Annotated in this window: 43 protein-coding genes, 2 tRNA genes and 1 pseudogene; 27 read left to right on the top strand and 19 right to left on the bottom strand. The window is 67.4% G+C overall.

Annotated features, from left to right (window positions below):
• The 4 genes from AX669_RS14095 to AX669_RS06425 all read left to right on the top strand — a co-directional run.
• The coding region (locus tag AX669_RS14095; RefSeq protein WP_197418864.1) for a C40 family peptidase at positions 1 to 590 on the top strand (590 nt) is incomplete at its 5' end.
• A gap of 148 nt (positions 591 to 738) precedes the next feature.
• Positions 739 to 1,041, top strand: coding sequence for a hypothetical protein (locus tag AX669_RS06435; RefSeq protein ID WP_062257332.1), 303 nt, complete (start codon positions 739 to 741; stop codon positions 1,039 to 1,041).
• 7 nt (positions 1,042 to 1,048) lie between these two features.
• Complete coding sequence (locus AX669_RS06430; RefSeq protein ID WP_062257329.1) at positions 1,049 to 1,264, top strand: hypothetical protein; 216 nt, start codon at positions 1,049 to 1,051, stop codon at positions 1,262 to 1,264.
• A gap of 631 nt (positions 1,265 to 1,895) precedes the next feature.
• Positions 1,896 to 2,471, top strand: a complete 576-nt coding sequence (locus AX669_RS06425; protein ID WP_038569261.1) for a hypothetical protein — start codon at positions 1,896 to 1,898, stop codon at positions 2,469 to 2,471.
• A gap of 30 nt (positions 2,472 to 2,501) precedes the next feature.
• Here AX669_RS06425 and AX669_RS06420 read toward each other — a convergent pair whose 3' ends face one another.
• Together AX669_RS06420 and AX669_RS13885 are read right to left on the bottom strand one after the other, a co-directional pair.
• Positions 2,502 to 3,695, bottom strand: coding sequence for an MFS transporter (locus tag AX669_RS06420; RefSeq protein ID WP_062257340.1), 1,194 nt, complete (start codon positions 3,693 to 3,695; stop codon positions 2,502 to 2,504).
• A gap of 139 nt (positions 3,696 to 3,834) precedes the next feature.
• Positions 3,835 to 3,957, bottom strand: a pseudogene (locus AX669_RS13885) (ABC transporter ATP-binding protein); the annotation flags it as partial.
• Positions 3,958 to 4,264: 307 nt separating this feature from the next.
• On the opposite strand from AX669_RS13885, the gene ald reads away from it, so the two are divergent.
• Positions 4,265 to 5,383 (top strand): alanine dehydrogenase, encoded by a 1,119-nt coding sequence (gene ald / locus AX669_RS06415; protein ID WP_062257338.1) that lies wholly within the window; start codon positions 4,265 to 4,267, stop codon positions 5,381 to 5,383.
• A 90-nt stretch (positions 5,384 to 5,473) separates the two neighbouring features.
• Here the strand turns inward: ald and AX669_RS06410 are convergent, their stop codons facing one another.
• Positions 5,474 to 6,643 (bottom strand): magnesium and cobalt transport protein CorA, encoded by a 1,170-nt coding sequence (locus AX669_RS06410; RefSeq protein WP_062257327.1) that lies wholly within the window; start codon positions 6,641 to 6,643, stop codon positions 5,474 to 5,476.
• Positions 6,644 to 6,728: 85 nt separating this feature from the next.
• Between AX669_RS06410 and AX669_RS06405 the strand changes: the two genes are divergently transcribed.
• The 3 genes from AX669_RS06405 to AX669_RS06395 all read left to right on the top strand — a co-directional run bounded on the left by AX669_RS06405 (position 6,729) and on the right by AX669_RS06395 (position 12,661).
• A tRNA-Arg gene (locus AX669_RS06405) sits at positions 6,729 to 6,804 on the top strand.
• 132 nt (positions 6,805 to 6,936) lie between these two features.
• Positions 6,937 to 11,730, top strand: coding sequence for a type ISP restriction/modification enzyme (locus AX669_RS06400; RefSeq protein ID WP_062257325.1), 4,794 nt, complete (start codon positions 6,937 to 6,939; stop codon positions 11,728 to 11,730).
• Between the two features lies 1 nt (position 11,731).
• Positions 11,732 to 12,661 carry a hypothetical protein gene (locus tag AX669_RS06395; protein WP_062257323.1) on the top strand — a complete coding sequence of 310 codons (930 nt, stop codon included), beginning with the start codon at positions 11,732 to 11,734 and terminating at the stop codon, positions 12,659 to 12,661.
• 59 nt (positions 12,662 to 12,720) lie between these two features.
• On the opposite strand, the gene AX669_RS13000 is transcribed toward AX669_RS06395, so the two are convergent.
• Both AX669_RS13000 and AX669_RS06385 read right to left on the bottom strand, forming a co-directional pair.
• Complete coding sequence (locus AX669_RS13000) at positions 12,721 to 13,311, bottom strand: recombinase family protein (protein WP_082740652.1); 591 nt, start codon at positions 13,309 to 13,311, stop codon at positions 12,721 to 12,723.
• A gap of 98 nt (positions 13,312 to 13,409) precedes the next feature.
• Positions 13,410 to 14,270, bottom strand: a complete 861-nt coding sequence (locus AX669_RS06385; RefSeq protein WP_062257319.1) for a hypothetical protein — start codon at positions 14,268 to 14,270, stop codon at positions 13,410 to 13,412.
• A gap of 79 nt (positions 14,271 to 14,349) precedes the next feature.
• On the opposite strand from AX669_RS06385, the gene AX669_RS06380 reads away from it, so the two are divergent.
• Positions 14,350 to 15,264: a hypothetical protein gene (locus tag AX669_RS06380; protein ID WP_062257316.1), complete on the top strand. Its 915-nt coding sequence runs from the start codon at positions 14,350 to 14,352 to the stop codon at positions 15,262 to 15,264.
• A gap of 244 nt (positions 15,265 to 15,508) precedes the next feature.
• Here AX669_RS06380 and AX669_RS06375 read toward each other — a convergent pair whose 3' ends face one another.
• Complete coding sequence (locus AX669_RS06375; RefSeq protein ID WP_062257314.1) at positions 15,509 to 16,723, bottom strand: IS110 family transposase; 1,215 nt, start codon at positions 16,721 to 16,723, stop codon at positions 15,509 to 15,511.
• Positions 16,724 to 17,184: 461 nt separating this feature from the next.
• Between AX669_RS06375 and AX669_RS13880 the strand changes: the two genes are divergently transcribed.
• On the top strand, positions 17,185 to 17,367 hold the full coding sequence (locus AX669_RS13880; RefSeq protein ID WP_231729453.1) for a hypothetical protein: 183 nt from the start codon (positions 17,185 to 17,187) through the stop codon (positions 17,365 to 17,367).
• A gap of 462 nt (positions 17,368 to 17,829) precedes the next feature.
• Here the strand turns inward: AX669_RS13880 and AX669_RS13330 are convergent, their stop codons facing one another.
• The 4 genes from AX669_RS13330 to AX669_RS06350 form a co-directional block, all read right to left on the bottom strand.
• Positions 17,830 to 18,717 carry a hypothetical protein gene (locus AX669_RS13330; RefSeq protein WP_131941574.1) on the bottom strand — a complete coding sequence of 296 codons (888 nt, stop codon included), beginning with the start codon at positions 18,715 to 18,717 and terminating at the stop codon, positions 17,830 to 17,832.
• Positions 18,718 to 22,070: 3,353 nt separating this feature from the next.
• Entirely contained in the window at positions 22,071 to 22,643 is a 573-nt protein-coding gene (locus AX669_RS13320) for a hypothetical protein (RefSeq protein ID WP_156444945.1), read from the bottom strand.
• A 239-nt stretch (positions 22,644 to 22,882) separates the two neighbouring features.
• Positions 22,883 to 23,524: a DsbA family protein gene (locus AX669_RS06355; protein WP_062257307.1), complete on the bottom strand. Its 642-nt coding sequence runs from the start codon at positions 23,522 to 23,524 to the stop codon at positions 22,883 to 22,885.
• 36 nt (positions 23,525 to 23,560) lie between these two features.
• On the bottom strand, positions 23,561 to 23,836 hold the full coding sequence (locus AX669_RS06350) for a YciI family protein (RefSeq protein WP_062257305.1): 276 nt from the start codon (positions 23,834 to 23,836) through the stop codon (positions 23,561 to 23,563).
• On the opposite strand from AX669_RS06350, the gene AX669_RS13635 reads away from it, so the two are divergent.
• Positions 23,826 to 23,987 carry a hypothetical protein gene (locus AX669_RS13635; RefSeq protein WP_160126240.1) on the top strand — a complete coding sequence of 54 codons (162 nt, stop codon included), beginning with the start codon at positions 23,826 to 23,828 and terminating at the stop codon, positions 23,985 to 23,987. The two genes, AX669_RS06350 and AX669_RS13635, sit on opposite strands and share 11 nt — an antisense overlap.
• Positions 23,988 to 24,010: 23 nt before the next feature.
• Here the strand turns inward: AX669_RS13635 and AX669_RS06345 are convergent, their stop codons facing one another.
• Positions 24,011 to 24,856 (bottom strand): alpha/beta fold hydrolase, encoded by an 846-nt coding sequence (locus AX669_RS06345; RefSeq protein ID WP_062257303.1) that lies wholly within the window; start codon positions 24,854 to 24,856, stop codon positions 24,011 to 24,013.
• A 233-nt stretch (positions 24,857 to 25,089) separates the two neighbouring features.
• Between AX669_RS06345 and AX669_RS06340 the strand changes: the two genes are divergently transcribed.
• From AX669_RS06340 to AX669_RS06300, 9 genes are all read left to right on the top strand, one after another.
• The gene (locus tag AX669_RS06340; protein ID WP_062257334.1) at positions 25,090 to 26,112 is read left to right on the top strand and encodes a glutathione S-transferase family protein; all 1,023 of its coding nucleotides are present in this window, start codon (positions 25,090 to 25,092) and stop codon (positions 26,110 to 26,112) included.
• Positions 26,113 to 26,178: 66 nt separating this feature from the next.
• A complete protein-coding gene (locus tag AX669_RS06335; protein ID WP_074046473.1) occupies positions 26,179 to 27,000 on the top strand; it encodes a histidine phosphatase family protein in 822 nt (273 codons plus the stop codon).
• Positions 26,997 to 27,344 (top strand): hypothetical protein, encoded by a 348-nt coding sequence (locus AX669_RS14200; protein ID WP_062257301.1) that lies wholly within the window; start codon positions 26,997 to 26,999, stop codon positions 27,342 to 27,344. The genes AX669_RS06335 and AX669_RS14200 overlap by 4 nt, the downstream gene beginning before the upstream one ends.
• A complete protein-coding gene (locus tag AX669_RS06325; protein WP_062257300.1) occupies positions 27,341 to 27,976 on the top strand; it encodes a hypothetical protein in 636 nt (211 codons plus the stop codon). The genes AX669_RS14200 and AX669_RS06325 overlap by 4 nt, the downstream gene beginning before the upstream one ends.
• Positions 27,977 to 28,212: 236 nt before the next feature.
• Positions 28,213 to 29,775: a cytosine permease gene (locus AX669_RS06320; protein ID WP_062257298.1), complete on the top strand. Its 1,563-nt coding sequence runs from the start codon at positions 28,213 to 28,215 to the stop codon at positions 29,773 to 29,775.
• Positions 29,772 to 30,314, top strand: coding sequence for an isochorismatase family protein (locus tag AX669_RS06315; RefSeq protein WP_062257296.1), 543 nt, complete (start codon positions 29,772 to 29,774; stop codon positions 30,312 to 30,314). The genes AX669_RS06320 and AX669_RS06315 overlap by 4 nt, the downstream gene beginning before the upstream one ends.
• Before the next feature lie 34 nt (positions 30,315 to 30,348).
• Positions 30,349 to 32,142 (top strand): VWA domain-containing protein, encoded by a 1,794-nt coding sequence (locus AX669_RS06310; RefSeq protein ID WP_156444944.1) that lies wholly within the window; start codon positions 30,349 to 30,351, stop codon positions 32,140 to 32,142.
• Between the two features lie 51 nt (positions 32,143 to 32,193).
• Entirely contained in the window at positions 32,194 to 36,144 is a 3,951-nt protein-coding gene (locus tag AX669_RS06305) for an AAA domain-containing protein (RefSeq protein WP_156444943.1), read from the top strand.
• Entirely contained in the window at positions 36,131 to 36,382 is a 252-nt protein-coding gene (locus tag AX669_RS06300) for a hypothetical protein (RefSeq protein WP_139023612.1), read from the top strand. The genes AX669_RS06305 and AX669_RS06300 overlap by 14 nt, the downstream gene beginning before the upstream one ends.
• A 112-nt stretch (positions 36,383 to 36,494) precedes the next feature.
• On the opposite strand, the gene AX669_RS06295 is transcribed toward AX669_RS06300, so the two are convergent.
• The 5 genes from AX669_RS06295 to AX669_RS06275 all read right to left on the bottom strand — a co-directional run bounded on the left by AX669_RS06295 (position 36,495) and on the right by AX669_RS06275 (position 40,129).
• The gene (locus AX669_RS06295) at positions 36,495 to 36,854 is read right to left on the bottom strand and encodes an MscL family protein (RefSeq protein ID WP_006945817.1); all 360 of its coding nucleotides are present in this window, start codon (positions 36,852 to 36,854) and stop codon (positions 36,495 to 36,497) included.
• A 122-nt stretch (positions 36,855 to 36,976) separates the two neighbouring features.
• Entirely contained in the window at positions 36,977 to 37,462 is a 486-nt protein-coding gene (locus AX669_RS06290; RefSeq protein ID WP_062257292.1) for a hypothetical protein, read from the bottom strand.
• Positions 37,463 to 37,556: 94 nt separating this feature from the next.
• Positions 37,557 to 37,793, bottom strand: coding sequence for an FmdB family zinc ribbon protein (locus AX669_RS06285; protein ID WP_040014333.1), 237 nt, complete (start codon positions 37,791 to 37,793; stop codon positions 37,557 to 37,559).
• A gap of 87 nt (positions 37,794 to 37,880) precedes the next feature.
• Entirely contained in the window at positions 37,881 to 39,416 is a 1,536-nt protein-coding gene (locus tag AX669_RS06280; protein ID WP_062257289.1) for a potassium/proton antiporter, read from the bottom strand.
• Between the two features lie 74 nt (positions 39,417 to 39,490).
• A complete protein-coding gene (locus AX669_RS06275; protein WP_062257287.1) occupies positions 39,491 to 40,129 on the bottom strand; it encodes a 5-formyltetrahydrofolate cyclo-ligase in 639 nt (212 codons plus the stop codon).
• 18 nt (positions 40,130 to 40,147) lie between these two features.
• Between AX669_RS06275 and galU the strand changes: the two genes are divergently transcribed.
• From galU to AX669_RS06240, 7 genes are all read left to right on the top strand, one after another.
• Positions 40,148 to 41,104 (top strand): UTP--glucose-1-phosphate uridylyltransferase GalU, encoded by a 957-nt coding sequence (gene galU, locus AX669_RS06270; RefSeq protein WP_062257285.1) that lies wholly within the window; start codon positions 40,148 to 40,150, stop codon positions 41,102 to 41,104.
• Positions 41,105 to 41,192: 88 nt separating this feature from the next.
• A complete protein-coding gene (glp, locus tag AX669_RS06265) occupies positions 41,193 to 42,482 on the top strand; it encodes a gephyrin-like molybdotransferase Glp (RefSeq protein WP_062257284.1) in 1,290 nt (429 codons plus the stop codon).
• A gap of 1 nt (position 42,483) precedes the next feature.
• Positions 42,484 to 42,951 carry a cyclic pyranopterin monophosphate synthase MoaC gene (moaC, locus tag AX669_RS06260; RefSeq protein ID WP_062257281.1) on the top strand — a complete coding sequence of 156 codons (468 nt, stop codon included), beginning with the start codon at positions 42,484 to 42,486 and terminating at the stop codon, positions 42,949 to 42,951.
• Positions 42,944 to 43,432 carry a molybdenum cofactor biosynthesis protein B gene (locus AX669_RS06255; RefSeq protein WP_062257279.1) on the top strand — a complete coding sequence of 163 codons (489 nt, stop codon included), beginning with the start codon at positions 42,944 to 42,946 and terminating at the stop codon, positions 43,430 to 43,432. Before moaC ends, AX669_RS06255 begins: the two co-directional genes overlap by 8 nt.
• A complete protein-coding gene (locus tag AX669_RS06250) occupies positions 43,432 to 44,106 on the top strand; it encodes a GNAT family N-acetyltransferase (protein WP_062257277.1) in 675 nt (224 codons plus the stop codon). The genes AX669_RS06255 and AX669_RS06250 overlap by 1 nt, the downstream gene beginning before the upstream one ends.
• A gap of 414 nt (positions 44,107 to 44,520) precedes the next feature.
• A complete protein-coding gene (locus AX669_RS06245) occupies positions 44,521 to 45,528 on the top strand; it encodes a hypothetical protein (protein WP_062257276.1) in 1,008 nt (335 codons plus the stop codon).
• Positions 45,529 to 45,790: 262 nt separating this feature from the next.
• Positions 45,791 to 45,863, top strand: a tRNA-Ala gene (locus AX669_RS06240).
• 208 nt (positions 45,864 to 46,071) lie between these two features.
• Here AX669_RS06240 and AX669_RS06235 read toward each other — a convergent pair.
• The 3 genes from AX669_RS06235 to AX669_RS06225 all read right to left on the bottom strand — a co-directional run.
• Positions 46,072 to 46,443, bottom strand: a complete 372-nt coding sequence (locus AX669_RS06235; protein WP_006946795.1) for a hypothetical protein — start codon at positions 46,441 to 46,443, stop codon at positions 46,072 to 46,074.
• Between the two features lie 289 nt (positions 46,444 to 46,732).
• Positions 46,733 to 47,827 (bottom strand): SPFH domain-containing protein, encoded by a 1,095-nt coding sequence (locus AX669_RS06230; RefSeq protein WP_006946774.1) that lies wholly within the window; start codon positions 47,825 to 47,827, stop codon positions 46,733 to 46,735.
• Between the two features lie 95 nt (positions 47,828 to 47,922).
• Positions 47,923 to 49,214 (bottom strand): amino acid permease (locus AX669_RS06225; RefSeq protein ID WP_062257274.1); only part of this gene is annotated, 1,292 nt, incomplete at its 5' end.

Raw genomic sequence — 49,214 nt, 5'->3', positions numbered from 1 at the left:
CCGCGTCGCAGTCGACGAACACCCACCGCGCCGCGTCGCAGTCGACGAACACCCAGCGCGCCACCGCGACGCACCAGCGCGTGCATCGCACGCACGCTCGCCAGGCGGTTTCGCAGCACACCCAGGCTCGCCCGGTCGCCCAGACGCCGCGTCACCAGCAGGCACCCGTGCACCGCGCGACGGTGCGTCACGCCACCACGACGCACTCGGCCACGCCGACCTACGCCTCGAGCGCGCAGAAGGCCACGAACACGGCTTCCGCCTCGCGTTCGAACTCCGGAGTCGTCTCCATCGCCGCGGGCCTGACGGGTATCCCCTACGTCTACGGCGGATCGTCGACCTCCGGTGCCGACTGCTCCGGTTACGTCGCGATGGTCTTCGCGAAGGCCGGCATCCAGCTGCCGCACCAGTCGGGCGCCATCAAGGCGATGACGACGCCCGTCAGCGACCCGCGCCCCGGCGACCTCGTCTTCCTGCCGGGCCACGTCGCGATCTATGCCGGCAACGGCATGGTCTACGAGGCGCGCCACCCGGGCACCGTCACCGGCCTGTACCCGGTGCTGTCGGGTTCGACCTACGGTCGCCTCTGATCGATTTGATCGGTCGGCCCGCGCGGCCACCTGAGAAGCGCCCTCCCCGTCATCGTGACGGGGAGGGCGCTTCTTCGTGTGGCGTGTGCTTCGAGCGGGGTCGTGGTGGTCGGCCGTGACGATCCTGCGTCAGTGGTAGTCGCGGCGAATGACGGTGACGGCGAGCGCCAGGCCGAGCAGTGCGAGGCCGACACCGCCGGCGACGAGCAGGGGGCTCGTCGAACTCGAGTCGGATTCGTCGACTGATGCCGCGTCCGAGGGGGCGAGCGACGGGCTGGAGGTGCTGGTCGACGACGCCGAACTGGAACGACTCGACGACGAAGACGACCCGGACGAAGACGAAGACGATTCGAGCGACGAGGTGGCGCTCCTCGAACTGCTGCGCGGTGTCGTCGGTGCCATCGGCGTCGTGGGGGCCAGGGGGGGATGCGGGGCTCGATGCGCCCGTTGATGCGATCGTGGGCGCGAGCGTCGGCTCGTCGCTCGTCGGGGCGGGCGAGGTGCTCTGGCGCGGTGTCCGTGTCGGCTCAGCGGTCGCGGACAACGTCGAAGATGTGGACGGTGCGTCACCGCAGCCGCTGAGGGGCAGCGAGCCAGCGGAGCCGCCGGAGGCCGTCGTCACGAAGATGGCACGGGCCTGCGAGGGTGTGCTGACGCGCACGGTGAGGCTCTGACCGGCGCCGACACTCGTCGCTGCCGGTGTCGCGCCGCCTCCGGCGCCGGTCGTGAATGAGAACGTCTGGGTTTCGGGGGCGGCGTTCGTCAGGGTGACGAGGGCCGAGTATCCGCCGGATGCGCTGCACGTGGCGCTCTGGAACACGGCGCTGCTCACGCCCGCGCCGGTGCTCGGCGAGCCCAACGGTGCGGTGGGGTCGGCGGTTGCCGCTGGCGCGCCGAGCACGATGGCTCCCGCGGCGAGCAGGGCGGCTGCGCCGGCACGAGAGCCGGCACGAAGGCCGGCGTGGGTGCTGGGGGTGAGGCGGTGCATCGTCGGGTGGCTCCCTGGTTCGCTCGTCGCAGGGTGCCTCCCCGCGTCATGTGGATTGTCTCCCATGGCGGGCGCTCGCGCGAGCGCCCTGGGCCCGAGCAGGAGTTCCCGGTCGAAAAAAAGTCTGCGGTGGGGTGCAACCGGCTCAGGATGTCGGGCGTCTGTATGAATGAACGGCGGTCAGCCGTGCGTCGCGCTCGATGCTCAGGGGTGTGCATGCTGGGCGATGCGCGGGCGGGGTCGGCGGAGTCTTGGGGGCTCGATCGGCCCCCGCGCCCGCTTCGTCGCCGCGGGCGCGGTCTGGTTGACTAGGCCCCGTGGTCATCGAGGCGAGCCCGTGGGCGTTCTGGCGCCATCACGCCTGTGAGGTCGTGCTGTTCGCCGTCCTGGCGGCGCCCGTGCTCGCCATTCGCCCGTCGGTCGGCAACATCGTCGCGGTCGTCGTCTTCTTCGTCGCCTATTTCGGTTTCTCGTTCCTCAGTGACATGCGCACGCGCCTGCGCGTCGACGAGGACGGCGTCGAGTATCTCGCCGGTGGGCGTGATCAGGTCTTCATCGCGTGGAACGAGACCGCGCGCATCGTGCCGCGCCGCTTCCGGTGGTGGACGGCCGAGGACGCCATCGTCTTCCTCGACGGGGGCGATCGTCCGTTGCTCGTCGCGGGCATCTCGATGTTCGCGCCCGCCGACCTCGACGCGTTGGAGGGCGCCGCGCGGGCCTATGTTCCGGTCGATTCGCCCGTCATCCTGTCGCCGTTCACGGGCCGGGCCGACGGCGAGCGTCACCCCGAACTCGTGCCGCAGCGCACGTCGGAGCGGTTGCTCGCCTCGTCGATCAGCAGCTTCCTCATCGCCGCCGTCGTCGCGATCGTGCTCCTCACGGTCTTCGAGTGAATCGTCGTGTGAGCTGCGCCCGCAAGCCGTTCAGCCGTTCGCAAGCATCCGACGGTCGGCGATGACGACGATGGCGAGGCACAGCGCGGCCATGATCGCGCCGAACTCGAACATCGCGGGGTAGCTGAACCCGGCGTCCTGCGCGAGCGTCGCCATGATCGCGGGGACGGCGAAGCCGAGATAGGTGACGCAGTAGAACACGGCCGTCAGCCCGGCGAGGTCGCGGGGCCCGGCGATACGTTGGATCTCGAGCAGGCCGCTCACCATCGCGAGGCCGTAGCCGGCGCCCAGGCAGAAGCTGCCGAGGATCGCGGTGGCGATGTTGAGCTCGCGGCTCGCGAGCGCGCCGGCGAGCATGCCGAGGACGAGGACGACGAGCCCCACGCGCACCGCTCGGGTGGTGCCGGGGGAGTCGATGCGGCGCCCGACAGACTGGACGAGGAAGCCGCACGTCAGGCCGACGACGCACAGCAGCGCCGAGAACGCGATCGGCGCCGACGAGACGTGCGACGACATGAGCGCGGGCAGGACGGCGTACGCACACGCGGCGGCGCCGAAGACCCACGGGGCGATCGGCAGCACGACGAACAGGAACCGACGGTGGCCGATGGCGGGGATGCGCAGATCGTCACGCAACGACGACGTCGAGCGCGACGCCGCGTCGACCGTCTCCGGCGTGCGCAGGACGAGCACGGCCGCGATCGCCGTCACGACGATGTTGACGAGGTACGCCAGCTCGTCGGGGTAGGGCGCCCACTGCGCGAGGGGGCCGGCGAACGCGGCGCCGAGGCCGAAGCCGGCCGTCAGCGACATCGACGCACGCTTGGCGCCGGTGCCGTCGGGCGCGTCGTCGTGCGGCGGGCTCGACAGCTCCTTGATCCACGAGGAGCCGACGGCCATGACGAGACCCAGCGCGATGCCCGACAGCACGCGCCCGAGGAACAGCACGGTGACGTTGGCGTGGGCGAATGCGAGGACGGCGCTCGCGAGCATCGCGATGTAGGGCGCGGGGACGAGCAGGCGCCGTCGGCCGTAGCGGTCGGAGAGCGGCCCACCGATGAGCAGCGCGGGGATGATGCCGAGGACGTACGCGAAGAGCAGCACGTTGACCGTCACCTGCGGCAGGTGATGCTGCGTGCGGTACATGACGAGCAGGGGCGTGAACTCGTTGCCGCCCCAGGCGACGGCGAGCATCGCGAGGGCGGGGCGCATCCAGGGCTTCATGCGGTCCTTCCCGTTGTTACCGGTGAGTACCCATGCAATCACGAGCATGCCTGGACGCGCCCGTCAGGGCGTCGCACGGCTCAGGTGTTGATCTTCGCGAGCAGTTCGGGCAGCGTCTGCTCGAGCTGCCGCGCGCCCAGACGCGCGGGGCGTGGATGAGCGCGCAGGCGAGGCCGATCTTCTTCGTCATGTTTGCGGAATAGTCGGCGACGATCTTGTCGGCGGCCTCGTCGAGGCCGAGCGCGTCCGCGGCACGGTGAGCATCAGGTCGTCGACGGCGCGGTGGCTGCCGAAGTTCTTCGTCAGCTCGCTCAGCTGAATGGCCGGTGCCTGCATGGCGGGCGCGCTCGCCGGGCCGGATGGGGGCGTGGGTGGCTGCTCGAACGGGGGGACGGGCGGCTGCCGATCCATGCCCTCGATGCTTTCATTGCAGCCCCTGCCCGCGTGGGATCGCGGGCGGATGTGACGGCTCTGACGGCGCCCGGCCCGTCCCTACTCGCTCGTAGCGCGGTGAACTCCTAGCGTGGCAAGTGATCACGGTCACGTCGAAGGAGTCGGAGGAGAAGATCATGCGGGTCGGTGTTCCGAGCGAGGTCAAGAACAACGAGTTCCGGGTGGCGTGCACGCCGGCGGGCGTCAACGAGTTCGTGCTGCACGGGCACGAGGTGCGGGTGCAGCGCGGCGCCGGGGACGGTTCGAGCCTCACCGACGACGACTACCGCGCGGCGGGCGCCGTCATCGTCGACGACGCGGACGAGGTGTGGGCCGACAGTGATCTCATCCTCAAGGTGAAGGAGCCGGTCGCCGAGGAATATCACCGCATGCGCGAGGGCCAGGTGCTGTTCACCTACCTGCACCTCGCGGCCGACCCGACGCTGACGGGGGAGCTTCTCGAGCGCGGTGTCACCTCGATCGCCTACGAGACGGTGCGCCTCGACGACGGGTCGCTGCCGCTGCTCGCACCGATGTCGGAAGTCGCCGGGCGCCTCGCCCCGCAGGTCGGCGCGCAGGCGCTCATGAAGCCGTACGGCGGGCGCGGCGTGCTCATGGGCGGCGTGCCGGGGGTGCGCCCCGCGGATGTCGTCGTGCTCGGCGGCGGCGTGTCGGGGTTCAACGCGGCTCGTGTGGCGCTCGGAATGGGCGCCGACGTCACCGTCCTCGATCTCGATGCCGCACGGCTGCGGGCGATCGACACGGCAACCGGTGGGCGGATGCGGACGGTGATGAGCAACGCGCACGAGGTCGAGCACGCCTGTCTGCGAGCGGATCTCGTCATCGGCGCGGTGCTCGTGCCCGGTGCGAAAGCGCCGACGCTCGTGAGCAACGAGCTCGTCTCGCGGATGCGGCCGGGCTCGGTGCTCGTCGACATCGCCATCGACCAGGGAGGGTGCTTCGAGGATTCGCACCCGACGACGCATGCCGACCCCACGTTCCGGGTGCACGACAGCATCTTCTACTGCGTCGCGAACATGCCGGGCGCCGTCGCGCACACGTCGACCCATGCGCTTGCGGGCGTCACGCTGCGCCACGCGCTGCAGATCGCTGACGACGGATGGCGCGCCGCGTGCCAGGGCGACGCTGCTCTCGGGCGCGGGCTGACGACGCACGCCGGGCAGCTGACGAACGCCGCCGTCGCCGAGGCGACCGACCGGCCGGTCGTCAGTGTCGAGGAGGCGCTCGCGGGGTGAGGCTGCTCGGGCGTGGGCGTGAGCGTGGACGTGGGCGGGGTCACCGCGTCGCGGGCGAGTGACGTCCGAGGGGGCCATGCCGCGTCGCCGTCAGAGCCAGTTCTTGCGTTTGAACACGAGCCACATGCAGAACGACACGGCGACCATGAGAAACAGCGCGAACGGGTAGCCGTACGCCCAGTGCAGTTCGGGCATGCGGTCGAAGTTCATGCCGTAGGCGCCGGCGACGACGGTCGGGGCGAAGAGGATGGCGGCCCATGAGGACGCGCGCTTGACCTCGTCGGCTTGGTTGTTGGCGACCTCGGCGAGGCGCTTCATCTCCTCGTTCTGCGTCTGTGCGACGAGGATGGCGTTGAGCTGCAGGATCTCCGACAGTGACTGACGAAAGTTGTCGTTTCGTTCGACGATCGAGGTGACGTGGTCGCGCACGTCGCGCAGGGCGGTGATGATCTCGTCGTCGGTTCCATACTTGGGAGCGCCGGCTTCGAGGCCACGCAGCATCGTCTGCAGCGGCTTGACGGCGCGCTGGAGTTCCATGACCTCCTGGGAGAGTTCGTAGATCCGGCGCGACACGGTCGGGTCGGATTCGAAGACCTGCGTCTCGATCTCGTCGATGTCGTTCTCGAGGCCGGCGGCGACGGGCGCGTACCCGTCGACGATGAAGTCGAGCAGGCCGTAGAGGACGGCCTGCGGCCCGCGCGCGAGCAGGTCGGGGTCGTTCTCGAAGCGGCTCCGCACGGGCGTGAGGGCCGGCTGCGCCGTGTGGCGCACCGTGATGACGAAGTCGGGGCCGATGAAGGCGTGGATCTCACCGAACTTCACCGTCTCCGTCGCGTCGTCGTACGTCGCGGGGCGCAGCACGACGAAGAGGGTCTCGTTGTAACGTTCGAGCTTGGGGCGCTGGTGCGCGACGATCGCGTCCTCGACGGCGAGGGGGTGCAGGTCGAAGATGCGCGCGACCTGCTGGAGTTGACGCGGCGTCGGTTGCGTCATGCCGATCCACGCCATGCGCGGGCCGTGGTCGTGGTGTGACGGGTGGTGCAGTTCGCGCCACGCCTCGGCGATCGACCCGGCGTCGCTGACCTTCTGCTCGCCCGCGTAGATCGCCGAGTTGACGATCGTCGCCTCGGGTGGCGGCTGGTCGTCCTCGTCGCGAAGTGGCTCGAACGACGTCTCCTCGGGCGGCGTCGACGCGGGAGGCGGGGTCGCGCGGATGACCCCGAGCGGGGTGGGCACGTAACGGCTTCGCCAGGTGGGCATGGGGTGATCTTAGGACGGGCGCCAGGGAGAGGCCTGCCAGCGCGCCCGGATGATCGGCTAGGCTGACGGGCGCGCTTCGGCGCACGCTCTCGTAGCTCAGGGGATAGAGCACCGCTCTCCTAAAGCGGGTGTCGGCAGTTCGAATCTGCCCGGGAGCACCAGGCCCCACCTCGACGGTGAATACGGGAAAATGGCTGGATGTGAGCGGCAGGTCGCTCGCATCCAGCCATTTTCCCGTATTCGGTCGAGAAACAGCGCCCGCGCCCACCGCGTCCCCTGAGACACTGTCCCCCATGAGCGTGACGGTGCATGAGGTTCTGGACGATCTGCGGGCGAAGGCAACGTCGGAGCGGGACAAGGGTTCGCGGTTCGAGCAGCTCATGGCCGCCTACCTGCAGACCGATCCGCTGTTCGCCGATCAGTTCTCCGACGTGTGGTCGTGGCAGGACTGGCCGGGGCGCGACGGCAAGAGCGATACGGGCATCGACCTCGTCGCGGTCGACCGGGTGACGGGTGAGAACGTCGCGATCCAGTGCAAGTTCTACGCCGAGGGCCACACGGTGTCGAAGGGGGACATCGACTCGTTCCTGTCAGCGTCGGGCACCTCGAAGTTCGGTCAGCGCATCGTCGTCGACACGGGCGCGCCGTGGGGCAAGAACGCTGAGGACACGATCCGTGATCAAACGGTGAAGGTGCGGCGTATCAGCCTCGCCGACCTGCAGAATTCGAACGTTGATTGGGGCAAGTTCACCTGGTCAGCGCCTGACACGTTGCCGACGGTCGGAAAGAAGACCCCGCGCCCGTATCAGCGCACCGCGATCGACAAGGTCATCGAGGGCCTGACGACGCATGATCGCGGCAAACTCATCATGGCGTGCGGCACGGGCAAGACGTTCACCTCGCTGCGTCTCGCGGATCAGCAGGTCGGCGCGGGCGGCAGCGTGCTGTTCCTCGTGCCGTCGATCTCGCTGCTGAGTCAAACGGTGCGCGAGTGGGCGGCGAACGCTGAGGTGCCGCTCGACATGATCGCGATCTGCTCGGACCCGAAGTCGACGAGCCGCTCCAACGCCGTCGAGGACATCTCCGCCGTCGATGTCGCGCTGCCCGCTTCGACGAACAACGCGGTCGTGCAGGAACGCTGGTCGAAGGCCGCTCAGCGCAGCGACTCGATGACGGTGATCTTCTCGACCTATCAGTCGATCGACGTGGTCGCGGCCGCACAAGCCCAGGGCGGGTTCGGCCCGTTCGACCTCATCATCTGCGACGAAGCCCACCGCACCACGGGTGTGAGCGTCGCGGGGCAGGACGAGTCGGCGTTCGTGCGCGTGCACAACAACGGCGTCATCGCTGGCACCAAGCGGCTGTACATGACGGCCACGCCGCGCATCTTCGGTGAGGACTCGAAGAAGAAGGCTCTCGACGGCGCCGCAGAGCTCGCGTCGATGGACGACGAGACGAAGTTTGGGCCAGATCTGCACCGCCTCGGGTTCGGTGAGGCCGTCGAAAAGAACCTGCTCACCGACTACCGCGTCCTCATCCTCGCCGTCGATGAGGAGTACGTGACGAAGAATTTCCAGGCCGAGCTTGCCCAAGACGGCGAGATTCAGCTCGGGGACGCCGCGCGGATGGTCGGGTGCTGGCAAGGCCTGGCCAAGCACTTCGACACGGTCGAGGGCGAAAGCCTCGCCCCGATGAAGCGCGCGGTCGCGTTCGCGAAGGACATCAAGACCTCCAAAGCCATCGCCCAGGCCTTCCCCGACGTCGTCAACAAGCACGTCGCCGCCGTCGATCTACCCGACGACGCGGCTGAGGAGCAGTCCACCGATCTGAAGATCGAGATCCAACACGTCGACGGCTCGTTCAACGCCCTCGCACGCAATGAGCGTCTCGACTGGCTGAAGGCCGAGCCTGCCGACAACACCTGCCGCATCCTGACCAACGCCCGCTGCCTGAGCGAGGGCGTCGACGTACCAAACCTCGACGCGGTGCTGTTCCTCACGCCCCGCTCGTCCGAGGTGGATGTCGTGCAGTCCGTCGGACGCGTCATGCGCAAGGCACCCGGCAAGGAGTACGGATACATCATCCTGCCCGTCGCCGTTCCCGCAGGCACACCCCCTGAGCAGGCGCTGAACGACAACAAGAAGTACGCGACCGTCTGGCAGGTCCTACGCGCGCTGCGCGCCCACGACGACCGCTTCACCTCGACGGTCAACCAGATCGAGCTGAACAAGAAGAAGCCGACGAAGAAGATCGGCATCGCGGGCATCGACGCTGACGGCACCGTCCACATGCCCGATGAGGAAACCACCCAGGGCGAACTCGACCTCATCTGGGGTGAGTGGTCGGACGCGATCTACGCGAAGATCGTGCAGAAGGTCGGTGAACGTCGCTACTGGGAATCGTGGGCGGCCGATGTTGCGAAGATCGCTGAGCAGCACATCGCCCGCATCAACGGCATCCTCACTGGCCCCGACACCGCGGTCACGGAAGAGTTCGAGCGGTTCCTCGACGGGTTGCGCGGCAACCTCAACGAAGGCATCAGCCGTGAGGACGCTGTCGAGATGCTCGCCCAGCACCTCATCACCCGCCCCGTGTTCGAGGCCCTGTTCGGTGGGTATGACTTCGCCGAGCACAACCCCGTCGCCCAAGCGATGGAGCGGATGCTCGCCTTGCTCGACGAGCACTCCCTCGACACGGAGAACTCCAGCCTCGAGGGGTTCTATCAGTCCGTGCGCTCTCGGGTGGAGGGCATCGACAACGCCGAGGGGCGCCAGCGGATCATCGTCGAGCTGTACGACAAGTTCTTCGCCACCGCGTTCAAGCGCACCGTCGACAAGCTCGGTATCGTCTACACCCCCGTCGAGATCGTCGACTTCATCCTGCGCTCGGCCGACGTCGTGCTGCGCGAACACTTCGGACAGACGCTGAGTGATGAGGGCGTACACATCCTCGACGGGTTCGTCGGCACGGGCACGTTCATCGTGCGCCTGCTGCAGCTCGGGCTCATCGAACCGCACGACCTGGCGCGCAAGTACGCCAGCGAGTTGCACGCCAACGAGATCCTGCTGCTCGCGTACTACATCGCCGCCGTCAACATCGAGACGACGTATCAGGACTTGCGCGGGTCGCTGGAGCAGCCGACGGACTACGAGCCGTTCGAGGGGCTGATCCTTACCGACACGTTCCAGTCGTGGGAGAACGACGACCGTCTCGACACCGAAGTGTTCGTGCAGAACAACGAGCGCCTGGAGAAGCTCAAGAAGCTCGATATCCAGGTGATTGTGGGCAACCCGCCGTACTCGTCGGGGCAGGACTCGGCGAACGACAACAACGCGAACGAGAAGTACCCCGACCTCGACGCCGCGATCCGTGATACCTACGCCGCAAAGTCGAGTGCGACGAACAAGAACTCGCTGTACGACTCCTACATCCGCGCCATCAAGTGGGCGAGCCTGCGGATCAAGGACCGCGGCGTCATCGCGTACGTGACGAATGGTGGCTGGCTGGATTCGAACACCGCCGACGGGATGCGCAAGAGCCTCGCCGAGGAGTTCAGCGACATCTACGTCTACAACCTGCGCGGCAACGCACGCACTGCAGGCGAACAGCGCAAGAAGGAGGCAGGCAACGTATTTGCCGCCGGTGGTAGAACGACTGCGGCCGTACTGGTGGTGGTAAAGGACCCTGCCAAGTCGGGCTCCGCGACGATCCACTACACCGACATCGGCGACTACCTCACCCGCGAGCAGAAGCTTGCCAGAGTCGCCAAAGCAGTCGATGTCAAGGGACTCGGAGCCGTGACCATCGCCCCGAACGCGCATGGCGACTGGCTCAACCAGCGCCGCGACGACTTTGAGGCGTTCCTGCCCCTTGCGGCGGACCAGGGTCCGCGAGGAATCTTTCAGGTCGGAAGGCCAGGTGTTCAGAGCAACCGGGACGCTTGGGTCTATAACGCGGGCAGAAAGCGCATTGCGCTTGCCATGCGCCGTGCCGTCCAGACGTATGAAGAAGCCCTCGCTGGCGAGCGGTCCTACGACCCGGCCAGAATCAAGTGGTCCTCTTCTCTTGAATCGCGTTTGGCCCGCGGACAACGCATCGGATTCGACCCCGGCCGCCTAGGGCACGCGATGTACCGCCCCTTCGAAAAGGCCAATCTGGTGATCGACCCCGACTGGTTACACCGTCCAGGAATCCTCCCAGTTTCCTTCCCAGTTCCCAATGTTGACAATTTGGGAATCGTGACGATGGGCCCGCGGGACGTTGCTCTTCCCGCAGTCCAGATGCTCGATTGCGTCCCCGACACAGCGTTGTTCGGTTATGCGACCCAGTTCGTGCCCCGGTACCGCTACGAGAAGGTCGATGCTGACGAAGGCATGCTGTCGCTCGGCACCTCAGCCGCACACGACGTCGTCGACGGATACCGCCGCATCGACAACATCACCGATGAGGCGCTGACGAGGTTCCAGGCGGCGTACGGAACCTCGATCACGAAGGACGACATCTTCTTCTACGTCTACGGGCTGCTGCACTCGCCCGACTACCGCGAGACGTACGCGGCGGACTTGAAGAAGGTGCTGCCGCGTATCCCGCTCGTCGAAGAAGCGCAGCCGTTCATCGACGCAGGGCGCAAGCTCTCGGAGCTGCACCTCGGATACGAGACCGTGGAGCCGTATCCACTCCCGGGCCTCGGCGCGCAGCCTGCCGGCGGTCAGGACCCGTACGCGTTCTACGCCGTCGGCGACAAGAAGATGCGCTTCGGGAAGCCGTCGCCCGAACAGAAGGCCGCGGGTGAGCGCCACGACCGCGCGACGATCCACTACAACTCGCGTATCACCCTCGCGGGCATCCCGCAGGAGGCGTACCGCTACATGCTGGGCTCACGTTCGGCGATCGAGTGGATCATTGATCGCTACTACATCAAGACGGACAAGGCCTCGGGCATCGTCAACGACCCGAACGACTGGTCGAAGGAAGTCGGCGACCCGCGGTACATCATCGACCTACTCGCCCGCATCGTCACCGTCAGCCTGGAGACGATGAAGATCGTCGACGCCCTCCCGCCCCTGGCGATCCGGGAGGTGCAGTGAGATGGCACTGTTCCGCATCGAACAAGAGGGCCAGGGCTTGGTGCCGTTCGCGCAGTACGCGGCGGGCGACGGGTTGTACGAGCGCGAGGTTGAAGACCTGTTGTGGGACAACCTCGAGGAGGTGCTCGGCCGGACGCTGTTTCGCGTGGCGCGTCAAGCGCACCTTCCGCACGGGGGCATCCCCGACATCCTCGCTCTCGACGAGACGGGCCGGATCGTCGTCATCGAGGTCAAGCGTGACGTCGATCGGCAGCTGTTGTCCCAGGCGTTGGAGTACGCGGGGTGGGCGCGTGAGAGCAACCTGCAGGAGATTGCGACGCTGTACACGAACGGTGCCCAGCAGTTCTGGGCGGACTGGCAGGAGTTCACCGGCACCGAACAGCCCGTGCCGATCTCACCTAATCCGCATATCGTCCTGGCGGCGGCGTCCTTCCACCGCCGCACCGAGGCCGCGATCGGGTTCCTGCGCGGCGCCGGGGTGCCCTTGGTCGTATTGAGCGTCGGTATGTATCAGGACGCCGACGGGCAGAAGTTCCTCGACGTCGATCGTCGCGGGGAGCTTGGTCCACCCACCGCTACATCGGTCGGGACCACCGAGACCGGAAACGACGGTGGCTCGGCAAAGCGTTCCTTCCCCGCGACGCTTGCTGATCTGCTCAACGCCGGGTTGCTGCGTGAGGGTGAAACACTCACCTGGCGACGGCCCCAGAGCGGGCAGACGTTCACGGTGACGGTCGAACGCGATGGGCGCCTCCGCTTGCCGGACGGGCGGTACGCGTCGTCGCTGTCGGCTGCGGCCACGTTGTGTGTCGGGCACGGTAGCTACCCCGGGTGGGAGTGCTGGCGCACCCAAGACGGCGAGTTGCTGTACACGTTGAGAGACCAGTTCCTGTCGCCCGATGTCGATCCAAGTGCGACCCTCGACGAGTAGCTGCTTCGGGGCGCATGCCGCGGCACTGCGGCCTTCCAGCCCGAGCTTGTCGCGCTCCACTACTGGGCGGTGGCCCGGCTGACCGTGCGGGCGGAGACGCCGAATGCGGCCGCGCACTCCTCGAGAGACGCTCCATCGTCTCGCATGGCACGCACCGCTCGTACCTGCGCTTGCGTCAACGCTCGCGGGCGTCCCCCAACTCGTCCGCGCCGTCGTGCGGCGGCGAGCCCGTCGCGCGTGCGCTCGGCCAGATGGTCGCGCTCGAGCTGCGCCACAGCCAGCAGCACGGTCAACACCAGCCTCCCACTCGGCGTGGATGTGTCGAGGCCAAGCTGCAAGACGCGAAGGCCCATCCCGCGCCGCTCGAGGTCGTCGACGAGTTCGAGGACGCCTCGGACGTTGCGGCCAAGCCGATCGAGGCTCACGATCGTGAGGACATCACCCGGACGCATCCACGCGAGAGCGGCTTGCAGCTCGGGGCGGTCCATCCGCACACCGGTGACCCCATGATCGATGAAGATGCGCTGGCACCCTGCGTCGCGGAGAGCATCGATCTGGCGATCGACGAGCTGCTCAGCGGTGGACACCCGTGAGTACCCGACAAAAACGGGGGTTCCGGCACTGTCAGTTTTGCGGGGGTTTCCGCCCATCTCAGCGCCGCCGGAACTCGCAGTCATCGCGCTGTGGGGTTCTGTCGCGCCAGAATGGAACGTTAATGTCATGCGACACGAGTGCGACGTCCGCTCGGTTATGAAGGCGCGGTTTTGCTCCCGCCGACATTAACGGGCCTAGTCTCACCTGCGCTCTGGGGAGCGCACCGCGCGAGTAACGCAACGAGTGCGAAGTGCGCGCAGGTCGCGACATGGTGGAGATCCATGGCGAAGTCCCCGGGTATCCGGCGATCACCGCTCAGGGTCCACATAAAGCGGGGCCAGGCATGCCCGTGGGCGAGCCCGCTGTAGGTGTTCCATAGCCATGCTGCTTCGTCTTGCAGGATCGCTACGTTCTCATCGGTGTGCTCGTCCGGTGCGGCGCTGATCAACGCTTCAGCGATAGCTGCGGTCATGTCGTCAACCGTCGCGCCATCCTTCGTCTCTATCTTCGAAGACCCCAGTGCCTGATGTTGTGCGCGGAAGCTATCCAGAAGTTCCTCAGGGGCCCGCACCCCGGCAAGGCCTTCGAACTGGACGTACCGTTTGAGTCCGCGGATTCCGCTGCCGAGATCTTGGGCGACAACTGCAGCGGCTCGCTCGCTTCGAAGCTCTGGGTCTGATGGCAGCAGGACGTAGACAACCCTCGCAGCTCCGACCAGAGCAGTACGCATGAGGGTCTGAAAGACGATCGGTGAGGTGGGCAGCTCATCAGTCACCAGTCTGGCGATCTGCTGCAGCGATCCGACTGATGCTTCGGCCGCAGAGAACAGCACCTGGTCGAGGCGAAGGGGCCCGTCTGCGAGTCCCTCGTGTAGTCGGTAGAGCTCGGTGGAGGCCGGGACTCGTTCAATGGCATTGAGACGCTCGGCCAGCTCCGTGATGGGATCCTGGATGACAAGGAGAGCCCGGTCGAAGTGGGCGGCTACGGCGGGGTCATCCAGGCCGAAGTCGATCATGTGTTCTCCTGAAGTCGAGCCGTCGAATATCTGAAGCCTAGTCAGCCTGGCGATTACGTGCAGGAGTGAGGACATCCGGATGGACGCGAACGAGACCGTGAGGCACCTGCGGTACTGGATGCAGGATCAAGCGACGTCTGAGCGGCTGGCCGCGCAGTTACTCGCTCAGGCAGGATACGTGGACCTTGATCCCTCGCATCCTATGGGCGGTCCCGATGGCGGCTTCGACGCCGTGGGCAGCAGAGAGGGACAGCGCTGGGGGATGGCTGTCTACTTCCCCCGGGATACTCAATCCTTCAACACCATCAAGGCGAAGTTCACGGACGATGCGGCGAAGATGGCGGCAGCTGACGCGCACGGGATCGCGTTCGTCACGAACCAGCCCATCAAGCTCAAGGAGCGACACAAGCTCACGAAGATCGCCGACGACTTGAGCCTGGATGTCGAGATCTTCCACCTCGACCGAGTCGCGCACATCCTCGACACCCCGGCGATGCAGTCTGTTCGTCGCCAGTTCCTTCCCGTTCAAGACGAGATGTGGCTCGATGATGCTCGCCGGGCGGTGCGTGATGAAGCCTTGCGGGCGGGCGAGCAATGTGAGTTCGACGCCCGTATTCAGATGTTCGTGTGGCCAGTGGCAATAGGGGCGGACGATCCCGTCGGGGTGACGCTCCTTCGAGCTGGGGAGCGGGTGGAAGAGGTTCTCCCGTTCGAGGTTCTTGATCCGTCGCGCCTCGAGAAGGCCGTGCTGATCATCTGCGGACCGGGCGCAGACCCGCAGGAGGCTCTATCAGCCGTACTGGCCATGGGGGAGGGGGCCGGGTGGAAGGCCCAGTGCCAAGGGCCGCTAGAGCGCCCCGTCACGATTGTCGCAGCGTGCACCTACGGAGTTGCGGACGTGACGTCGCATCTTCGCGCTCTGCTTGATTCCGGTTTGGGTGGGACGGGCCGCCCCACGGTGGCGTGGGGAACGATCACGCCGTCGGGCACGTGAGCGAGCGAGTGATCATGTCAGGGTCGATCACGCAGCGTCAGCGAGAAATCCTGGAATCGATCCGCGACGGGTCTGTGCCTGAGGACCCGCCCACCGGATACAGGATCTCAGCACGGGCGTTAGCCAACCGGCGGCTAGTCGCCATCTACGGACACGGCGACGAGTGGTACGTGGAACTGACCGACGCAGGGAGGCACTATCTCGAGACGGGCGACTACCCGGGGGGGTGTCCCTATGGTCTTCGTCAAGCGGCGATCGGTGTGACGGGGCGGCCTGGTTGGTAGGTCGTGCCGTCGCGCAGCATGGCGTACAAGACGTCGCAGCGGCGGCGCGCGAGGCAGATCAGGGCGGCGTTGTGGCGTTTACCTTCAGCTCGTTTGCGGTCGTAGTACGCGCGTGAGGCGGGGTCTTTGAGCGCTGCGAACGCGGCGAGGAAGAACGCTCGTTTGAGGTTCTTGTTGCCCGACCTACTGGGATGCTCACCGCGGATCGAGGTGCCCGAGCGGCGCGTGACGGGCGCAAGCCCGGCGTAGGCCGCCAAGTGCCCTGGTGTGGCGAAAGAGGAGGCGTCGCCGACTTCGAGCAGGATGCGCGCACCGGTCCTGACACCCACGCCGGGCATGGACGTCAGGACCTGGGCAAGAGGGTGCGCATCGAGCATTTCCTCCACCTGCGTCGCTGCCTCCGCGCGCTGCGCGAGCAGGCCGGCGAGTTGATCGGCGAGTTTCGGTAGGACGAGGTCAGCAGCCCGCGTGCCCGGCACCGTGACTGTTTGCTCGTCCAAGGCAGTCATGATCGCGTCGACGAACGCTTGGTACTTGCGGGGCGCGCGGGGCTTCGCGACCGCGAGCAGGCGTCGGCGTCCGGCGGTGCGCAAGCCACTGGGCCCACCGAAGCGGGACAGCAACTCAAGGACCGCCGGGTGGTGCAGGCTCCCGCCGATCGCGCGTTCCAGGGCGGGGTGGATCTGGGTCAGCAGGCCGTGGACGCGGTTGGTGACGCGAGTGGTTTCGGCAGCGAGGTCGTCGTCGAACCCGACGATCACTTCGAGGTCGGCCAGCGCGTCGTCACCGACGTCGACACGGCGTAGCGCGTGGGGCAGGGTGCGTGCGGCATCAGCGATGACGTACGCGTCGCGGGCGTCAGTTTTCGCGTTGCCGGGGTGTAGGTCGGCGATTCGGCGCATCGCAAGGCCGGGCAGGTAGGCGACCTGAATATTCATCGAACGGGCGACGGCCACGGGGAGCGCACCGATCGAGGCGGGCTGGTCGACGACGACGAGGACGTCACCGTGCACACTGAGGTCAGTGAGTAGGTCACGGATGCGTTGCTCGTCTTGCGGCAGCGTCTTGTCGTGCAGTCGTTTTCCTGCTGGATCGAGGGCGCAGGCGTGGTGGTGTTCTTTGCCGACGTCGAGGCCGAGGTAGACCGCGTAGGTGCGGTCGGGTAGTCCGTTCATCAGGGCCCTCCTTCGAGGCGGTGCACGGTGTTCAACCCGTGCTGGCCGCGTGGCGGGCGAGGGGTGCCGGCAGCCACGTTACGAAGAGACCTTCATGCTTGAGGCCGTGTCCCTATGAGCGGTCATCCGACGCCACTAGCGCCCTGCCGGCTTCACCCCCCGGATCATGCGTGCGACAGGGGCAGTCAGTCATACCGGGCCTAGCGGCCAGCATCCCCATCATCGGGGACACGAAGAAGGTAACGGGGCACTTCGGCCCAGCGCAGCATCATGATGCTCGCCGGGTTGCAGCAGCTGCTACGAAGACGAGAAAGCCGCGCGGACGTAGCCAACAGCTGGCGCGCGAGGAGCTGCCCATCGACTCGCCAAGTGGAGCGCGCCGCCGAGGTGGTCGTCCGCGCGGCGACGAACTCTTTCGCGATGGCGACCCTGACCCTCACGACGAGCGGATCCTGATCACGGTGAAGGAAGCAGCCTGGCGATTGAGCCTCACGAAGAACGCCATTCGTGAAGCCGTGCGTTCTGGGGACCTCCAGCGAGTCTTCATCGGGCAGGGCAATACGAACTACCGAATCGTCTATGGCTCCCTGCTGGCCTGGGTCAACGACATGCCGCAGGAACCTGCGCGCAGTTGGTGGTTCTGATGGCGTGGGAAGCCCCCGATGCTCCGCGGCTGCTTATCTCGGCCTCGCGGGTAGCCGCGGAGCTCGACATTCCCGCGTGGAAGGCCTGGGAAGTTTGTTGGTGCTTGGAGAAGCGCTATTACTCAGAAGGCCAAAGCCACTACCGGGTGACCGTTCGGTCCTTAGATTCTCTGCGGGCGTTGTTGGCGCTCGGGCTGACGCTTAGTGACGCACGGACCGTCATGTGGCACTTGAAGCAGGAGGGCCAGTTGCCACCGCCCGAGCTGACGGAACATCAGATTCAGAGCATCATCTGGCTACGGGGACGTCGGCGACGGGACCATGCCATCGGGGGCTAAAGGCAGCATGATTTGGGAGCGACGGGACCTGATTAGTTCGCCTAGGCCTGATGCCGCTTGCCTGGGCGATCCCTTCCCGATGTTGGCGCAACTTGCGAAGACGAAACCGGCGTTTCAGCCCGTTTCAATCGTCTGCGTTGTAGGCGAGCAGATTTCCCCACTCTTCCTCGTACATTTCAAGATCGCCAACTTCGAGGAGGAAAAATTCAGCGAAGTCCTGTGGGCTGTGATGAAAGGAGGGTGCGAGGATCTCCCTAAGATACGGAAACTGAAGTGACGCTTGTGACTGCCAGATCTCGTCAGCAACATGGCAGAGTCGTACGCACACGAGTCGCACAAGTCGATAACAGAAGAGGGAAAAGTTGACTCCTTCATTTGTGTAAGCCGGGAAATGAATGCTTGAATTTGCGAGAAGATTCTCTACCGACAAGCCTTGGTTTCCAAGGGCGGCAGACAAGGCAAACGCGATGTCTTCTTTGGCGTTTGCTGTGGCAACAATTTCATCGGTGAACTCTAGGCTGGGTAAAACTCCAACAATGCCCCTCCATTCTTCATATAATGACTTAGGAGGGGTGGGCGTGCCGAGGTGATCCATGAATTCATATCGGCGCCCACCCATGGCAAATCCTGTGAGAAGGTCTAAAACGAGGGGGTAGGCAGGTTCGTGGAGGATGCTGTCAACTACCTCGCCGTTGTAGTCTTTGCAAGGTTCTGCTCCGCAGTCGATGGTAGATACTTTTTGGAGAAGATCTCCGAGGCTGTGCCCTTGATTGCGTGGCTTAAAAGGCTGGTTTGTTGAGATCGCATTGCAGGCAAGAGTTAACTTTGCCAGACGCTCCAATCCTGTGGTGAAGCGTAATAGAGCCGAATGGAGTGCGTGGCGTCCAGAGTTTCCAGTTTTATCCCACAGGCCGTCCGGCTGACGAACTTCGCACAGCTCCCGCATGCCTGCAATGGCTTCGTTACGCGCGAATTGACTCTCGGATACCCAGTTTTCCCAGTTGTGTGACATCGCCATGCCTTCAGAAGAGGTGCGGACGTGAAGAAGCTAGTTACCCTAGCGTAGCGAATGCCTCCCCCGCCGTGGCGCGCAACCGGGTTTGGTCGCGCCATTTGCTGCCAGGCGCATTGACGCGGGGCCCGCTGCGCTCCGGCAGGCACGAGATGCTCCGCGCGTGTCGAAGTGGGGGGCGGGCGAGCGCGTCGTCGAACGTGGTCCCTTCGAAGAGGTGCGTGGTCCCTTCGAAGAGGTGATCGAGGCGTTCGCCGTCGGGGGAGAGGACTCGGAACGGGTACCAGTAGCTACTGAGGCGGTGTTTCCGAAGTGGGCGAGATCGTCGACGTGGGCTCGTGCGCCGTTCAGGTCGCGAGACTCGAGAAGTCAGCCTGGTCGTGCATCGACAACCAGGGCTTCTCGTATTGCGTCGGCACCGGAGGACCCCTCCATGTGAGGACCGGCCCGGACCTGCAAAGCAGGCGGGCCGGTCATGGTGATCCCAGCCTATAGGACTGGTGTGGTCCGCAGGGCCAGGACTCGGGCTCCGAAGGGTGCGCCACAAGGTGGCTGAAGTGCACAGAAAGTGCACATCAGATGCCGCGGAGCGTCGCTGACAGGTGATCCATCACTTGGAGCGATTTTGGATCAAGCCGCCCGTAATAGGTTGTAGCGCAATGCAATTGGATCGCAGGCTCGAAGGGGCTCGTTTGTGGCAAAATCGGCGACCAAGTTCTCCTGAAGCGGGTGTCGCAGGTTCGAATCCTGCCGGGAGCACCACGGCAGCGGCGCCCCGAGCGAAGTGAGCGGGGTCTCGCTGCGGCTTTACTGGCTCGTCAGATTCGGGAGGCGCGGCGAGCTTGCGAGCTACTACGGCGTCTGCCCTCGAGCACCGGTGGGAACCGTTGTGGCGCAACGGTTCCCACCATGTGTGTTACAAGTTGGGCGTATTGTCGGGCGTCTCGGAGGCGCTGAAGTGAACAAGAATTGTACGCCAGTCAGAAGGCTTGGCCCCCTAGGCCGCCTGAACTGGCCATAAAGACAGTCGCAGCTTCTGCCGTAGTGCGCTTTTCCTCCCGACGAGTCTTTTGCAAGGCACGCGAGTACACGTACTCCGAATGTGCCCGGTCAATGGTGTCAGCGGCCTTGCCTACATCCGTATCGAAGAGATCGCTGCAGGTGTCGAGCGCGACGCTCGGCTCGCATAGCCGAGCATGTTGCACACTTGAAGAGCACTGGCGCCGCTACTGATAGTGATGCTGGCAGCCGTGTGACGCAGCGAATGCGGCGGGAGGTCGGGCAGACTGATCTTGGCTGCGGCGGCATCGAACCATTCACGGCGGACGTTACGGTGCCGCACGATCTATCAGTGGGGGAACGAAAGATGTGGGCCTGGTCAGCGAGGTAGTCGCAGAGGGGCTCCAACAGGTCCACGATGTGGCGAGGAACCCTGATTTTTCGCGGATTCCCGTTCTTGGGTGGCGTCTCGACAAACGTGCCGTTCACCTCGGTGACTGATTATTCTATTTGAAAATCGCGGGTGTGAAAGTGGAGGTCGTGACGCTGGAGACCAGCTAGTTCACCAAAGAAGGCGCCCGTAGCGGCGAGGGTGTGAATCACGGAAGCATCCTAGGGCCACGTTGATCCGCCGAGCGCGACGGCTGGCTTCTCCAGTGCCTGCGCCTGGCCCCATTGCAGGTAACGGCGACGGGTAGGAACTCCGCACCTCCGGACGCGATATCCGCGACGGGGGGATTGGGCGATCCATCTGTCGCGGACGGCAAGTTTAAATGGTCTGAAGCGCCCTGGCGTGACCCACCTTCTGCCCCGTAATGAATGTATCTATGTCTAGACCTCCGCGCAGTTCTGTGTATCGAGGCATAACCCGCCCAAGATGCGCGCGACATCGGTCATACATGAGTGATCATCTGAGGTGGCCCCAGATAACCAGTGCGACGTCACGCTCTTAATTGCGGCGGGGGGCCTAGCCTCTCCGAACTGTAGAGTAGGGGACATCTGAGCCAGACTGGCGCGCCATCATCTCAAGCCAACTGCGGGATGGGGGTGCACCCCAAAGGCGCGCGATATCGGCACTGTTATCACGGAGGCTCGAGACCTCGCTGATCAGTGTCTTGGTTATCCTGAGCTCAGGCCGTCGAAGCCAATCAATCTCTTTCCGGGTCCGGGAAATCGGGTTTAGTTTTCCGATTAGGGGGGACGCGATGCTTGCTGCCTGTGGGTTGCCGGATACGGTTCCAGCTCCCTTAGCCGCAGCCGCGATGACACTATTGGACAAATTGCTAGGTCCGTACGATTTAAGCACATCTTCCAACAAGGCCGCAGCTTCACGCAAAGACCCGTGTGCGCTATCCAGTGAGCGCAAGTGGTCTCGGAAGGGCGTCATTTTAATTCGAAGCTTGACTACCTCATTCCAGACTTCGTCGCGAGAGGAAGCCCTTTTCAATACAAGGCCTAATGCGTTAGGCAATGCGATCGAGGGAAGGTAGTAACTGTCGATGCAGTCCTCTGCCTTAAGGATATCGCCTAAACCAATCTCCTTGAGAAGCGCTTCGGCAACCGGAGCGTAGCGATCTTGTCTTGTGGAGATAAAGTTGGCAACCGGCCGACTGATACTAGAGAAAGGTAGTCGACTCCTAAGATTTCCGCCAAGCTGTCGTTTATTAGATATCGATAGGTTTGCACACTGCAATCGCGTGATATGACTTCAATGTCTCGCTTGACATCCGGGGTGTCATGATCGAATGGGTCAAAGGCGGGTGTCCACCAGTTCGCCGGAAAATAGGGAGTTCGACTAGGGCTGTCGGTTATAGAGTCGAAAGATTTGAAGTCTATGGCGACGTCGGCGTTTACATACTTGAACCACATGGCCTCAAGGATGGAAAGTTCTTCAGGGTTCTGCCTGAAGTGCCGATCCCAGCGCACGGCTATCTCCCACCGAAGATCGCCTCTGAAGAGATCGGGAGTGTGCCCCTGAAAAACAAAATTATTTAACTGTTCGGGTATTTCAAATGATCGAGCATCCAGAATTACTGCGTCATAGAAGACGCATGCATGAACTATAGTGGACAGGTCGAGTAGGCATGTCGGCCATGGAATAGTGGGGCTTGAAATAGCAAATATCGAGCTTGCCAGGCTAGTGCTGTCGGTAAGACATGCAAGATCCTGGTCTGCGACGCCTGCATTGGCTAGTTGTGGTGTTAACGCTGTCAGCCTGGTGAGTTGGCCCCCTTCGGTCGGGGCAGAAATAGTGTTCAAGTCTCCATGAGTTAATCTCTGGAAAATTGAAGCTTCATATTCGCTGGCTTCGGCAGTCTTATGCGTCTCAGAGTTTCTAAAAAAATGGCGACCATTTAATGCGCGCCAAAGTTGATTTGCTCAGATCCAAGATCCCTGCTGATAAGGAATTTATCGCCAATTCCATCGAGTCCCCGCTGACCCTCTTCCTGGTTGATCGAATCGATTGCCCACCTCGCTTGAGAAGAGAGGCGCTTCCATCTTTCATGGCCCTGGCGGAGCGAGGCGAATCGCTCCAGGGGCTCCGTGGATCCGGGGTCGCGTACTAGTGCGAGGATATTTATTACCGATTCGGCGACTGCCGCCGACTCGTCGAAGAGCGCCTTTTCTACTTGCCTCATTTGGTAGGGTAAAAAATTTTCTGGTTGTACCGCCGCTTGTCGCAGTATCTCGTCAGCCGCGTATATTCTAAACCTATAGTCTTTGACTAGCGCAGCGCCTGTGTGGTCCAGTTCGAGCGAATTTTCTAAAGCCGCTGGAGCGTCAACTGTTTTGCAGTACACTGCTCCTCGACTAAGGGCTATCAACAATTCATCTAGATCCCTTTGTGCGGGTGATCGAGAATATTCCTCGCGCATGGATGAGAGTTGTCTATCCCAAAAATCCCACAAATCATTATCAATGCGCACGTCGACTCCTTCGGTCCATGGCCTTATTTGACCTTACGGGGCACGACGGAGTTCTGGAAGGCGGAGCGCCCCTAGAACTACCCGGCCAGGACGTTGGTAACAGCCCGGCGGGGTTGAACAAAAGAGAACCCTTGAGTGGGATGTGGCTTGTCTAAGGCCCACGACCCGCACGGAGGTTTTCGTGTCCCACCGTAACGTGCGATGTGACGCGCAAGTGGGGGGGCGCGGGGCTCAGGCCGTCACAAACCCTTCGTACTCGCGGTGTCGGGCATGCCCTGCGGGCGGGTGCGCTTGAGTTCGTAGAACGATGAGACGCTGACGAGGCCGACGAGTGAATCCCACAGGCGCAGGGCGTCGTCCTTGCTCGGCAGCTCCTGCAGCACCGGGCCGTAGAAGCCGCGGCGCTCACCGTCGTCGGAGACGAAGACGATCGTCGGCACGCCCGTGTCGTCACCGACGGCCTCGAGAGCCGAGTCGATCGACGCCTGCAGCCCCGCATCGAGCGACGTGTCGTCAGCCGCCTTCGCCAACTCTGCCGGCAGCCCGGCGGCGGCGAGAACGTCGGCGATCATCGCGTCGTCGTACTCCTCGTGATCGAGGTGGAAACGTCGCCCGAACGCCGAGTACAGGTCGATGACGCTCGCGCCGTGCTGCTCCGCGGCCGCCGTGATGACGCGCAGCACGCGGTGCGACGAGTGGTGCATCGCACCGTGCTCAGTCACGGCGTCATCGGCGCCGCCCAGCTCGTCGTTCTTCATCGCCAGGCTGAACGGACGCCATGTGACGTCGATGTCCCGCTCCGCGCTCACCTCGAGAAGGAACCGGCTCGTGATCCAGCAGAACGGGCAACTCGGGTCGTAGAAGAATTCGATGCGCTCCATGACACGACGGTAGCAAGGCACACCGTCGCGCGATCGTCAGTGCGAGACCCACGCCCCGATCGTCGGGTGCCACTGCGCGATGCGCCGCTGGGTGACGAGACCCGCCGTGACGAGCGGGTCACCGTCGAGCAGCGCCTCCGCGTCGGCGACGCTGCTCGCACGAAGGACGAGAATGCCGTCACCGAGATCACCGTCGAGCACCTGGCCCGACGCGAGCAGTACGCCGTCGGCGTCGAGCCGCTGGAAGAACGCATAGCGCTCCGGACGCAGACGCGCCAACGCGGCGGCGTCGGGGCGGTAGGTGTACGTCACGACGTACTCGTCGTTCCTGCGGCACGCGGAGGACGCCGCATCACGCCACGGTGTGCCTGCAGCGGCGATCCTGCTCGAGTGCGGGCGGGCCGGTCTCGTCGGCGGGCAGGAGGATCGGATCGCCTCCATCGCCGCGCGTCTGGCGGTCTGAGCGGCGCGCGCCGCGGCGGGCGCTCAGACCGCCAGGAAGTCGAGCAGGATGCGGTTGAACTCCTCGGCGTGGCTGACGGCGAGGCCGTGCGGGGTGCCTTCGATGATCTGGACGCGGCTGCCCTCGATGGCCTCGTGCGTGCGCTTGCCGGAGCCTTCGAACGGCACGATCGTGTCGCTGTCGCCGTGCACGACGAGCGCCGGGACGATGACGGCGCCAAGGTCGCCACGGAAGTCCGTGGTCCCGAACGCGTCCATGCAGGTCAGTGCCGCGTTCTGGTCCGACTGCAACACCATCGCGATCGCATCCTGACGCTGTTCCTCGCTCACCTTCAACGTGCTCGTCAGACCGCCGAGTTTCGGCGTCGAGAAGAACGTCGTCGCGAAGTCGTCGAAGAACGCCTCGCGATCCGCCTCCAGCCCCTCGCGCATCTGCGTCGCCGTCTTCTCGTCGAGCGGGCCGTCGGGGTTGTCGTCGGTCTTCGCCATGTACGGCGGCACGGCGCCGGCGAAGACGACGGAGTGGATGCGGTCGGCGCCGAAGCGCGACATGTACCGTGCTACCTCGCCGCCACCCATCGAGAAACCGACAAGGGTGACGTCGCGCAGGTCGAGCGCCTCGAGCAGGCCGTGCAGGTCGCCGGCCAGGGTGTCGTAGTCGTAGCCGCCGGCGGGCTTCGCGGACTCCCCGAACCCGCGGCGGTCGTACGTCACGACGCGGTAGTGCGGCGCGAGTGCCTCGACCTGCGCCGACCACGACTGCCCGCTGAGCGGCCATCCGTGGATGAGAACGACGGGGCGGCCCTGGCCGCTCTCCTCGACATTGAGTTCGATCGGGCCGGTGTCGCTCGTGATCGTCGTGAGTGCCATGAGGTGTTCCTCTCGTGATCCGGCTGCGGCAGCGAAACTGCCTTTGCCCCAACGTATCCAGCATGCGTCCGTCCTGTCAGGCCCCCGTGGGCGTCCTCGCCCACTCGGCTGGCCTGAGGTCCAGTGCCAGGCCGCAGTCGTGGCGGGGCGGCATACTCAACAGGGTGATGGCGCGTCCGCGGCTGCGACCCGTGCCGAAGACAGCCGACGACCCGAGAAGCCAGGAGGCGCTCATGCCCGACGACGGCAAGGCGTACACCCGCGACACGCAGTACATCGAAGACCGCATTCTCGACGACCCCGACGCGCGGTGGCCCGTGGAGCCGGGGCGCTACCGTCTCGTCGCCGCCCGCGCGTGCCCGTGGGCGAACCGCGCCATCATCGTCCGGCGCCTGCTCGGGCTCGAGGACGTCATCTCGATGGGGTTGTGCGGCCCGACGCACGACGAGAACTCGTGGACGTTCGACCTCGACCCCGGCGGGCTCGACCCCGTCCTACGCATCCCGCGCCTCAAGGATGCCTATGAGGCGCGCTTACCCGGCTATCCGAGGGGCATCACGGTGCCGGCGATGGTCGACGAGCGCAGCGGCGAGGTCGTGACCAACGACTTCGCACAGATCACCGAGGACTTCGCGACGCAGTGGACGCGCCACCACCGCGCCGGCGCCCCCGACCTGTGGCCGCAGGGACTGCGCGAGGAGATGGACGCCGTCAACCAGCGCGTCTACACCGAGGTGAACAACGGCGTCTATCGTTGCGGCTTCGCGGGGGATCAGCTGGCCTACGACACCGCCTATGAGCGGCTGTTCACCGCCCTCGACTGGCTCGAGGAGCGTCTCGCAACGCGCCGCTACCTCGTCGGCGACGCGATCACCGAATCCGACGTGCGCCTGTTCACGACGCTCGCGCGATTCGACGCTGTCTACCACGGTCACTTCAAGTGCAATCGCCGCAAGCTCACCGAGATGCCGAACCTCTGGGGTTACGCGCGCGACCTGTTCACGACGCCCGGATTCGGCGACACGATCGACTTCACCCAGATCAAGCAGCACTACTACCTCGTGCACCGCGACCTCAACCCCAAGGGCATCATCCCCGGCGGTCCCGACCTGAGCGTCTGGGCCGAACCGCACGATCGAGCGCGTCTCGGCGGCACCCCGTTCGGTGACGGCACCGCGCCCGGCGCGATCCCGGAGGCCGAACGCGTGCCGACGAGCGCCAACCCCCTCGTCGGGACCGACGGTCTCGTGCACTGACGCGCGTGCCCACGGGTGGCGCGGGGGAGTGGCGCGTCGTCGATGGCAGGGCATAGCGTCAACGGTGTGGATCAGGTAACTCTCGTTCTCGTGCGTCATGGCGAGTCGGAGGGCAACGTGGCAGCGGAGGCGGCGCTGCGCGATGACCTCGAGCGCATCGACGTGCCCGTGCGCGACCCCGACATCGAACTGAGCGAACTCGGCCGCCGACAAGCCGCCGCCGTCGGCACGTGGCTCGCGAAACAGCCCGCCGACGATCAGCCGGACGTCACGTGGACGAGCCCGTATCGACGCGCGCGTCAGACGGGCCAGATCGCGCTCGACAAGGCGTCGCTCGAACTGCCCGTCCTCGTCGACGAGCGTCTGCGCGACCGCGACATGGGTGTCACCGACATGCTCACCGGGCGCGGCATCCGCGACGCCTACCCCGAGGAGGCGAAGCGTCGCGAATGGATCGGCAAGTTCTACTACCGCCCCTCCGGCGGCGAATCCTGGGCCGACGTCGCCGGCCGCGTCCGCGCCGTCATGGCCGATCTGCGTCTGCGCGCCGCGGGCAAGACGGTGCTCGTCACGGCGCACGACGTCGTCAACCTCATGTTCTGCTACGTCGCCGAGGGCATGGACGAGGACGCCGTCATGGAGCGCGCCCGCACGAACGGAATGCGCAACGCAGCGATCTGCCGCCTCGTCAGCGACGACGAATCGCCGACCGGCTGGCGCCTGCTCGACTACAACCTCGACGAACACTTGCGCGACGCGGGCATCGCCGTCACCGATCAACCGGGCGCGGCCGACGACATCGACGCACATGGTTCGGCGCAGCGCGACGAGAAGCGCGAGTCCGACGACAGCGCGTCGAACGCCGGCGAGAATGAGACGCCAGCATGAGCATCGAGCGCCCCGAGATCCCCGATGTCGCACGCGGCGGTGACGCCATGTCGCCGACGACGGTGACGCCCAATCTGCTGCGCAGCTGGCCGCTGCCCGAGCCGACCGGCACGAAGTACAGCCGCGGCCAGCGCCTCGTCATCGGCGGCGATCGATCGACGCCTGGCGCGGCGATGCTGTCCGGGCAGGCGGCACTGCGCGTCGGGCTCGCGCAGGGCCTCGTGTGGGGCAAGCACGTCCATGCTGCGGCCGGGGATGTGCTCGCGGCCGAACACGGGCGCGTCGGCTTCCTCGCCGGTGAGATCCCGCCCCGCCTGCCCATGGCACTCGCCACCCTGCGGTGACTGACGCCCGGGCCCTGGCCGCGAAACTCGTTGCCGCGCACGGTGAGACGTTCGCCGAACGCGCCGGTGTGAGACTCGTCGACGAACCTGCGGCGCCGTGGCAGCTGCTCGTCGTCGCACAGTTGCTGTCGGCTCGCATCCGCGCCGAGGCGGCCCTTGCGAGCGCGCGCGAGCTGTTCGCGATCGGCTGCACGACACCGTCGGGCACCCGTGCGACGTCGTGGCAGCAACGCGTCGACGCCCTCGGCCGCGGCGGCTACCGGCGCTACGACTTCTCGACGTCGACGCGTCTCGGCAAGAACGCCGAGACGATCCGCGAGCGATGGGACGACGACCTGCGGCGTCTGCGCGACGAAGCGGGCGCTGACCCGAAACGGATCGTGAAGCTGCTGCAGGAGTTCGACGGCATCGGCCCGACGGGCGCGGGCATCGTCGTGCGCGAGGTGCAGTCGACGTGGCACCTGAGAGAACCCTTCGCCGACACGCTGACGGTCAAGGGCGCCCGGCTGGCGGGGTTACCCACCGACGCCGCAGCCCTGGCCGACCTCGTCGCCCCTGACGAGCGCGCCGCCCTCGCCGCGGCACTCGTCGTCGTCGCTCGACAGCCGGGTGTGTTCGACGAGCTCGGCTGAGGGCGCGGGCTCGCCCGACGCGTCGCTTTCGATCGCCTCAGCGAGGTCGGCGCAAGCGCCCGCCACAGCCACGATCGTCCTCGCCCGTCAGCAGTCGCAGCGGCGGCGGCCTTGCGTGCCAGACCGTACCGTCGACCCGCCGCGTGAGCGACAGGTCGAGCACCCGTCATGTCATGGTGACCAAAAGGGCTGGTCGAAACGCCCCACGTGCGTCGTCCGCCTGCCACGATGAGCGCATGAGTACACCAGCTGACGCCGCAGCGTCGCGGCAGGCCGCCACCGCGGCCGCATCCCGTCGCCTCTCCGTCGAGACCACGGGCATCGAGATCATCGACGAATCGGAGCGTACGGCGCGCCCGCGCGACCTGTTCTGGCCATGGTTCGCGGCCAACGTCAGCGTCTTCGGCATGGCGACCGCCTCGTTCGTCCTCGGCTTCGGCATCTCTTTCGCGCAGGCGCTCGCGGTGTGCGTCGTCGGCGTCGTCCTGTCGTTCCTGCTGTGCGGGCTCATCGCCGTCGCCGGCAAGCGGGGCAGCGCGCCGACGATGGTGCTGTCGCGCGCCGCGTTCGGTGTCCGCGGCCAGAAGGTGCCGGGCGTCATCTCGTGGCTTACGTCGATCGGGTGGGAGACGTTCCTGTCGATCATGGCGGTGCTCGCGACGTCCACGATCTTCGACCGGCTCGGCTGGGGCGGTGGCACGGCCACGAAGATCGTCGCCGCCGTCGTCGTCGCCGCAATGATCGTGCTCGCCTCCGTCGCCGGCTACCACATCATCATGAAGCTGCAGTCGATCCTCACCTGGCTGACGGGGCTCGCCACCCTCGCCTACGTTGCCCTCACCCTCGACGAGGTGCACTGGAGCGCGGTGACGGCCGTCCCCGCCGGTTCATGGCAGGCGGTGACGGGCGCGCTCGTCATGGTGATGACGGGGTTCGGCCTCGGCTGGATCAACATCGCCGCCGACTGGTCGCGCTACCAGCGCCGTGACGCTTCGGGCGGCGCGATCGTCTTCTGGAACACGTTCGGCGGCGCCGTCGCGCCCGCCCTGCTGCTGACGTACGGTCTGCTGCTCGCCGCATCGAATCCGAAGCTCGAGGAAGGCATCGCCGCCGACCCCGTCGGCACGCTCGCGACGATCCTGCCGACGTGGTTCCTCATCCCGTTCCTCGTCGCGGCCGTACTCGCGCTCGTGTCGGGCGCGGTTCTCGGCATCTACTCCTCGGGCCTGACGCTGCTCAGCCTCGGCGTGCGCATCCCACGGCCGGCGGCGGCGCTCGTCGACGGTGCGATCCTGACGCTCGGCACGATCTGGGTCGTGTTCTTCGCGCAGGACTTCCTCGGCCCGTTCCAGTCGTTCCTCATCACCCTCGGCGTGCCGCTCGCGTCGTGGGCGGGCATCATGATCGCCGACATCGCGCTGCGGCGCCGCGACTACGACGAGGCCGCGCTGTTCGACGCCCGCGGGCGCTACGGCACGTTCGACTGGACGTCACTGGCCGTCCTCGCCGTCGCCTCCGTCATCGGGTGGGGGCTCGTCGTCAACAGCTTCGCCGCGGACGCGTCGTGGAACAACTGGCAGGGCTACCTGTTCGACCCGCTCGGCCTCGGCCACGAGACGACGGACGGTTGGAGCGGCGACTGGGCCTACTCCAACATCGGCGTGCTCCTCGCGCTCGTGCTGTCATTCGTCGCGACGCTGCTGCTGCGACGTGGGCGGGTGCGTCGTCAGGAACTCGACGATGACGCCGAACGCGGCGTTGTGGGCTCGGACGACCGGCGCGGGAAGGTGACGTCATGATCGCCGACGGGCTTCCCGACGACGCGTGGCTCGTCATCATCGACCCGCAGGTGGTGTTCGCCTCGTCCTCGAGCGAGTGGGGTTCGCCGATGTTCTCCGCCGCGCTCACGCCGATGCATGCATTGGCTGAGCGGTACACCGGCCGCACGATCGTCACGCGCTTCGTGCCGCAGCTGCCGCCGCAAGGATCGTGGGCGGATTACTACGCCGTGTGGCCGTTCGCGGCCCGCCCGGGCGACGACGAGATGTATGCCCTCGTGCCCGAGGTCGCCGACATAGCGGCGGGCGCCCACCATGTCGACGAACCGACGTTCGGCAAGTGGGTCGAGCAGGTGCGCGCACTCACAGGCGACACCCCGACGCTCGTGCTCGCGGGTGTCTCCACCGACTGCTGCGTCGTCGCGACAGCACTCGCTGCCGCTGACGCCGGGGCGCGCGTCCACGTCGTCGCCTCGGCCTGCGCCGGCTCGGACGTCACGAACCACGAGCGCGCCCTCGACCTCATGCGACTGTTCGCGCCGCAGATCACGGTGCACTGAAGCGTGTGCTGACGACGCGTCTCGACCTGACGTCGTGTCGTCAACAGGGTGCGTACTGCTCGACGGATGGGAGCAGCAGCCCCGCGCGGCGGCCTTCGAGCTCGAAGGCAACGACGCGCGCCCAGCAGGCGTCGAACTGCTGAAGAAGGCAGCCTGGGCCACCACCTCCCCGGTACATTGGGGCGTCATGGCCGAACATCACACGCCCACGCCCAGCGTCCCCACCCGTCGACGGGTGATGGCGCTCGCCGGGCTGGCCGGCGTCGTCGCCGTCACGGGAGCGGGGGCGACGAAGGTGGTCGCCGCGCACGGCGAGGGGCGTACGAACTGCTCGGCGCAGTCGGTCGTGCAGGTCGCGGCTCCCGCGGCGATCGCCGACGCCGTTCGTCACGCGGCGGATCAGGTCGAGGCGCGCGGTGACGTATGCGCGTCGTACAGCGTCAACTCGCAGAACCCGGGCGACACGTACCAGTCGATCATCACGAGTTCGCCGAGCGAACCGCAGGTGTGGATCAGCGACTCGCCCGCGTGGACGCAGCTCATCGAGAAGAAGCTCGGCAGCGGCTGGGTGACGACGGGCGACACGATCGCGACGAGCCCCGTCGTCATGGGCGTGCCCGCGAGCCTGCGCAGCGCGGCGAAAAAACCCAACAGTTGGTTGAGCGTGCTCGACAACAAGCTGCCCGTCAGTTTCATCGACACCGATGTCGCGACGGAGAGCCTGCTCACCGTCGTCGCCGCAGATCAACAGGCCAACACCAATGACGCGCGCTCCGACCTCATGCGCGCGGTGCTGCGCCTGTCGCGGTCGCTGACGACGGCCGCGACGATGGACGGCAACGCGCTGCAGGGCGCCGACCGCGCGCGCATCTACCCGGTGAGCGAGCAGCAGATGCTCGCGTTCAACAAGGCCCACCCCGACAAGCCGCTGACGCCGATGGTGCCGACGGGCGGCGCGAAACAACTCGAGTATCAGTGGGTGACGCCGGTGCGCGGCACCCAGGCCGACAGCGCTGCCCTCGATGCGCTGAAGCAGCAGTTGCTCAGCCCCGCGGAGAAGACCTACCGCAGCGAGCAGGGCTTCCGCAACGGCGGCAGTGACGCTCCGGCGGGCGGCAGCGTCCTACCGGCCTTGCTGCCGATGATGGCGCCTGCATCGCAGGCGACGACCGTCAGCGCCGACACGGCCTGGACGAACCTCAAGAAGGACGCGCGGATGCTCGTCCTCATCGACGTCTCCGGGTCGATGCAGACGAAGATCGACGGCGGCCAGAGCCGCATCGAGCTGATGGAGAGCACCGCCATCGCGGCGCTCGACGTGCTGCCGAAGACCACGCGCCTCGGGGCCTGGGCGTTCAGCTCCGACCTGCAGAAGAACCACGTCGACTACCTGCCGCTGACGAACGGTGAGCAGCCGATCCTCGACGACACCTACCGAAACGGCCTCATCGCGAAGGCGCACACGCTGCCGGGCCTCGCAGCGAAGAACGGCGACACGGCGCTGTACGACACGATCGCGGCGGCGTACAAGAGCGTCACCGACACCTACGACCCGAACTACGTCAACTCCGTCGTCGTCCTCACCGACGGCACGAACGACGACCCCAACGGCGGCCTCGCGCTCGATCAGCTCCTCGCGCGCCTCAAGTCGCAGTACTCGGCCGACAAGCCCGTCAAGATCGTGACGATCTCGCTCGGCACGGGTACCGATCCCGACGCGCTCAAGCGCATCGCCAAGGCCACTGACGGCCTCAGCTACCAGACGAAGACACCCGAGCAGATCTCCGGCGTGTTCGTCGACGCGTTCCTGCGACGCTCCGACTACTGAGCGCCGGGGAGCCTGACGACGAACGCCAGGTTTCACCGATAACCTGCCGTGGTGACGAACGAACACGTGAACGCTGCGCACGAGACGATGAACGCGGCGGACGAAGACCGTCGTCAGGCCGTGCGTGATGCCGCCGCGGTGTGGCAGCGTCACCTCGTCGACCTCGGCGGGCGCAACTCGCTGCTGTGGCAGCGCACCGACGACTCCGTCGAGCTCGACCTCACGACGGCGCACCCGGCGGGCGTCGCGAAGCTGCTGTCGGGACGTAGCGTGCTGCTGTCGCAGATCGTGCGCTCGGAGCACGCGTACGCCGAGGCGTACGAGAAGGCGCTCGCGATCCGTGACCTGTCACGCGAACTGCTCGAGGAGCGCGGCATCCTCAGCTGTTTCCTCGCCCTCGGCCGCGCGACGTGGCAGATGAGCGGTGACGCGGTGCCGGCCGCGCCGATCCTGTTGCGCCAGTGCGACATCCACTTCGGTGGCCGCGGCGGTGACGATCTCGTCCTCGAGGTCTCGCGCACCGTCGAACTCAACTCGGCGCTGTCCACCTACTTCGCCTCACGCGGCATCAACATCGACCACGAGTACGTGACGGCGTCGTCGGCCGGCCCGCACGGGTTCGACCCGGCCCCGACGTACGCGATGATGCGCCGCGCGGGCGCGTCGATCCCGGGGTTCCGCATCGACGAGCGCCTCGTCGTCTCGACGTTCAGCTACGCGAAGCTTTCGATGGTGCGCGACGTCGCAGAGCAGGCGCCGCGCCTGCACACGCACCCCGTCGTCGCCGCGATGGCCGGTGACGAGGCGTCGATCTTCGACGTCGGCGCCGAGGCGCCCGCCGCTGGGCTCGACGCCGACCCGCGCGAGGAGTTTCTCGTCCTCGACGCCGACTCGGCGCAGCAGGCGGCGATCGACGCCGTCATGGGTGGACAGCACCTCGTCCTCATGGGCCCACCCGGCACCGGCAAGAGCCAGACGATCGCAAATCTCGTCGCCACCCTGACCGCGCACGGCAAGAGCGCGCTGTTCGTCGCGGAGAAGCGCGCCGCGATCGACGCCGTCATCGGACGGCTGTCGGCGCTCGGCCTCGGCGACCTCATGCTCGACGCGCACGCCGGTTCCGGCACGCCCGCCGACCTCGTCGACACCCTCGCGCGACGCCTCGTCACCGCGCCCGCAGCGGGTGCCCCGCACGTCGGTGACGCCCTACGCTCACCGCACGGCGACGGTCCGAGCGCGGATGGGCCGGACCCGCGCGTCATCGACGAACTCGAATCCGAGCGCGTCACCCTGATCGAGCACGTGCGCGCCCTGCACCGCGTGCGCGACCCGTTCGGCGTCAGCGCGCACGACGCGCAGAGCCGCATCGCCGAACTCAACGCCCTGCCGCACCCGCCGCGCTCACGCGTGCGTCTCGAGGGCGAGCCGCTCAACCGTCTCGACACCGAGGCGCGCGACGAGACCGGACGCACGCTGCTCGGACTCGCGCAGGATCGCGCGTGGAAGGGCGAGGGCGAACCCGACGCCTGGTTCGGCGCGCGCGTGCGCGGTAGCGAGCACAGCGAACGCGCTCGAGACCTCGTGCTGCGACTGGCCGGCGATGACGGCTCGGTTGGCGGAGGCTCGGGCGACGACGGCTCGGCCGATGAGGCCGGCGGCGAACTGGCCCGCCACCGTGCGTCGCTCGCGGCCCTCGCGGACGCGGCAGGGTTGCCCGTGCCGACGACGATGACGCAGGCCTCGGACGTGCTCGACCTCATGAGCCACGTGACGAAGACCCTCGACGTGTTCACCTCCGACGTGTTCGCGCTCGACCTCGACGCGGGCGTCGTCGCGAGCGCGCCGCGTACCGAGCGCAAGGGCGCCGAGCACCAGGTGGGCGCGATGGAGCGTCGCCGGCTGCTCAAGGAGGCCCGCGCGACGCTGCGTCCCGGGCGTCCGCCCGAGGATCTGCACGCCATGCTGCAGCGCGCCGCCGACGAGCAGGCGCGCTGGCGTGAGTTCGGCGGGCAGGGGCGCCCCTGCGTGCCGCCGATGACGGAGCAGGTGCGCGCCGCGCACACGCGCCTGACCGACGAACTCGACTGGCTCGGGCAGCGTCTCGAGGGCACGCGCGGTGCGACGAACCTCGTGACGCTCGACCTCGACGAGCTCGCCGCACGCCTCCAGACCCTCGCCGCCGACGCCGACCGTATCGAGGTCGCGGCGCGCTCCGGCTCGCAGATCGACCGCCTGCGCGCTCTCGGCCTCGGACCGGTCGTCGACGACTTCGCGGCGCGGGGCGTGAACGAGGACGCCGTGCCCGCCGAGTGGGAGTTCATCTGGTGGACGAGCGTGCTCGAGCGCGTGCGCCGTCAGGATCCGGCATACGAGGAGCACCGCGGCAACGACCTGCGCGCCGCCGCGCAGCGCTACGCAGCAGCCGATCGCCGTCACCTCGACGAGACACCGCACCGCGTGCGTCAGCGCGCCTACCGGCGCATCGACGCCGTCGCGCAGCACCTGCCCGAGCAGGTCGAGGCGATGGAGGCGGCTCTCGTCTTCGGTCACCACGCGGGCAGCGCCGACGCGCTGCGTCAGGCCTTCGCCGGTGCGCCGGATCTCATGACGGCGCTCGCGCCGTGCTGGGCGATGAGCCCGCTCGTCGTCGCGCAGACGCTGCCGCCGGGGCGCTGGTTCGACGTCGTCATCTTCGACGAGGCGAGCCAGATCCCGCCCGCCGAGGCGATCTCGGCGATCTCGCGTGGCGTGCAGGTCGTCGTCGCCGGTGACACACAGCAGCTCGCGCCGACGAGCTTCTTCCAGCGCACCTCGGCGGGGGAGGACACCGCGCACACGGGCGAATCCGTGCTCGACGTGCTCGCCGGCCTGCTGCCCGTGCGCCACCTGCGCTGGCACTACCGCTCTCTCGACGAGCGTCTCATCGCCTTCTCCAACGAAGCGGTCTACGAGGGTGAACTCATCACCTTCCCGCGCGCCGACGTCGAGAACGTGCTGCGCCTTCACCGCGTCGAGGTGCGCGAACCGTACCCCGACGAGGCGGCGCCGGATCAGGGCAAGGCCGAGGTCGAGGCCGTCCTCGACCTCGTGCGTCAGCACGCCGCGCAGCGCCCGCACGAGTCGCTGGGCGTCATCACCCTCGGCCTCACGCATGCTCGCCGCCTCGAACGTGCCGTCACCGCGCAGGCACGCGTCGACAGCGAGCTCGCCGCGTTCCTCGCCGCCCACCCGGAGGCGCCGTTCTTCGTCAAGAACCTCGAACGCGTCCAGGGCGACGAGCGCGACGCCGTCATCCTCTCCCTCGGCATCGCGCCGTACCCCACGGGCGCTCTCGTGCGCCGGTTCGGGGCGCTCAACCACGTCGGCGGTGAGCGTCGCCTCAACGTCGCCATCTCCCGCGCGCGCCGACGGATGGACGTCGTCTCCGCGTTCACCGGCGACGAGGTCGACCCGGCCGCGCTGCGCTCGCGTGGCGCGGTGCTCCTGCGCGACTTCCTGCTCTACGTCGCCGAGTGCGATGAGCGTCTCGACACCGGCGCGGGCGAGCCGGAGCTCGACGGTGACGAACTCGTCACCGTCGTCGCCGGGCGACGGCGCCGCACGTCGTCGTCGGGGTCGGTGGCGCTGCGCCGCGTCGGCGCGGACGCCGTCATCGTGCCCGTGCCGTACGTCGTCGAGGACCTCGCGCGGCGCCTGCGCGCCGAGGGCCTCGTCGTGCACACCGGGTACGGGCACTCGCGGATGCGCGTCGACCTGGCCGTCGAGCATCCGAAGGAGCCCGGCCGCATGCTGCTCGCCGTCGAGAGCGACGGTGACGCCTACGCCGCGATGGGCAGTGTCCGCGAACGCGATCGGCTGCGCCCCGAGGCGCTGGCGCGGCTCGGCTGGCACCATGATCGCGTGTGGACCGTCGACCTGTTCCGCGATCCGGCCCGCGATAGCTCCCGCATCGTCGCGCTCGTGGGTCGCCTCCTCGCGGAGGAGAACGATGAGCGATTCTGAGCCCCGTCGTCGCCGTCCGCGCCGGGCGTCGGCGCCTGCGACGCGGACGGTGGACGGGCAGACGAGCGTTGCCACGAGCCGCGACGGTGAGGTCGCCGCTGACGGCGCCGCTGCGCCCGCGTCGGCCACGCCTGACGCCGACTGGTCGCGCTGGTGGAGCCGTGACGACGACGCGCCGGGGCCGCGCAGCGCTCAGGATCAGTGGTACCTCGATCAGCGTCCGCCGCACTGGGGTTGAGCCTGGGCTCCGGGGGAGTGGCGGAGCGGACATGACGAAGGGCGTGAACACCATGGTGTTCACGCCCTTCGTGCGTGTCAGAGACCGAGAGGCCTCATGCGCTCGGTGAGCCTCAGAGGCGGCGGCCGGCGCGCAGCTCGTCGCGGATCTCGGCGAGCAGCGACAGCTCGGTGTCCTCGGCGTCAGCCGGCTTGGCGAAGCGGGCCTTGGCAGCCTCGTAGGGCTTGACCATCGCGAAGTACACGACGAACGCGAGGACGAGGAAGCTGACGAGAACCGTGAGGAACGCGCCGACGTGGACGCCGCCCGGCTTGTAGGACGAGAAGTCCGGCGTGCCGCCGAGCTTGCCCAGCAGGTCCATGACGATCGTGACGAAGGCCTCGACGACCTTCGCGAACGCGCCGGCCATGATGAAGGCGACGGCAAGCTCGATGAGATTGCCGCGCATGATGAAGTCCTTGAAGCCCTTCATGGCTTCTCCTAACTGCTCGGAATGCTGTGTGGAAGGTGCAGTGATGAGAGTACCCAGATGGGTGGAAAGTCGGGAAATCAAAACGGCCAGGCGTGTCGTCGTGCGTGATATAAGGCCATCGCTCACAGGCAGCCGGTGACGAGGAGGCCGCTTCCCGAATCCGCGGCGTCTCCCAGATGTTTGGCCACGCGGACGGTCTCGGCATCGGTCAGCGCGATCGAGACCGTGCTTGGCGACGTGTTCGACATCACATCGCGAGCGGGAACTCGAGACGAACCCGGGTAGGTCGGGGCGCAGCTGACGAGCCGCGTCCCGGAGGCGTCCCACACGTCGACGCGGGCGGCATCCTGTGGGTTCGGCCCCACCGCCGTGATGCGCACGATGTGGCGTCCCCGCAGAGCGGCCGGTGCAGGGCCGTCGGCCGAGGCGCCCGACGTGGCCGCGGACGCCGCAGGAGCGGGGGCGCCGCCCGACGGTGCCGCGAGCGCCGCGCCGACGAGCAGGCAGGTGATGGCCGCGGCCTTGCGCAGCCGGCGGCGACGCGTCGCGGCCGCGCGCGTCGGGGCGTTGAGGCGGTGGACGACGTCGAGGGTGCGCAGTGAGGGCATGGCTCGACGCTAGGGCGAACCGCGTCGACGGCGCGCGTCGTCACGCCGCAGGCTGTGGATCAGGGTGCCCGGCCGTCACACCTGGGGATGGCCGTCAGGCGTCGGAGCTGCTCGAACCGCTCGAGCTCGAACCGGAACTCGAGCTCGTGCCGGAGGAACGGCTGTCGGTGCGGTAGAAACCCGCCCCCTTGAACGTCACGCCGACGCTGTTGAACACCTTGCGCAGCGGGCCGCCGCACTCGGGGCACGTCGTGAGAGCGGGGTCGTCGAACGACTGGCGCGCCTCGAAACCGTGGCCGCATTCCTTGCACGCGTAGGCGTAGGTGGGCATCGTCATTCCTTCTCTCGTGCCGGCGGGCGGCGCTGGTTCGACTGCGTCATGGTAAGGCAGCGTCAGGGTGAGGCAGGCGCGCGTCGCTCATGCGCGGGGCGCGGTGGGCATGCGCCAACCGGCGAGGCGTCCGCCCTCGCTCACCTCGCGGAAGCGGGCGAGGGTGCGCGCGCGCACCGTCTCCTTCGTCACGACGAGCAGTTGATCGCCGGCGCGCAGCACGCTGCGCTCGCCGGGCACGTAGCTGCGATCGCCGTTGACGACGAGGGTGACGTTCGCGCCGACCGGTAGGCGCAGCTCGTACAGCATGACGCCGACGAGCTGCGAGTGCTCGCCGACCTTGACGTGCAGCATGTCGGCGCGCAGTTCCGTCAGCGGTGTGTTCTCGACCTCGAGCTCGACGGCGTGCGCGTCGTTGCCGATGCCGAGCATGCGGGCGACGAGCGGCAGCGTCGGGGCCTGCAGGAACGTGAAGACGACGACGAGGACGAAGACGAGGTCGAAGATCCAGCGCATCTGCTCGGCGCCCGCGGTGAGCGGCACCGTCGCGAGGACGACCGGCACCGCGCCGCGAAGCCCTGCCCATGACAGGAACACCTGCTCGCGCCAGGAGAAGCCGAACGGCGTCATCGACGCGATGATCGAGGCGGGGCGGGCGAGCAGGAGCAGGACGAAGCCGACGACCATGGCGGGCACGAACTGGTCCATGAGGCGGCTGGGGGAGGCGAGCAGGCCGAGCAGGACGAACAGGCCGATCTGCGCGAGCCACCCCATCGCCTGCCCGAAGCCGCGCACGGCCTGACGGTGGGGGATCGGCATGTTGCCGAGGACGAGCGCCGCGAGGTAGGTCGCCATGAAGCCGCTCGTGTGGACGACGGACGCCGCGGCATAGGCGAGGACACCCCCGGCGACGACGCCGATGGCGAACAGACCTGACGAGCCGGGCGCGATGCGCTGCGAGAGGGCGCCGAGCACCCAGCCGACAGCGAGGCCGACGAGCGCGCCACCGGCGAGTTCGAACACGGCCATCCCGGCGAGGGAGAGGACGCCGTGGTGCTCGCCGCCGGGCACCACCTCGTCCGCGAGGGCGACGACGAGCAGCACGACGGGCGCGTCGTTGAAGCCCGACTCGGCCTCGAGCACGCCAGCGAGGCGATGCGGCAGCGGCACCTTGCGCAGCACCGAGAACACGGCCGCGGCGTCCGTCGAGGAGACGATGGCGCCGAGCAGCAGCGACGTCTTCCAGTCGAAGTCGAGCAGGAGGTGCGTCGCCGAACCGACGACCGCGACGGAGACGAGCACGCCGAGCGTTGACAGCAGCAGGGCCGGGGCGACGGACGCGCGGATGCTGCTCCACTGCGTCGTCAGACCGCCCTCGATGAGGATGAGGATGAGCGCGCAGTAGCCGAGCACCTGCGTGAGGTTCGTGTTCTCGAAGCCGATGCCGAGCCCGCCCTCACCGAGAGCGACGCCGATCGCGAGGTAGATGAGCAGCGTCGGCAGCCCCGAGCGGTTGGCGAGGCGGACGGCGGCGACGGCGACGAGCAGGACGAGCGAGCCGACCAGCAGCGTCAGCGGCAGGTCGGCGGTGTCGAACCCGGTGGCGGCGGCGGCTTCGATCATCGGGCCCCCTCCTCAGGTCGGCGTCAGCGGGTGGGTGCGTCGGCGTCGGCTCGGCCTCGTCGTGGGCCGGTGCCTCAGTATCCCAGGGCGACGCCGAAGCGGACGAGACCGTCCACGGTGAGGGCCGCGTCGACGCGTTCGTCATGCGCCTCGACCGGGATGCGGGGCGCATCGGGGCCGGTCAGCAGCTCGTCGGGAAAGACGACGGCGACGACGGGTGTGCCCGGCCGTCGGCGCGGCAGGGCGCGGTCGTAGCAGCCGCCGCCCTGGCCGAGGCGTTCGCCGTTCGGGCCGATCGCGAGCGCGGGCGCGATGACGAGGTCGGCGGCCGCGATGCCACCCGTGCCCAGGTCGTCGCCCGTGGCGGCGTCACGCCAGGACAGGTCGAGATCGGCGAGCGTGATCGGCACGAGCAGGCGCCCGCGCGCCCTGACCGCGGCGTTGATCGGTTCGAGGTTCGACTCGCTCGCCAGCGGCTCGAACGAGGTGACGCATGTGGCGCGTGCCAGCAGCGGTTCGAGGTGATGCAGCAGCGCAAGTCCGTCGGCGTGACGTTGCTCGGCGCTCGTCGCATCACGACGCTCTCGACGCGCGGCGCGAAGTCGTGTGCGCAAATCGCGCTTGGCGAGGCGCTCGCGCTCGTCGGGCGTCGGCTCGACGTCGCGCGGAGGTGTCGCGCCGGTCGGCGCATCCGGGGCCCCGTTGTCGGTCATGAGGGCTAGCCTAGGCTCATGACTGAAACGCCGTCCTCCGCTCCTCGCCGTCGCGCGCGCAAGGCCGTCATTCCGGCCGCCGGGCTCGGCACGCGCTTCCTGCCTGCCACGAAGGCCATCCCCAAGGAGATGCTGCCGGTCGTCGACAAGCCGGCCATCCAGTACGTCGTCGAAGAGGCGGTGCGCGCAGGGGTTCCCGACATCCTCACGATCACCGGTCGTTCCAAGGCTGCTCTCGAGGATCACTTCGACCGCCACTGGGAGCTCGAGCGGGCCCTCGAGAAGAAGGGCGACGAGAAGCGCCTCAAGCGTGTGCAGAAGTCGGCCGACCTCGGTGAGGTCCACTTCATCCGCCAGGGCGAGCCGCGCGGCCTCGGCCACGCCGTGCTCGTCGGGCGCAACCACGTCGGCGACGAGCCGTTCGCCGTCCTGCTCGGCGACGACCTCATCGACGAGGACGACCACCTGCTCGAGCAGATGATCGATGTCCAGGCCAACCACGGCGGGTCCGTCATCGCGCTCATGGAGGTGCCGGACGACCAGATCCACCTCTACGGCTGCGCCGCGGTCGAGCCGATCGACGGTGAGGGCGAAGACGTCGTGCGCGTCACCGGTCTCGTCGAGAAGCCAGCCGCGGGGGAGGCGCCGAGCAACCTCGCGATCATCGGCCGCTACGTGCTCGACCCGTCGATCTTCGCGGTGCTCGAGAAGACGGAGCCGGGACGCGGCGGCGAGATCCAGCTGACGGACGCGCTCGCCGAGCGTGCGAGCGCGACGGGTGAGGGCGCCGGCGTCATCGGTGTCGTCTTCCGCGGCAGCCGCTACGACACGGGCGACCGTCTCGACTACCTCAAGGCGGTCGTGCGTCTCGGCACGCGTCACAACGAGTTCGGTTCCGACTTCCGCTCCTGGCTGCAGGGCTGGGTCGAGACCGACGAGGGCAAGGGGCGCACGCGCACCGAGCGCGGCGCCTGACGCCATCCAGCATTAGGATGACGCCCCGTTCGCAACCGAATCCGGTTGCGAACGGGGCGTTGTCGGTGGTGGGTTGCACAATGGGGGCATGTCGCACGCCCCCGAACTCATCACCGATGCCGAGCACCTCGCGCGCATCCTCGCGGCCGTTCCACGGCTGCCTGCGCGGCGGGTGGCGCTGGCCGACGGCGGCTGGGTCGGTGACGTCCTCGGGCGGGCGCTCGCCGCTGACGTGTGCAGCGGCGTCGACCTGCCGGGGTTCACGAATTCCGCGATGGACGGGTACGCCCTGCGAACCGAGGACGCTGCGGACGACGAGCTACCCGTCGTCGGCGACATCCCCGCCGGTGACACGCGGGAGCTGACGTGCGCGCCGGGTGAGGCCTGGCGCATCATGACGGGCGCGCCGGTGCCGTCGGGGACGACGACGGTGGTGCCGGTCGAGCAAAGCGACGGTGGGCTGGAGCGCGTGCGGTTCACGGGCGAGGTGGAGGACGGGCGCCACATCCGCCGACGCGGCGAGGACGTGCGCATCGGCGACGTCCTGCTGCGCGCCGGGGCGATCATCGCACCGCAACACGTCGCCGTCATCGCCTCGGCGGGAGTGGATCACATCGAGGTGGCACCGCGCCCGCGCGTCGTCGTGCTGTCGACGGGGGACGAGCTGCGTCCGGCCGGAGAAGCGCTGCAACATGGGCAGATCCACGATTCGAACGGGCCGATGCTCGCTGCGCTCGTCGCTGCGGTGGGAGCCGAAATCGGCGAGGTCGCGCACGTACGTGACGATGCCGGCGAGGTGGCGCGGGTGCTGGAGCGTGCCGTCGCGACGGCTGACGCCGTCATCACGACGGGTGGGGTGAGCGCGGGGGCGTATGACGTCGTCAAGGCCGCGCTGATCGAGGCGGGCGAGGTGACGTTCGACAAGGTCGCGATTCAGCCCGGCAAGCCGCAGGGTTTCGGGCTGCTCGGCGAGCGAGGGGTGCCGGTGTTCACGCTGCCCGGCAACCCGATGAGCACGCTCGTGTCGTTCTGGGTGTTCGTCGCGCCCGCGCTCGCGCACATGAGCGGGCGCCCGGCGCCCGTGTGGCGACGCGGGGTCGTGCGTGGCCCGGGGTGGACGTGCCCGCGTGGACGTGCCCAGTACGCGCGCGTCCACGCGGTGCGCGGCGCTGACGGCGAGCTGGCGATCCGTGCCAATGCGCGCCAGGGATCGCATCACCTCGGTGAGTTGGGCGGGGCCAACGCGCTCGCGCGCGTGTCGCGAGAGGCCCGCCAGGTCGAGACGGGTGAGATGCTCGACGTGCTCGTGCTCGACGGGCCGATCGACGCGCCCCTGGCGGGCGCCTACGACGAGAACTTGGCGGACGAGAAGGAGTGACATGAGCGACCTCACCCACGTGCGTGGTGACGGCAGCGCGCACATGGTCGACGTCGCGGCGAAGGCCGTGACGCGACGTTCGGCGTCAGCGGCGGGGCGCGTGCTGCTGAGCGAGCGCGCCGTGGCGGCGCTGCGTGACGGTGACGTGCCCAAGGGTGACGCCCTCGCCGTCGCACGCATCGCGGGGTTGCAGGCCGCCAAGCGCACCCCTGACCTCATTCCGCTCGCCCACCCGATCGCGGTGCACGGTGTCGAGGTCGACCTCGACGTCACCGACGACGGCGTCGACATCCGCGCCACGGTCGTCACCGCCGATCGCACCGGTATCGAGATGGAAGCGCTGACCTGTGTGAGCGTGGCGGCGCTCGCGCTCATCGACATGGTCAAGGTCGTCGACAAGCATGCGCGCATCACTGACGTGCGTGTCACGGCGAAGTCGGGTGGGCGTAGCGGTGACTGGCATGAGTGAACGGCGCGCCGCCGTCGTCACGTGCTCGACGCGGGCCGCGCAGGGGATCTACACCGACGCGACAGGGCCCGTCATCGCGGCATGGCTACGTGAGCGGGGGTGGACGGTCGACGCGCGACTCGTCGCCGACGGGCCGGCGGTGGGCGACGCGATCGGTGACGCGCTCGCGCTCGGGTGCCGCGTCGTCGTCACGACCGGCGGGACGGGCGTGTCGCCGAGCGACGCGACGCCGGAGCAGACGCGGCCGTACCTCACGATGCAGCTCAGCGGCGTCGAGGAGGTGTTGCGTGCGAAGGGTGTGGCCGCAGGGGTGGCGACGGCCGTCCTTTCGCGTGGGCTCGCCGGCATCGCGGACGGCGCCGCAGGGCGCGCGTTCGTCGTCAACCTGCCTGGCTCGCGTGGGGGAGTGGCCGACGGTCTCGACGTGCTCGACGGCATCCTCGAGCACGTCATGGCGCAGCTCGGCGGAGGATCGCACTGATGGGTCCGGGCACGTGGCCCGTCACGCTGCGGCGGCGCTATCGCGGCGGTGAGCTGGGGTTGCGTCCGTTGCATCCCCGTCGGGATCTGCAGGAGTGGAGTGCGCTGCGCGCCGCGAACCGCCGGTGGACGGGCCCCTGGGATTCGACGAACCCCTACCCCGAGCCGGCGCTGGGCTTCAAGGCGGCCGTCAAGGAGCAGAACGCTGAGGCACGCGCGGGTCGGTTGTTGCCGTGGGCGATGACGTGGAACGGTGCCCTGGCCGGGCAGGTGCACATCTTCACGATCGTGCGTGGGGCGCAGCAGGGCGGCACGATCGGCTACTGGATCGGTGAACGCTTCGCCGGGCACGGCCTGACGCCCATGGCCGTCGCGATGGCCGCCGACCACGCGTTCGGTGTGGAGCGGTTGCACCGCCTCGAGATCAACGTGCGCCCCGACAACGCCAACTCGCTGCGCGTCGTCGAAAAACTCGGCTGGCGTGACGAAGGCGTGCGCCGCGAGTTCCTCCACATCGACGGCGCGTGGCGCGACCACCGCACGTTCGCACTGCTGCGCCACGAGGTCGACGGCACGCTCGTGCAGCGTGTGGAGAATTTCGAGCGATCGGGCTCCGTCGACACTGTTGACACTGTCGACTCGCCACAGCGCCTCGGACGCATCGAACCCGTCTGACCCGCCTTGAGCCTGCCTGACTCTGCGGACCCCCGACCCCCTCTGGCCCCCGACCCCGTCTGACCTTTCGGACCTCCGAACCCGTCTGCCCCCTCGAACCGCTGAACAGCGCCGTCGAAACCCACCTCGACGTGGCCCGTACCCAACTGCGATTCACGTCCACATCGGCGAACGGCATCCATCGGCGATTCATGTCCACAACTGCGATTTTCGTCCACGTTCGCCGACGCTCCGCCATCCGCGCGTCGGAGCTGACGGCGCCGTGCACACCGACGATCGGCGCCGACGTCGGTCTGTGCCCCCCGTCGTCCGCCGGCGGCGGGGCATTGTTACCCCACGCAGTGAAGATTTTTTGCGCGACACGCGCGGCGTGGCTCACTCGTTGTCAAGCCGCCGCACCCTAGCCTGGTGTGCGTGAGTGCCAGCAGCCTGATCTTCTTCGTCATCATTGCCGTGTGGGCTGCCTACATGCTCAAGCACTGGGTGCGCCGCCGCGAGGATCTCGCGACCGCGCGCACCGTCGATCGATTCTCGGAGGCGATGAGGATGCTCGAACGCCGTACCCCGATCCAGGCTGACGTCTCGGCGCGCGCCGACGAGCCGTCGCGTACGATCCTGCGCCCTCAGGTCAGCGTCAAGGGTGCCTCGCGCGTGACGCCCTGCGCCCCCGAGGGTGACGCGCACGCGTCGACCGCTGAGGGTGTCGAGGTGACGACGACGCGGGTGCCCGCTCGTCTGCAGGGCGCGGCGCAGGGCCTTGCCCGCGTGCCGGCGGCGCTCGAATCGCCGAAGGTCAAGCTGTTTGCCCTGCTCGGATCGTTCGGCTTCTTCGTCGTGACGGCGCTGCTCGCTCTGCTGACGCTCGTGCCGGCGTGGCTGCCGTTGCTCGGCCTGCTGGCGACGGCCGGTGTCGTCGTGTGGCTGCGCCGCTCGGCGATCGCAGCGCGGACGGCCAAGGCAGCGTCGACCACGGTGCGCCCGGTGGGCGTCTCAGCTCCGGCGCGCGCCGCGTCGCCCGCGCGTTCGAGCGCCACTGTGGGCGCCACCCGCGTCGAGGTCGAGGCGGCCGAGACCGCGGCGTCCATGACGAAGCGTTCGCCGCTCGTCGCCGAGCTGCCGGAGCGCGACGTCGACGCCGAGCCGGCCGTCGACGTCGAGCCTGACGTGGACGCCGTGGCGCGTGCGCAGGCCGAGGTGTTCGACGCTGCGGCATGGGCGCCCGTCGACGTGCCGCGCCCGACGTACACGATGAAGGCGAAGGCCGAGCGCGAACCTGTCGAGCCGGCGGCGACCGTCGATGAGGTTGATACGCGCCCGCTCGCCGCGCGGTACGAGAACACGCCCGTCGAGGATCTGCCGTTCGACGGCATGGCGCTCGACGAGGACTACGAAGAGCTTCCGCAGGTCTACCGCGCCGGCTGAGGCCGCACGCGAGGCTTTGACGACGGACGGCGGGTGCCCACGGGGCGCCCGCCGTCTTCGTGTGTATGAGGGTGCGTTTCCGGTGTGACGGGTTGCACGTGTGCTTTCGGTGGCACGAAGGAGCGTTCTGCTGGTGGGGTAGTGGAGGAGCAGGGAGCCGTGCGTGGGTCGCCGGGCCCGGCGAGCAGGGTGGGTGACGGCCGATTGGGGCGCCTCGTGTTGGTCTGTGCGCCGCTTGGTGGTAACGTATCTCTCGCTTCACGGGGCTATGGCGCAGTTGGTAGCGCGTCTCGTTCGCAATGAGAAGGTCTGGGGTTCGAATCCCCATAGCTCCACCGAGATGAATACAGACAGCCACCCGGACATGATTGCCGTCCGGGTGGCTGTCTGTATTCACATCTGTCGAACACTGTGATTCGAGGAGCCGCCGCAGCGGAGCGAGGATGGCGAAGTCCCCATGGCTCCGACGCGCGAAGCGCGTGCCGAGCCCCGCCTGTGGCGCCGACGCGCAAAGCGCGTCTCAAGTCCGGGTTCAGCCGCCGCCTACTTGCTCTTGATGTCTCCTCCGATGGAGTCCTTGATGCCGTCGAGGGCTGAGGTGCTGCTCATGACGTACCAGTTGGGGCCGGCGAGGATGGCGTCGTCGCCCGTCAGTTTGCCGGTCGCGTCGGTGATGGCTTTCTTGGCTGCGTTCTCGCCGTCGTAGACGACGAAGATGGCGTGGGTGCCGCCGACGCATTCGCCTGAGCTGGAGGCGCCCGCTGGCGGCGTCGTCGGGTTGTACCCGGTGCAGTGCAGGCCTGCGTTGACGGCTGCGCTGCGCAGTTCCGTCGCGGTGTCGAAGCGGTGGGTCTGGGCGGAGCACGCGGTCAGGACGAGCAGGGGTGTGACGGTGGCGATGGCCCAGGTACGCATGGTGTCAGGCTACTCGCCCGCCCCGGCGCGCTGCGTGCTTCCCCCGTCCTCATCGGTGAAAGCGTGGGTCGGTGCAGTGCGGCGCGAGTCCGCGGTCAGGGGTGACGCTTCGCGCTGTAACAACGAGTCCGCCCGACGCGTTGAAACGCCGCTCACCGACCGCAACGCCACAACGTCCGTTGAATGCGGCCGAAAATCGCCGATGTGGACGAGATCCGCGAAGGGGGACGCCGTTCGCCGATGTGGACGAGATTCGCGAAGGGGGACGAGAATCGCAGGGGGGCGGGGGTTACTTCGACGAGGAGCCGGTGGAGGGGACGACGACGGCGGAGCCCGAGGACGGCCAGCACGAGAAGCCGGCGGGCAGCGTCACCTTGCCGCCCTCGACCATGTCGAGGCACTTGGAGACGAGGACGTTCGGGTCCTTGCTCACCGACTTCGCGAGCGCTTCGTTGGCCTTCGCCTGCTGTTCGGCCGTCTTGACGCCCTGCTCGGCGATGCGCGTCTGCGCGACCTGGGCGAGCAGCGCGTTGGCCTTCGACTGCGTGTTGTCGTCGAGCTTGATGACCGGGATGATCACCGACAGCACCTCGATCTGGTCGCCGATCTGGTCGCGCATGTCCTTCGTCGCGTCGTCTGAGAGCTTCGCGAGCGTCGGGGTCGTCGGGTTGCCCTTCTCGTCGACGGCGAGGGCGTCGTAGGACGCGAACTCCTTGTTGAGGCTCGAGGAGAGCTGCCGGTCGACGAGGCTCGAGCGGATGCTGGAGAACTCGCGGTAATTCTGGAACAGCGCGTCGGAGGCGTCGGGGCGGATACGCCAGCGGATGGACGCGTCGACGCACGCCGTCGCCTGGTGGGCGATGCGCACGTTGATGCAGCTCTTGTCGTCGGCGGTGTGGCTGTCGGTCTGGATCGCGGCGTCCATGTACGTCACCTTCTGCCACGGCGCCTTGAGGTGGAAGCCATTGCTGAGGCTGCCCGTCGGCTTGCCGAACGTCGTCACGACACCGATCTCCTTCGTCGGCACGACGACGGAACTCGCGACGGCGAGGACGATGACGGCGAGCGTCGCGCAGGCCGCAGAGACGAGGTAGGCCAGACGCGCGCGAGCCCGCGTGCTCGGCGCCTCGGGACGCGCGGCGTGCAGGAACACGCGGGCGGGGGAGGCGCCGGTGTCGAGATCATCGCTGTTGTCGGTGTCGGCATCTGCTACACCGTCATCCGATGCGTCGAGATCACCCGCGCGGGCACGACCGGTCGTGGCCGCCCCGCCCCGCGAGTGCGAGACGGCGTGCTCCCGCCCCGCGCGGCGCAGGTGGCGCCCGTAGAGGAAGGCCACGAGGGCGAGCAGAAGCAGGATCACGCTGAAGATCGTCGAGGCCATGGCGTGAGTGTAGAGCCGCGATGACGCCCGAATGCCGACGCGCCGCCCACATTGTCGTGGGCGGCGCGTCGCGCGAGCTTCGGGTCAGGCGCGCGTCACGGGTGACGTTCGTGACGTGCGAGGTCGCTGGTCTCGGTGTCGACGTGCGGCGATGCTTCGACCGCTTCGAGGATCGCTTCCTCGCTGCCGCCCTTCGCGCCGTAGCGAGCGATGCCGATGCCGACGACGACTGCGGTGAGGCCGAGCGTCAGCCACAGGTTGAGGCGCTGGTCGGCGCGCAGCGCCATCGCGACGATCGTGAAGACGATGAACGCCATCGTCACGTAGGTCAGGACGGGGAAGGCCCACATGCGTACGGCCGGGCGTGCGCCGACGCGGTTCATCGCGGCGCGCGAGCGCAGCTGCGTCGCGGCGATGACGAGGTAGACGATGAGCGCGATGGCGCCCGACGTCGACAGCAGGTACGTGAAGATCTTCTCCGGCAGCAGGTAGTTGCCGAACACGGCGACGAAGCCGACGACGACGGAGACGAGGATCGCGACCTGCGGCACGCCGCGTCGGTTGATGCGCGCGAACGCCTTGGGTGCGTCGCCGCGCTGGCCGAGGCTGAACGCCATGCGACTCGCGGTGTAGAGCGCGGAGTTGAGGCAGCTCGCGACGGCGGTCAGGATGACGAAGTCGAGCACGCTCGCCAGATTCTCCAGACCCATGTTGTTGAGCGCCTCCTGGTAGGAGCCATTCTTCTGCAACGAGGGGGAGTTCCACGTCGTCAATGCGATGACCACGAAGATCGAGCCGAGGTAGAACAGCGAGATGCGCCAGATGACGCTGTTGACGGCCTTGCGGATGCCCTCGACCGGGTTCTTCGACTCGGCCGCGGCGATCGTCACGATCTCGGTGCCCATGAACGTGAACATCGTCGTCAGCATGGCGGCGAGGACGCCGCTCCAGCCGTCGGCGAAGAAGCCGTGGTCGGTGAATCCGTGCAGCCCCGAGGCGTGCGAGCCGGGAAGGATGCCGAGGATCGCGAGCACACCGAGGACGATGAACCCGACGATGGCGATGACCTTGATGAGCGCGAACCAGAACTCGAACTCGCCGTAGTTGGCGACGGAGAACAGGTTCGTCACCGTCAGCAACGCGGTGATGATGAGAGCGAACACCCATTGGGGCCAGTCGATCCAGCCCGAGAGGATCTTCGCGCCGGCCGTCGCCTCCACGGGGATGACGAGCACCCAGAACCACCAGTACAACCACCCGATGGAGAAGCCCGCCCACTTGCCGAGCGCGCGGTCGGCGTAGACGGAGAACGAGCCGGAATCGGGGTTGGCCGTCGCCATCTCGCCGAGCATGCGCATGACGAGGACGACGACGAGACCGGCCGCCG

Origin of the sequence: Dermacoccus sp. CCH2-D9, from assembly GCF_001556795.1 — a bacterium.
Taxonomy (GTDB): domain Bacteria; phylum Actinomycetota; class Actinomycetes; order Actinomycetales; family Dermatophilaceae; genus Dermacoccus; species Dermacoccus nishinomiyaensis.
Note: the sequence above shows the minus strand (reverse complement) of the source record. Positions and strands in the feature narration are given on the sequence as shown.

Excerpts from the sequence above, each read along its gene's own strand:
- AX669_RS06410 (WP_062257327.1), bottom strand. The coding sequence starts at position 6,643 with ATGCCCACCTGGCGAAGCCGTTACGTGCCCACCCCGCTCGGGGTCATC.
- AX669_RS06250 (WP_062257277.1), top strand. The coding sequence starts at position 43,432 with ATGGGTCCGGGCACGTGGCCCGTCACGCTGCGGCGGCGCTATCGCGGC.
- AX669_RS06435 (WP_062257332.1), top strand. The coding sequence starts at position 739 with ATGACGGTGACGGCGAGCGCCAGGCCGAGCAGTGCGAGGCCGACACCG.
- AX669_RS06255 (WP_062257279.1), top strand. The coding sequence starts at position 42,944 with ATGAGTGAACGGCGCGCCGCCGTCGTCACGTGCTCGACGCGGGCCGCG.
- AX669_RS13000 (WP_082740652.1), bottom strand. The coding sequence starts at position 13,311 with ATGGGCGGAAACCCCCGCAAAACTGACAGTGCCGGAACCCCCGTTTTT.
- AX669_RS06420 (WP_062257340.1), bottom strand. The coding sequence starts at position 3,695 with ATGAAGCCCTGGATGCGCCCCGCCCTCGCGATGCTCGCCGTCGCCTGG.
- AX669_RS06375 (WP_062257314.1), bottom strand. The coding sequence starts at position 16,723 with ATGAACGGACTACCCGACCGCACCTACGCGGTCTACCTCGGCCTCGAC.
- AX669_RS06320 (WP_062257298.1), top strand. The coding sequence starts at position 28,213 with ATGAGTACACCAGCTGACGCCGCAGCGTCGCGGCAGGCCGCCACCGCG.
- glp (WP_062257284.1), top strand. The coding sequence starts at position 41,193 with ATGTCGCACGCCCCCGAACTCATCACCGATGCCGAGCACCTCGCGCGC.
- AX669_RS06295 (WP_006945817.1), bottom strand. The coding sequence starts at position 36,854 with ATGAAGGGCTTCAAGGACTTCATCATGCGCGGCAATCTCATCGAGCTT.
- AX669_RS06285 (WP_040014333.1), bottom strand. The coding sequence starts at position 37,793 with ATGCCCACCTACGCCTACGCGTGCAAGGAATGCGGCCACGGTTTCGAG.
- AX669_RS06315 (WP_062257296.1), top strand. The coding sequence starts at position 29,772 with ATGATCGCCGACGGGCTTCCCGACGACGCGTGGCTCGTCATCATCGAC.
- AX669_RS06235 (WP_006946795.1), bottom strand. The coding sequence starts at position 46,443 with ATGCGTACCTGGGCCATCGCCACCGTCACACCCCTGCTCGTCCTGACC.
- AX669_RS06400 (WP_062257325.1), top strand. The coding sequence starts at position 6,937 with ATGAGCGTGACGGTGCATGAGGTTCTGGACGATCTGCGGGCGAAGGCA.
- ald (WP_062257338.1), top strand. The coding sequence starts at position 4,265 with ATGCGGGTCGGTGTTCCGAGCGAGGTCAAGAACAACGAGTTCCGGGTG.
- AX669_RS06280 (WP_062257289.1), bottom strand. The coding sequence starts at position 39,416 with ATGATCGAAGCCGCCGCCGCCACCGGGTTCGACACCGCCGACCTGCCG.
- AX669_RS06300 (WP_139023612.1), top strand. The coding sequence starts at position 36,131 with ATGAGCGATTCTGAGCCCCGTCGTCGCCGTCCGCGCCGGGCGTCGGCG.
- AX669_RS06230 (WP_006946774.1), bottom strand. The coding sequence starts at position 47,827 with ATGGCCTCGACGATCTTCAGCGTGATCCTGCTTCTGCTCGCCCTCGTG.
- AX669_RS06290 (WP_062257292.1), bottom strand. The coding sequence starts at position 37,462 with ATGCCCTCACTGCGCACCCTCGACGTCGTCCACCGCCTCAACGCCCCG.
- AX669_RS06385 (WP_062257319.1), bottom strand. The coding sequence starts at position 14,270 with ATGATCGACTTCGGCCTGGATGACCCCGCCGTAGCCGCCCACTTCGAC.
- moaC (WP_062257281.1), top strand. The coding sequence starts at position 42,484 with ATGAGCGACCTCACCCACGTGCGTGGTGACGGCAGCGCGCACATGGTC.
- galU (WP_062257285.1), top strand. The coding sequence starts at position 40,148 with ATGACTGAAACGCCGTCCTCCGCTCCTCGCCGTCGCGCGCGCAAGGCC.
- AX669_RS06380 (WP_062257316.1), top strand. The coding sequence starts at position 14,350 with ATGGACGCGAACGAGACCGTGAGGCACCTGCGGTACTGGATGCAGGAT.
- AX669_RS06395 (WP_062257323.1), top strand. The coding sequence starts at position 11,732 with ATGGCACTGTTCCGCATCGAACAAGAGGGCCAGGGCTTGGTGCCGTTC.
- AX669_RS06345 (WP_062257303.1), bottom strand. The coding sequence starts at position 24,856 with ATGGCACTCACGACGATCACGAGCGACACCGGCCCGATCGAACTCAAT.
- AX669_RS14200 (WP_062257301.1), top strand. The coding sequence starts at position 26,997 with ATGAGCATCGAGCGCCCCGAGATCCCCGATGTCGCACGCGGCGGTGAC.
- AX669_RS13330 (WP_131941574.1), bottom strand. The coding sequence starts at position 18,717 with ATGTCACACAACTGGGAAAACTGGGTATCCGAGAGTCAATTCGCGCGT.
- AX669_RS06340 (WP_062257334.1), top strand. The coding sequence starts at position 25,090 with ATGCCCGACGACGGCAAGGCGTACACCCGCGACACGCAGTACATCGAA.
- AX669_RS06355 (WP_062257307.1), bottom strand. The coding sequence starts at position 23,524 with ATGGAGCGCATCGAATTCTTCTACGACCCGAGTTGCCCGTTCTGCTGG.
- AX669_RS06275 (WP_062257287.1), bottom strand. The coding sequence starts at position 40,129 with ATGACCGACAACGGGGCCCCGGATGCGCCGACCGGCGCGACACCTCCG.